This window comes from Providencia sp. wls1916 (assembly GCF_009706585.1).
GTDB lineage: Bacteria > Pseudomonadota > Gammaproteobacteria > Enterobacterales > Enterobacteriaceae > Providencia > Providencia lanzhouensis.
Genome location: NZ_WLUL01000020.1, coordinates 115,344 through 173,014, shown reverse-complemented (window position 1 = coordinate 173,014; position 57,671 = coordinate 115,344). Strand labels below are relative to the sequence as shown.

At 41.8% G+C, this 57,671-nt stretch carries 46 protein-coding genes, 1 tRNA gene, 1 other RNA gene and 1 pseudogene (2 of these 49 cut by a window edge); 21 read left to right on the top strand and 28 right to left on the bottom strand.

Going from position 1 to position 57,671, the window contains the following annotated elements:
- From GKR61_RS13980 to dnaQ, 7 genes are all read right to left on the bottom strand, one after another.
- Positions 1 to 390, bottom strand: partial view of an HlyD family efflux transporter periplasmic adaptor subunit gene (locus GKR61_RS13980; RefSeq protein ID WP_154600417.1) — the start only. It extends 846 nt beyond the left edge of the window; 390 of the gene's 1,236 nt are visible here — the first part of the coding sequence; it begins with the start codon at positions 388 to 390; its stop codon lies off the left edge, out of view.
- Position 391: 1 nt separating this feature from the next.
- Complete coding sequence (locus GKR61_RS13975) at positions 392 to 2,605, bottom strand: type I secretion system permease/ATPase (protein WP_154639848.1); 2,214 nt, start codon at positions 2,603 to 2,605, stop codon at positions 392 to 394.
- A gap of 3 nt (positions 2,606 to 2,608) precedes the next feature.
- The gene (locus GKR61_RS13970) at positions 2,609 to 3,868 is read right to left on the bottom strand and encodes a TolC family protein (RefSeq protein ID WP_051422719.1); all 1,260 of its coding nucleotides are present in this window, start codon (positions 3,866 to 3,868) and stop codon (positions 2,609 to 2,611) included.
- Between the two features lie 82 nt (positions 3,869 to 3,950).
- The gene (locus tag GKR61_RS17610) at positions 3,951 to 9,128 is read right to left on the bottom strand and encodes an Ig-like domain-containing protein (RefSeq protein ID WP_195848389.1); all 5,178 of its coding nucleotides are present in this window, start codon (positions 9,126 to 9,128) and stop codon (positions 3,951 to 3,953) included.
- Positions 9,129 to 9,193: 65 nt separating this feature from the next.
- Positions 9,194 to 9,703 carry an OmpA family protein gene (locus GKR61_RS13940; RefSeq protein ID WP_036953956.1) on the bottom strand — a complete coding sequence of 170 codons (510 nt, stop codon included), beginning with the start codon at positions 9,701 to 9,703 and terminating at the stop codon, positions 9,194 to 9,196.
- A 1,089-nt stretch (positions 9,704 to 10,792) separates the two neighbouring features.
- Positions 10,793 to 10,869, bottom strand: a tRNA-Asp gene (locus GKR61_RS13935).
- A 122-nt stretch (positions 10,870 to 10,991) separates the two neighbouring features.
- On the bottom strand, positions 10,992 to 11,753 hold the full coding sequence (gene dnaQ, locus GKR61_RS13930) for a DNA polymerase III subunit epsilon (protein WP_036953954.1): 762 nt from the start codon (positions 11,751 to 11,753) through the stop codon (positions 10,992 to 10,994).
- 54 nt (positions 11,754 to 11,807) lie between these two features.
- On the opposite strand from dnaQ, the gene rnhA reads away from it, so the two are divergent.
- A complete protein-coding gene (gene rnhA / locus GKR61_RS13925; RefSeq protein WP_036953952.1) occupies positions 11,808 to 12,278 on the top strand; it encodes a ribonuclease HI in 471 nt (156 codons plus the stop codon).
- Positions 12,279 to 12,290: 12 nt separating this feature from the next.
- On the opposite strand, the gene GKR61_RS13920 is transcribed toward rnhA, so the two are convergent.
- Positions 12,291 to 13,016, bottom strand: a complete 726-nt coding sequence (locus GKR61_RS13920; protein ID WP_036953950.1) for a class I SAM-dependent methyltransferase — start codon at positions 13,014 to 13,016, stop codon at positions 12,291 to 12,293.
- Between the two features lie 34 nt (positions 13,017 to 13,050).
- On the opposite strand from GKR61_RS13920, the pseudogene gloB reads away from it, so the two are divergent.
- The 4 genes and pseudogenes from gloB to GKR61_RS13900 all read left to right on the top strand — a co-directional run bounded on the left by gloB (position 13,051) and on the right by GKR61_RS13900 (position 16,438).
- Positions 13,051 to 13,804, top strand: a pseudogene (gloB, locus tag GKR61_RS13915) (hydroxyacylglutathione hydrolase).
- 82 nt (positions 13,805 to 13,886) lie between these two features.
- Positions 13,887 to 15,266, top strand: coding sequence for a murein transglycosylase D (mltD, locus tag GKR61_RS13910; RefSeq protein ID WP_108479260.1), 1,380 nt, complete (start codon positions 13,887 to 13,889; stop codon positions 15,264 to 15,266).
- 527 nt (positions 15,267 to 15,793) lie between these two features.
- Positions 15,794 to 16,162, top strand: a complete 369-nt coding sequence (gene tomB / locus GKR61_RS13905) for an Hha toxicity modulator TomB (RefSeq protein WP_036953942.1) — start codon at positions 15,794 to 15,796, stop codon at positions 16,160 to 16,162.
- 72 nt (positions 16,163 to 16,234) lie between these two features.
- Positions 16,235 to 16,438, top strand: coding sequence for an HHA domain-containing protein (locus GKR61_RS13900; RefSeq protein WP_004905417.1), 204 nt, complete (start codon positions 16,235 to 16,237; stop codon positions 16,436 to 16,438).
- A 369-nt stretch (positions 16,439 to 16,807) separates the two neighbouring features.
- Here GKR61_RS13900 and ffs read toward each other — a convergent pair.
- Both ffs and GKR61_RS13890 read right to left on the bottom strand, forming a co-directional pair.
- Positions 16,808 to 16,904: signal recognition particle sRNA small type (ffs, locus tag GKR61_RS13895), an RNA gene on the bottom strand.
- 180 nt (positions 16,905 to 17,084) lie between these two features.
- Positions 17,085 to 17,543, bottom strand: coding sequence for a YbaY family lipoprotein (locus GKR61_RS13890; protein ID WP_036953939.1), 459 nt, complete (start codon positions 17,541 to 17,543; stop codon positions 17,085 to 17,087).
- A gap of 238 nt (positions 17,544 to 17,781) precedes the next feature.
- Here GKR61_RS13890 and tesB point away from each other — a divergent pair, with 238 nt between their 5' ends.
- Positions 17,782 to 18,648: an acyl-CoA thioesterase II gene (gene tesB, locus GKR61_RS13885; protein WP_036953936.1), complete on the top strand. Its 867-nt coding sequence runs from the start codon at positions 17,782 to 17,784 to the stop codon at positions 18,646 to 18,648.
- Between the two features lie 157 nt (positions 18,649 to 18,805).
- Here tesB and GKR61_RS13880 read toward each other — a convergent pair whose 3' ends face one another.
- From GKR61_RS13880 to GKR61_RS13870, 3 genes are all read right to left on the bottom strand, one after another.
- Complete coding sequence (locus GKR61_RS13880) at positions 18,806 to 20,590, bottom strand: SmdB family multidrug efflux ABC transporter permease/ATP-binding protein (protein WP_154600161.1); 1,785 nt, start codon at positions 20,588 to 20,590, stop codon at positions 18,806 to 18,808.
- Positions 20,587 to 22,332 (bottom strand): SmdA family multidrug ABC transporter permease/ATP-binding protein, encoded by a 1,746-nt coding sequence (locus GKR61_RS13875; RefSeq protein ID WP_272537382.1) that lies wholly within the window; start codon positions 22,330 to 22,332, stop codon positions 20,587 to 20,589. Before GKR61_RS13875 ends, GKR61_RS13880 begins: the two co-directional genes overlap by 4 nt.
- An 85-nt stretch (positions 22,333 to 22,417) precedes the next feature.
- Entirely contained in the window at positions 22,418 to 22,879 is a 462-nt protein-coding gene (locus tag GKR61_RS13870; protein ID WP_036953928.1) for an Lrp/AsnC family transcriptional regulator, read from the bottom strand.
- 229 nt (positions 22,880 to 23,108) lie between these two features.
- On the opposite strand from GKR61_RS13870, the gene queC reads away from it, so the two are divergent.
- Complete coding sequence (queC, locus tag GKR61_RS13865; protein ID WP_036953925.1) at positions 23,109 to 23,810, top strand: 7-cyano-7-deazaguanine synthase QueC; 702 nt, start codon at positions 23,109 to 23,111, stop codon at positions 23,808 to 23,810.
- A 54-nt stretch (positions 23,811 to 23,864) separates the two neighbouring features.
- Here queC and GKR61_RS13860 read toward each other — a convergent pair whose 3' ends face one another.
- From GKR61_RS13860 to bolA, 9 genes are all read right to left on the bottom strand, one after another.
- Entirely contained in the window at positions 23,865 to 24,293 is a 429-nt protein-coding gene (locus GKR61_RS13860; protein ID WP_036953922.1) for an acyl-CoA thioesterase, read from the bottom strand.
- Between the two features lie 214 nt (positions 24,294 to 24,507).
- Entirely contained in the window at positions 24,508 to 24,879 is a 372-nt protein-coding gene (locus tag GKR61_RS13855; protein WP_036953919.1) for a ComEA family DNA-binding protein, read from the bottom strand.
- A 163-nt stretch (positions 24,880 to 25,042) separates the two neighbouring features.
- Positions 25,043 to 26,911: a peptidylprolyl isomerase gene (gene ppiD / locus GKR61_RS13850; RefSeq protein WP_036953916.1), complete on the bottom strand. Its 1,869-nt coding sequence runs from the start codon at positions 26,909 to 26,911 to the stop codon at positions 25,043 to 25,045.
- Positions 26,912 to 27,084: 173 nt separating this feature from the next.
- Complete coding sequence (gene hupB, locus GKR61_RS13845) at positions 27,085 to 27,360, bottom strand: nucleoid-associated protein HU-beta (protein WP_006662768.1); 276 nt, start codon at positions 27,358 to 27,360, stop codon at positions 27,085 to 27,087.
- 238 nt (positions 27,361 to 27,598) lie between these two features.
- Positions 27,599 to 30,028, bottom strand: coding sequence for an endopeptidase La (lon, locus tag GKR61_RS13840; RefSeq protein WP_036953910.1), 2,430 nt, complete (start codon positions 30,026 to 30,028; stop codon positions 27,599 to 27,601).
- Positions 30,029 to 30,261: 233 nt separating this feature from the next.
- Complete coding sequence (gene clpX / locus GKR61_RS13835) at positions 30,262 to 31,539, bottom strand: ATP-dependent protease ATP-binding subunit ClpX (RefSeq protein WP_006657220.1); 1,278 nt, start codon at positions 31,537 to 31,539, stop codon at positions 30,262 to 30,264.
- A 117-nt stretch (positions 31,540 to 31,656) separates the two neighbouring features.
- Positions 31,657 to 32,277 (bottom strand): ATP-dependent Clp endopeptidase proteolytic subunit ClpP, encoded by a 621-nt coding sequence (gene clpP, locus GKR61_RS13830; RefSeq protein WP_006657219.1) that lies wholly within the window; start codon positions 32,275 to 32,277, stop codon positions 31,657 to 31,659.
- Positions 32,278 to 32,795: 518 nt separating this feature from the next.
- Positions 32,796 to 34,100, bottom strand: a complete 1,305-nt coding sequence (gene tig / locus GKR61_RS13825) for a trigger factor (protein ID WP_036953907.1) — start codon at positions 34,098 to 34,100, stop codon at positions 32,796 to 32,798.
- 339 nt (positions 34,101 to 34,439) lie between these two features.
- The gene (gene bolA / locus GKR61_RS13820) at positions 34,440 to 34,778 is read right to left on the bottom strand and encodes a transcriptional regulator BolA (protein WP_036953906.1); all 339 of its coding nucleotides are present in this window, start codon (positions 34,776 to 34,778) and stop codon (positions 34,440 to 34,442) included.
- A gap of 263 nt (positions 34,779 to 35,041) precedes the next feature.
- On the opposite strand from bolA, the gene GKR61_RS13815 reads away from it, so the two are divergent.
- The 9 genes from GKR61_RS13815 (at position 35,042) to GKR61_RS13775 (ending at position 45,347) form a co-directional block, all read left to right on the top strand.
- Positions 35,042 to 35,623: a YajG family lipoprotein gene (locus tag GKR61_RS13815; protein WP_154600160.1), complete on the top strand. Its 582-nt coding sequence runs from the start codon at positions 35,042 to 35,044 to the stop codon at positions 35,621 to 35,623.
- A 182-nt stretch (positions 35,624 to 35,805) separates the two neighbouring features.
- Positions 35,806 to 37,332 (top strand): muropeptide MFS transporter AmpG, encoded by a 1,527-nt coding sequence (ampG, locus tag GKR61_RS13810; RefSeq protein WP_036953900.1) that lies wholly within the window; start codon positions 35,806 to 35,808, stop codon positions 37,330 to 37,332.
- Between the two features lie 277 nt (positions 37,333 to 37,609).
- Positions 37,610 to 38,383, top strand: coding sequence for a nucleoside-specific channel-forming Tsx family protein (locus GKR61_RS13805; RefSeq protein WP_036953898.1), 774 nt, complete (start codon positions 37,610 to 37,612; stop codon positions 38,381 to 38,383).
- Between the two features lie 426 nt (positions 38,384 to 38,809).
- A complete protein-coding gene (gene cyoA / locus GKR61_RS13800) occupies positions 38,810 to 39,802 on the top strand; it encodes a cytochrome o ubiquinol oxidase subunit II (RefSeq protein ID WP_036953895.1) in 993 nt (330 codons plus the stop codon).
- A 4-nt stretch (positions 39,803 to 39,806) separates the two neighbouring features.
- A complete protein-coding gene (cyoB, locus tag GKR61_RS13795; RefSeq protein ID WP_036953892.1) occupies positions 39,807 to 41,798 on the top strand; it encodes a cytochrome o ubiquinol oxidase subunit I in 1,992 nt (663 codons plus the stop codon).
- The gene (locus GKR61_RS13790) at positions 41,788 to 42,402 is read left to right on the top strand and encodes a cytochrome o ubiquinol oxidase subunit III (protein ID WP_036953890.1); all 615 of its coding nucleotides are present in this window, start codon (positions 41,788 to 41,790) and stop codon (positions 42,400 to 42,402) included. The genes cyoB and GKR61_RS13790 overlap by 11 nt, the downstream gene beginning before the upstream one ends.
- Positions 42,403 to 42,735 carry a cytochrome o ubiquinol oxidase subunit IV gene (locus tag GKR61_RS13785; protein ID WP_006657209.1) on the top strand — a complete coding sequence of 111 codons (333 nt, stop codon included), beginning with the start codon at positions 42,403 to 42,405 and terminating at the stop codon, positions 42,733 to 42,735. It abuts the gene before it with no gap.
- A gap of 12 nt (positions 42,736 to 42,747) precedes the next feature.
- Entirely contained in the window at positions 42,748 to 43,635 is an 888-nt protein-coding gene (gene cyoE / locus GKR61_RS13780; protein WP_036953887.1) for a heme o synthase, read from the top strand.
- A gap of 350 nt (positions 43,636 to 43,985) precedes the next feature.
- Positions 43,986 to 45,347 carry an MFS transporter gene (locus GKR61_RS13775; protein WP_036953884.1) on the top strand — a complete coding sequence of 454 codons (1,362 nt, stop codon included), beginning with the start codon at positions 43,986 to 43,988 and terminating at the stop codon, positions 45,345 to 45,347.
- Between the two features lie 76 nt (positions 45,348 to 45,423).
- Here the strand turns inward: GKR61_RS13775 and GKR61_RS13770 are convergent, their stop codons facing one another.
- On the bottom strand, positions 45,424 to 45,915 hold the full coding sequence (locus tag GKR61_RS13770; RefSeq protein ID WP_036953882.1) for a YajQ family cyclic di-GMP-binding protein: 492 nt from the start codon (positions 45,913 to 45,915) through the stop codon (positions 45,424 to 45,426).
- Between the two features lie 174 nt (positions 45,916 to 46,089).
- On the opposite strand from GKR61_RS13770, the gene panE reads away from it, so the two are divergent.
- Both panE and yajL read left to right on the top strand, forming a co-directional pair.
- Entirely contained in the window at positions 46,090 to 47,001 is a 912-nt protein-coding gene (gene panE / locus GKR61_RS13765) for a 2-dehydropantoate 2-reductase (RefSeq protein ID WP_154600159.1), read from the top strand.
- Positions 46,964 to 47,557 (top strand): protein deglycase YajL, encoded by a 594-nt coding sequence (yajL, locus tag GKR61_RS13760; protein ID WP_132496187.1) that lies wholly within the window; start codon positions 46,964 to 46,966, stop codon positions 47,555 to 47,557. The genes panE and yajL overlap by 38 nt, the downstream gene beginning before the upstream one ends.
- A gap of 54 nt (positions 47,558 to 47,611) precedes the next feature.
- Here yajL and thiI read toward each other — a convergent pair whose 3' ends face one another.
- On the bottom strand, positions 47,612 to 49,063 hold the full coding sequence (gene thiI, locus GKR61_RS13755) for a tRNA uracil 4-sulfurtransferase ThiI (RefSeq protein WP_154600158.1): 1,452 nt from the start codon (positions 49,061 to 49,063) through the stop codon (positions 47,612 to 47,614).
- A 223-nt stretch (positions 49,064 to 49,286) separates the two neighbouring features.
- Here thiI and xseB point away from each other — a divergent pair, with 223 nt between their 5' ends.
- The 3 genes from xseB (at position 49,287) to dxs (ending at position 52,499) form a co-directional block, all read left to right on the top strand.
- Positions 49,287 to 49,538: an exodeoxyribonuclease VII small subunit gene (gene xseB, locus GKR61_RS13750; RefSeq protein ID WP_036953869.1), complete on the top strand. Its 252-nt coding sequence runs from the start codon at positions 49,287 to 49,289 to the stop codon at positions 49,536 to 49,538.
- Between the two features lie 3 nt (positions 49,539 to 49,541).
- Positions 49,542 to 50,459: a (2E,6E)-farnesyl diphosphate synthase gene (gene ispA / locus GKR61_RS13745; protein ID WP_036953867.1), complete on the top strand. Its 918-nt coding sequence runs from the start codon at positions 49,542 to 49,544 to the stop codon at positions 50,457 to 50,459.
- Positions 50,460 to 50,633: 174 nt separating this feature from the next.
- Entirely contained in the window at positions 50,634 to 52,499 is a 1,866-nt protein-coding gene (gene dxs, locus GKR61_RS13740) for a 1-deoxy-D-xylulose-5-phosphate synthase (RefSeq protein WP_036953864.1), read from the top strand.
- 66 nt (positions 52,500 to 52,565) lie between these two features.
- On the opposite strand, the gene GKR61_RS13735 is transcribed toward dxs, so the two are convergent.
- The 4 genes in view from GKR61_RS13735 to GKR61_RS13720 are tightly spaced (at most 15 nt apart) and all read right to left on the bottom strand, a layout consistent with a single transcriptional unit that may run on beyond the window.
- Positions 52,566 to 53,669, bottom strand: a complete 1,104-nt coding sequence (locus GKR61_RS13735) for a hypothetical protein (protein WP_154639847.1) — start codon at positions 53,667 to 53,669, stop codon at positions 52,566 to 52,568.
- Positions 53,670 to 53,684: 15 nt separating this feature from the next.
- Positions 53,685 to 56,267: a fimbria/pilus outer membrane usher protein gene (locus GKR61_RS13730; protein WP_230083167.1), complete on the bottom strand. Its 2,583-nt coding sequence runs from the start codon at positions 56,265 to 56,267 to the stop codon at positions 53,685 to 53,687.
- Positions 56,257 to 57,006, bottom strand: a complete 750-nt coding sequence (locus tag GKR61_RS13725; RefSeq protein WP_154600157.1) for a fimbrial biogenesis chaperone — start codon at positions 57,004 to 57,006, stop codon at positions 56,257 to 56,259. Before GKR61_RS13725 ends, GKR61_RS13730 begins: the two co-directional genes overlap by 11 nt.
- Positions 56,997 to 57,671, bottom strand: partial view of a fimbrial biogenesis chaperone gene (locus GKR61_RS13720; RefSeq protein WP_108479251.1) — the 3' portion only. Its footprint extends 78 nt past the window's final position; 675 of the gene's 753 nt are visible here — the last part of the coding sequence; its start codon lies off the right edge, out of view; its stop codon occupies positions 56,997 to 56,999. Before GKR61_RS13720 ends, GKR61_RS13725 begins: the two co-directional genes overlap by 10 nt.

The following is a 57,671-nucleotide window of genomic DNA, read 5'->3' as shown; positions in this document are numbered from 1 at the left end:
CAACCGCGCTGAGATGGCTTCAAGGTTTTGTACTCGAGCTTGGCTTTCACGCAATAATGCCATACTTCGCGCATCATCCAGCTTCAGCAAAATCTGCCCTTTTTCAACAATATCCCCTTCTTTGACGTACATCTCTTGGATATTGCCAGGGTCGATACTTTGAATGACTTGCTCACGGCTACTTGGAATAATGGTTCCTTGCCCACGAATGATCTCTTCTAAGTGGCTGTTATACGCCCAGACCACAAAAATCGTCAATAACAACGCCAGAAAGATAATAGGCAAAAACAGTAAGTTACTGCGCTCTTTTCTCATCACGGATTCTAGGTCATGAGAAAAGTCACTGGAAAAAGTGCGATGCTCTTTTGGCGCTTTACCATATTGATCCATTTTAAATCGCCCCTTCTTTATTAATTACGCGTCTAACCTGTGAAACGACTCGCACTTGCGGCGCAGACTGTGGAGCAGGTTTATCTGTGGTAACTGTGCCAGTGGCTTGCTCCGTTTGTCCTAACGCTTTTAAGACTTTCTGCTTCAGCCCATCAATTAAGATTTTGCCTTCATCCATCACGATAATGCGGTCAACTAAACGTAAAATTGGTAACTTGTGGGTAACGACAATCAGCGTTTTATCTTTCGTCCACGCCTCTAGCGCATCGAGCACCAATTTTTCAGTATCCACATCAATTCCCGTGGTTGGCTCATCCAGTAACACCACATTTGGGTTATGCAGGGTTAACTGTGCCAGTGCCACCATCTGTTTTTGTCCACCTGAAAGCCCTAAACCATCTTCACCAAGGGGCATATCAAGCCCTGCTGGATGCTGACGAATAATTTTATCGAGCTGGAAGCGTTTGAGCGCACGCACTAAATCGTCATCGCTGGAGTAGCCATCAAGACGTGCTAAATCCAAGTTTTCACGTAAGGTTCCGAAGAATAAACGCGGCTTTTGCGTCAGCATACCGACTTTGCTTCTGAGGAAAATCGGGTCAATTTGGCGAATATCGAGATCATCTAAGCTAATATTCCCTTGCTGCTGTTCATATAGCCCGGTGAGTAATTTAAGTAATGTACTTTTTCCACCACCGATTTTGCCGAGGATCGCGACTTTCTCTCCCGCTTTGATCTCTAAATTAATGTTGTTTAATGCAGGCTGCCCATCTTTACTATATTGATAAGTCACATTCGCCAGTTGTAATGCCCCGTGAACTGCAGTTGGTGAAATGTATTTTTTATGATCTTCACGCTCGATAGGACGGCTAAAGATATTTCGTACGCCGGCTAATGCCATACGCGCTGATTGGAAACGTGTTGCCAGACCCGCAATTTGTCCCAGTGGCGCTAATGCTCGACCAGATAAGATCACGCTGGCGATCAGCGCCCCCATCGTAATACGTGAGTTCACATCATTCGCATGGATCAGGTAAGTTCCCAAGCACACTAAACCGACGGTATTGAGCTGCTGCATCGCCGCACTGAAATTGACCATAAAATTGGTTAGATTGCGCACGGCGATGGATGAAAATGCCGTTTTCTCTGTAAGCATTTCCCAGCGTTGTTGCGCCCAATTCACCGCATTATTCAGCTTTAAGGTTTCGATCCCTTCAATGGATTCCACCGCTAAGCCTTGGCGTTGAGATGTTTCTTTCATTGAGGCGTTGATCCCTTTCGCCAGTGGCTTTTGAATCAAAAGACCTGCGATCACTACAATCGGGATAATGGTCAGTGGCACTAATGCTAGGTAGCCACCAATCATGCTGATTACGCCGATAAACAGCAAAATAAAGGGTAGATCGACGAGGGCTAATAAACTCGCGCTGGTCATAAATTCACGAATGGATTCGAAGTCACGTAAGTTGTTCGCATACGATCCCGATGAGGCTGGGCGCTTATCAAGGCGGATCCCCATCACGCGGTGGAAGAGCATCGCGCTGATCACAATGTCCGCTTTTTTCCCTGCGATATCTAATAGATAAGATCGCAACATTTTGGCGAGAAACTCAAAACCAATTGCCAGCACAACACCGATGGTCAGTACCCATAAGGTTTCGTAAGCTTGGTTTGGGATCACGCGGTCATACACGTTCATCACATACAGGGAACTGATTAACGCTAATAAGTTGATCACAAATGATGCGACGATCACTTGGTAGTAATATTTTTTATAACGCCAAATCACTTTCCAGAAACCGCTAGTTTCGTATTTATCGATTTCTGAACGAGTTTCCGAGCGAATATTGCGTTTAATAAACCAGCTGTAACCGCTGTAGTTCGCTGCCAGATCTTTCACACTTAATGTTTGACGTAAACCTTCTTCCGTTAAGATCTCAAAATGACGCCCATGTTCGCCATCTTCAATTTTGCTGATCACTACCGATTCATTGTTTGCTAATAGCACCAGAAATGGCGCCGCAATCGTCGGGATCTTATGCAGATCGATTTCAATGATCTGGTTATCAAATTGGTGTGAGTTCAACACACTCGCCAGCGAGGCATAATCAAAAGATTTCGATTCCGTGCGTTTAGTTTGTGCTAATAAAATTTCTGGTGAAAGGGTATAACCCAAACGCTTGGTAACTAAAGATAGGTTATTAATAATATTCATAATTTATCTAGAAGCCAATTCTTGGTTCATCCATGCAGACATTTTTGCCTGCACACTGAGGTAATTGAGTGTCGCGTCACGGAAGTCGTTTTGTAAGATAACAGCGCTGGTTTGAATACTTGCTAGCTCGTTATACGCATCAAGCAAATCAATCAAAGTGCGGCGGTTGATCGTAAATTGCTTTTCATAGTTGCTGATCACCACTTTTTGCTCTGCGATATAGGCTTTGGCTATATTTCCTTGTTTTTCACTTTGCGCCATATTGATCGCCGCAGATTGGCTCATCTCTTTAATTTCACGGAATGTTTTTTTAATACGCTCATTGGCTGCGGACAGGGCATACTCTTTCTGTGCTTGGCTGTAATAGCTCGCTTGGTCAAAAATATTCCAAGAAACACGTAAGAAAACTTCGCTATTATCTGGCGTCGCATTAACTTCCAAATTCAGGGCTGGCTTTCTCATGGCGCTGGCGACTTTAACTTCGGCATCAAGGCTTTGAGCATCGGCCACTTGGGCTTTATAACTTGGGTTATTTTCTAGATTATCTTCTTGAAATTTGGCTAAAATCGCACCGCTAGTCGTGGCTCTGAATGGGTCAACAAATTGGTCAACAGTTAGCTGGCGCTGAGTCAAAATCGATAATTGGCTCAGGGCTAAATTCAGGTTTCTTTCTGTTTCAGCGCGGCTCATTTCCACTTTTAAGGTACGCGCTTTCACTTGCGTTAATTCGCTCATTCGACCAGAGTCATGCTGAACAATCGAGGTCAGTTGCTTTTCAATTTGGTGATGACGAACGAGGTTTTCATCAATCACATCAAGGGTTTCCTTGTGGCGTAAAACCTGCAAATAAAGCTGACTGATGCGCACGCTAATATCTTCTTGAGAAAGAATATATTGGTTTTCATAGTAACTTTGCTTGGACTGTTCGCGGTCTACACCCGCTTCAATTCCCCCCCAAGCATAAATGTTCATGGTCGCTTTGGTACCAAGGTGAAACCCCGATTCCATCGCGTTACTTTCGTATTTGTGTTGCTGCGCAAGAGGCTGAGTTCCCATTAAACTGACGACCGGGTAATGCCCAGCTTCCGCTGCACTAACGTTGCTTTGTGCCGCTTGATAATTGGCATAAGCCTCTTGGACTTCTGGGGCATTATCGAGTGAATCTTTTAATAAGTTTTTTAATTCAACCACATCTGCCACAGCAGAAAGAAAAAGCATCTTCACGAAGAATAACGCTAAGATGCTATTAATTAGAGATTTCATAAAGTTGGCACAAAGTAAATAAAACTGGTGTTGGCGAAATAAAATATTGAGGGCTACCCGTGGTAACCCTCAATCATTAGCCTTAAATAATGGCGCTCTGAGTTTCTTGTAACGCATCTAATGATGAGTTCATGAAACCAGTAGAGTGACTTGATGTTGCATTGACATCGGTGTCTACTCCATGTAACTCCATTGCACTTTCTGGTGAGAACAGTTTCAGGGCTGTTAAATCAGTATCATTCAAGCCTGTGTTACCTGACTCTTTTAACTTACTGATATCCACTGAAATTGATGACTTACCGTTGGTACCGTCGTTATCGGTTAACGTCAGCGTAAAGGTCTCTTTCTCCATTCCCGTCGGACGTGTTGCCCCCGGACGATAGGTTAAGTGACCAAAGTTTTTCTCACCTAAAGAGATAGAGAGTAAACCGCCCGCATCGGTTTTAACGGCTAATTCACCCTGACCAAAATCAACCCACATGCTCTTATCAAGGTTATCCGACGTAATTTCCTTGGTTGTTGGATCGTATTTGTAAGTGTGACCATCCACTTCAATGCTGATAGATTTCATGCCATCCGCGCCGAAGCTCAGGGTTTCCTTGCCATCATTCGCTTTTGAGAAGCTACTTTCGATGGTGTTTTCATTAGGAACATATTTGCTCAGGATGTTACCTAAAGAGCTCATATCTTTCAGAACGATAACGTCGTTAGCATCGTTGTTTTGGCCTTTTTGACCATCAAAAGCGATAGGCTGAATAAACTCTTCACCTGTTTTACCACCCACGCTATTGAGCATATCTTGACCAATACCAATAGCCACAGAGCGAATACCTTTTTCTGTTAAGAAAGCCTTCCAGCTATCTTCACCAATATCAGTATTTGGGCTTCCTGGGACAAAACCATTTGGTGATGTTGGTGCTATACCATTTCCAGCAACAGGATCCTGACTATTGCTTTGGTTACCATAGTTCGGAATACCATCAGTAATCACAAACAATGTGTTATCTAGTTTTCCATTAATATCTTTTGCATCAATCGGTTCCATGCCACTACTGGATGTTTTTTGGAAAATACTGATCACCTGCTGCAATGCTGCATCATAGTTAGTATCTACACCGATAACATGCCAGTCTGGGCGTAGCGTTTGAGCGCCACGTAAACCTTCAATAATTTGTTTTGCCTCAGAGATGGTACACCAGTATGGTTGATCCATTGGGTAACCCGGCGCCCCACCAATTGCCGATGCTTGCTTAGCAAAACCATTAATGCTAACGCGCACTTCTCCTGCATCAGCGCTGTTTAGACGCTCTTCATAACTACTTAACACGCTATCAATTGAATCTAATGCAGCGTCATATCGCGTTTTCATTCCTGATGCAGTGTTACCGCCTTGAATACCACTATCATCTCTACCCATGCTACTGGACAAATCTAACGAGATAATCAAGTTAGCATAAAAGGTATTTTCAACTGGTGGTTCTACTGATAACTCAACATTCGAGGCTTCAGGCTTATCATCATGAACCACGATTTCAGTTTTCATTTCATCGGTGCCATTTTTCACACCAAAATCAATATTCAGAGAGTCTTTGCCTGCTGGATGATCAACAAGGCCTTTGAGATTAACTTCATAATTAACCTTTGTGCTGCCATCTGCGGTTGGGGTATCTGTCACTTTAACGGAAATCACTTCTTTTCCATTTGGTGTTTTACCCACAAAACCATTGTCAGTAGATTCCCATGAAATAGGTTCTCCACCTGAAGTCAGCTTGGTTGTCGGCTCAATGATCTTAATATCGCTTGGAGTTGTTGGTTTATCTGTTGGATTAGATAACTCAATAACGCCATGCACAGTCACAGGCGATTTATCACCCGCAGTTCCATCCGTTCTTAAGCCTTTCTCGAAGACTTCCGTCGGTGTCGTTTGCGTTGGTGTAATATCAATAGTGACAGTCGCTGTATTTGAGATGCTGCCATCCTTATCTTTCACGGTATAAGTGATGGTATCTTGGCCTGTAGCACCTGGTTTTGGTGTATAAATCAGTTTGCCATCTGCATCAAACGTCGCGGTACCTTTGCTGCCATTCTTTTCAATATGCAGGGTTGATTTATCCAACTCTCCATCAGGATCTTTGTCATTAATCAACACATCAATAATTGTCGGAACACCTTGCTTAGTTTGACCATGGTCATCACCAGCAACGGGGGGTTCATTGATTACAATGGCCACGGTCGCTTTATTGGAAACATTACCGTTAGCATCCTTCACTATGTAAGTGATGGTGTCCGTACCCTTCGCATCCGCATTCGGTGTGTACACCAGCTTGCCGTTCACAATACTCACAGTGCCTTGTGATGGCTGCTCAACAACTGCTAACGTATTTGGATCGATATCATTATCTAAGTCAGTATCATTACCGAGTACATCAATCTCAACAGGTGTCGCTTTGTTGGCTTTTGCGGAGTCATCAACTGCCACTGGCGCCGCGTCGATATCGACTGTCACCGTCGCTTCATTGGAGACATTACCGTTCTTATCGAACACTTGGTACGTGATGGTATCCGTGCCCACTTCACCCGCATTCGGGGTATAAACCAACTTGCCGTCGACGATAGTGGCGGTGCCTTTGCTGCCATTGGTCTTGATCACCAGCGTGCTTGGGTCGATATCTTTGTCTAAATCGGTGTCATTGACCAACACGTCAATGGTCACCGGCACGGATTCTTTGGTCGCCGCTGTATCATCAACCGCCACTGGCGCCGCGTCGATATCGACTGTCACCGTCGCTTCGTTGGAGACATTACCGTTCTTATCGAACACTTGGTACGTGATGGTATCCGTGCCCACTTCACCCGCATGTGGGGTATAAACCAACTTGCCGTCGACAATAGTGGCGGTGCCTTTGCTGCCATTGGTCTTGATCACCAGCGTGCTTGGGTTGATGTCTTTGTCTAAATCGGTGTCGTTGGCTAACACGTCAATGGTCACCGGCACCGATTCTTTGGTCGCCGCTGTATCATCAACTGCTACTGGCGCCGCGTCGATATCGACTGTTACCGTCGCTTCATTCGACACGTTGCCGTTTTTATCAAACACTTGGTACGTGATGGTATCCGTGCCCACTTCACCCGCATTTGGGGTATAAACCAACTTGCCGTCAACAATAGTTGCCGTCCCTTTGCTGCCATTGGTCTTGATCACCAACGTGCTTGGGTCGATGTCTTTGTCTAAATCGGTGTCGTTGGCTAACACGTCAATGGTCACCGGCACCGATTCTTTGGTGGCCGCTGTATCATCAACTGCTACTGGCGGTGCATCGATATTGATAGTTACCGTCGCTTCATTCGACACGTTACCGTTCTTATCTTTCACGGTATAAGTGATGGTGTCGGTACCCGTTGCCCCTGGATTTGGGGTGAAGATCAGCTTGCCATCTTCACCGATGGTGACCGTGCCTTTACTGCCCGGCTGGGTGATCACTACGCTGTTTTTGTCCAGATCACCATTAAGATCGGTATCGTTCGCGGTGATATCGATTTCAACGGGCGTATTGTGGCGCGTATCGGCAACATCATTGCCTGCCACTGGTGGCGCATCAATGTTAATAGTCACCGTTGCTTCGTTGGAGACGTTACCGTTCTTATCTTTCACGGTATAAGTGATGGTGTCTGTGCCCGTTGCCCCTGGATTTGGGGTATAGATCAGCTTGCCATCTTCGCCGATGGTCACGGTGCCTTTGGTGCCCGGCTGAGTGATCACTACGCTGTTTTTATCTAAATCACCGTCGAGGTCAGTATCGTTCGCTGTGACATCAATTTCAACTGGGGTATTGTGGCGAGTATCGGCTTTATCTTCATTGGCAACTGGCGGCTCAGTGATATCAATGGTCACAGTCGCTTTATTAGACACGTTGCCATTTTTATCTTTGACCAGATACGTAATCGTATCTTGACCCATGGCATCTGGGTTCGCGGTGTACACCAGCTTACCATCAACCACTTTGACGGTGCCTTTGGTTGGTTCACCCACAACAACTAATGTTGTTGGGTCAATATCACCGTCGAGATCGGTATCATTATCCAAAACATCTAATTCAACTGGCGTTGCCTTGTTGGCTTTAGCTGAGTCGTCGTTCGCTACTGGTGGCGCATCGATGTTGATGGTGATCGTCGCATCTTCAGAGACGTTACCGTTTTTATCTGTCACGGTATAAGTGATGGTGTCAGTACCCACTTCGCCTTTATTCGGCTGGTACACTAACTTACCATTAACAAACTTCGCGAAACCTTTGCCACCATTGGTTTTAATCGCTAAAGAGCTATGGTCAACATCCCCGTCTTTATCGGAGTAGTTATTTTCCATATCGATGGTGACAGGTTTAGATTCTTTGGTTGCTGCAGAATCGTCTTTCGCTTCTGGAGCCGCGTCAATTTTTACAGTGATGGTAGCAACATTCGACTCATGACCTGCACGATCTTTCACCACATAAGTGATGGTATCAACGCCATATTCACCTTTATTTGGTGTATAGATAATCTTTCCATCTTTACCGATTGTCACGGTTCCTTTAGAACCTTCTTTAACAATACGAATAGAGTTTGGATTTAAGTCGCCATCAACATCACTGTCATTCGCAGTAACATGGATAGTAACAGGAGTATTATGTTTTGCATGTGCAGAGTCATCACCCGCGATAGGTGCATGGTCGACAACTTTAGAGTGACCGCCACCACCACCGCCGCCACTGATTGCCACAGCAGGAATACCAATAAGAGGAACCAGTGCAGCTAACCACCATGGGTTAAATGCCCACAATGGAGGTAATGCATCGCCACCAATAGCTTGTCCAGCCGCTTGACCGTCAGCTAACTGGCTGATTGCATCTGCTTTTACTGCACTTTCCGGAACGTATGGGAAGTATTGGCCATTTTCATATTGACCAATAATGAGGTTTGCATCGCCTTCTTGATAACCAATGGCGCCATTCTCAGCAAAGTAATTTTCGATAATTAAATCAGGACTTTCTACATCGCCGCCTTCAAATGCGATGACAAGATTTTTATCAACACGCTTAACCGCAATGTTTTCTGGTGCGAATTGTGTACTTTCATCAATTAATAAATAATTTACATCTTTTTGTGCATTAATATGCAGTGGTTGTTTTAATTGTCCTGCACCGTTTTCCCCACCAGTAACAGAATATTGCTCAATCGTCTCTTTGCTATTATTAACTTTAATTGATATTTTTTTAATAGACATAGTTATCCATTGCCTCGTATCGGACAATTATTTATTGAATTAAATTTAGTTTAAAATCGTGTTAATTATTGGCAGCTTTGAGCTACATCCACACGAGGTAAAGTATGAACCTGGGTGCTAACTTTCCCTTTAAATTCATTAACTTCTTTTTCTGTCATTGGTTTTAATGATACTGTTCCATTGGTTTCAGTAACCAAGAATGCATAGGATTTGCCTGGCTCTAGTGGCTTATTATCGATTTCGTTTAATTTGGTATTATAGCGCTCGCTAACATCTGTCTTATATGCAGTGAAATTGTTGTTTCCAGAGCATAATTTAATTTGTTTAGTCGCATTAGGCTCTAATGAAGTGAGGTACTGTTTATTCACAAATATATTAATTGTTTTCCCTTCAACTTGATTATCTATTCTATAGAAAGAGACTAATGCTTTATTACTTTCAACTTCCTTGCTTTCTTTAAGAATATTCTTATTCTTCCATGTTTCGTTATTATACCCGTGCAATCCTTCATTACGCACACAACCCGTCAATGCTGCAATACATAATAGTATTACAACGCTAGTGATCTTTTTCATATTAATCCTTTCAACGCTATGGTGTTTAATTTATGCAAAGCAAAATCCCTCTACGTAATATTAGAGAGAATAAATATCGTAGTGATTTGAATAAATACTAAAGCTGGAAATCATTTAGTCTCCAGCTTAAAAATAAAATGCTTATAATTATTTTTGCTTCAATTTAACCCATTAAATGGGTACCTGAAGCATTTTGTTACATGATGAAAACTTCAGCATTATATCGTTCAAAGTTGATATGCGTCAATTTTACTCCCCCGAATTTTACCAATCCAAAGAAATGCTATCAGTTTTAGTCGCTATTCTATCAATTGATTCATAATATACTGTTTTTATTGAAATAATTTACATGTTAAAAAATTATTTATTTTTCTAACTCATATAGTGTGTGAGCATAAAAACCATAAAATTGATAAAAATAAAACTTAAATTCTATATATATATAAATACAAAGAATTTATATCTAAGTTAAAACCATCCTAAAAGAGGGGTCTATAGGCGGTGTTAATGCCTATTAACATTCTGGTAAAAATACCTTAATACGAGTAAATAACTTATTATCACGAAATACTCCCGTTGCGTGTAAAATATAAGTTTATCGCATTCTAATTAAATACCTTTATCATTTAATCGCCTTCAAAATAGTCAGAGACCATAATTAGTAATATATATCATCTATTAATTTTCATAATTTCACTTAAATTCAATATTTGAATATAAACTAAGAATATTCCCTTATAATTCCCAATTCACATAGGAATTATTCTTAGTTCGTAAAATGAAATGTTAATTTAATATACATTGATGGTTCCTATTTCAATAATCGAAAATAACAATATCTCAGTAATAACGTCTATCGATAATAGGATTAATTATCGTTCCTATAAATAATTTGATGACTGTATATGCCCCCCCGTGAGTACAGAAAACAGAATTGGCTGTAATAAACCACCTAGCTTTCCCCTGTAAGGGTGAGAATGAGTGTAAGAGCGAATTGAGGCATGTACATCCAAAGGCTGGAGATGTCATGTAATGGGGAATTTTGAAGCAAAAAAAGCCCCGAGTCGTAAGACTCAGGGCTTAATAAATTGGCGGAACGGACGGGACTCGAACCCGCGACCCCCTGCGTGACAGGCAGGTATTCTAACCAACTGAACTACCGCTCCGAAGTTCCCTACTGGGAACGCCAAGCATATTACGAATACTTGATATGACAGTCAACTCTTTTTCTTGAAAAATCGTACGGTTGAGCAGTTTTTAGCCTTATTAGATCACAAAACTGTCGCCCTTAATGAAGGGTTTCGTCATCTTGCTCAGTTTGCCGCCATAAACAGGGTTTCCCCCCTTTTTTATCCACAATATCTAAGCGGGCTTCATGCTCTGCAATTTCTTCATCAGAAGCATAAATAATTTTTAATCCACTTACTGGACGCTCAATACGTTGAATTTCATTGGTCTGTTCTGTATTGCTGGATTCAGATTCCATTGAAAATGCAAGAGAGGTCTGCCCCCCTGTCATCGCTAAGTAGACGTCAGAGAGGATCTCGGCATCGAGTAAAGCTCCGTGCAATGTTCGCTTGGAGTTATCGATAAGGTATCTATCACATAAGGCGTCTAAGTTATTACGTTTACCGGGGAAAATCTTACGAGCTAATACTAAGCTGTCGGTAATAGTACAGAATTCTGAGGTTGGAGGAATGCCTCTGTTGAGCTTGCGAAACTCGTAGTCCATAAATCCGATATCGAAGGGTGCATTGTGAATGACGAGTTCTGCACCGCGAATAAATTCGATAAATTCATCGGCTATATCGGCAAATACCGGTTTGTCTTGCAAAAATTCATCACTGATTCCGTGGACTTCGAAAGCTTCTGGGTCAACGAGACGGTCTGGTTTGATGTAGACATGAAAATTGCGCCCTGTTAAGCGGCGATTAATCACCTCTACGGCACCAATTTCAATGATATTGTGCCCTTCATAATGAACACCAAGCTTGTTCATACCTGTGGTTTCAGTATCGAGGACAATTTGTCGGGTTATCGCCGTGCTCATAATGTTTTTTTGTGTCAAACTAGAAGTTGATGAATAAGGAAGAGTGTAACAGAAATGACAAAGCAGGTAGAAATTTTCACTGATGGGTCTTGTTTAGGTAACCCAGGACCCGGCGGATACGGTATCGTACTTCGTTATCAGCAACATGAGAAAACACTCAGTGATGGTTTTTTCCTCACCACCAATAATCGCATGGAATTACTCGCGGCAATCGTTGCTTTAGAGTCGCTGACCCGACCTTGCGATATTATTCTGACCACCGATAGCCAATATGTACGCCAAGGGATCACTCAGTGGATCCACAATTGGAAACGCCGTCAATGGAAAAAGGCGGATAAATCGCCAGTGGTCAATGTGGATCTTTGGAAGCGTCTCGACCAAGCAATTACACGCCATACTATCGATTGGCGCTGGGTGAAAGGTCATGCTGGTCATGCTGAGAATGAAAAATGTGATGAATTAGCTCGCGCCGCCGCCAATGCGCCAACAAAAGAAGATACAGGCTACCAACCAACTCAAGAATAGCCAGGTTCAGATTTAACGAAGTTGCTTCGATTTACTGATTTCTTTCGTTGCACCCAGCGCTGTTGAAATTTTCACTTTAGGTTGCTTAAATTTCAAGGGCGTTGGCGTTAATGGATATGTACGTTTTCTTGCAACGATCACGCTGATCACGCCAATTCCACCACAACGTTTATTTACCCGTTTTTCCGATGAGATCCAAGGTAACACTTGGCAATTTCGGTGATATAGCACCTCATAATTGAGTAACCCTAGCCAATCAAATACCCGGAGAGAAGGGAAAAAACGGCTACAGTAAGGCTGCTGCTTACGTAAAATCGGTACTAATTTAGCCATTCCAGCTAAGCTGAATGGGTTAAATCCCGATAAAATCAGCCAACCATCATCGATCAATACCCGATCCACTTCCCGTAAGATCCAATGTGGATCATGGCTATAAGCAAGTAAATGAGGCATTAAGCAGGCATCAATTGTCTTATCCGCAAAAGGCAAAGCTTCGGGATTTGCCGCGACATCAAATACGTGAGGATCTTCACCTAGCGTGAATTGATGAGGGATCATGCACTCTTTAGTGTGGATTTCTGTACTCAAATGACCTAATTTAAGCAGGTGAAAACCAAACATTTTTTGCCACCAAGGCGCTAACTGGGCTTCCAAGGCTTGGCGATAGTGTTCACCAAAAGGAATATCAGACCAACTGGCGGGCATTTGAATCTTTTCTTCAATACGCGCAGGTTTCATAACATTCCCCTTAAAAATCGGATCGAGGTTGATTATGGAGTTAATTCGAGTACCAGCGTTAAATGATAATTACATTTGGCTACTAGCAAACAACCAGCAGTGTATCATCGTTGACCCTGCTGAGTCAGAGGCGGTTCTCTCAATATTAACGGCTAACCAATTGACCCCTGTTGCAATTTTACTCACCCATCATCATAACGACCATACTCAGGGTGTAAAAGCTATTATTGCTCAATATCCAAAACTCCCCGTATTTGGCCCCCAAGAAACCTTAGTTAAAGGGGCGACAGAGCTGGTATGTGATGGCGATTCCGTCATTATTGATGACTTCAATTTTCAAGTCATTGGTCTCCCGGGTCACACACTTGGGCATATTGGTTTTTACCAAGCTCCTTACCTATTTTGTGGTGATACATTATTTTCAGCCGGTTGTGGGCGGATTTTCGAGGGTACCCCCGATCAAATGTATCAATCGATTCAAAAAATCGCAGCACTTCCTGATGATACTCTCATCTGCTGTGCACATGAATATACGCAGTCTAATTTACAATTTGCTCATCATATTTGGCCTGAAAATGAGACAATTACGAATTATTCCGAAAAAGTAAGATCTTTGCGCAATAATCAGCAAGCAACAGTACCTAGCACATTGAAAATAGAGAAAAATATCAACATTTTTTTTACAGTGCGATAACCCTGAATTACAACAAAAACTGAACATTAATATGACAAATCCATCATTACGAGCAGTTTTTACATTATTACGCCAATTAAAAGATGAATATTGATGTATAATTATTGTCAATAACAGCTAAAGCCAGTATTATCTGGTCAACTTTTAAACATTAAAAACAAAGAAAAACAGAGCTAATGAAGATAATCGCGACCCTCATCGCCATTGTTTTGCTTGCGGGCTGTCAAGGCACTTCTAAAGTCACCGTTAAGCAACCAAAATCTTCAGCCAACCACTCAATTGACACTGTTGCATCCCATAACCAAGCAGCAAGTAGACAGGTTTCCAAAGTCGATCATGACCTTTGGGGTTATATTAGTGGTGAGCTGAAGATGGATATCCCCGAAAACGCAACAATTCGGGAAATGGCCAATAGTTACTCCAATAAACAAAGTTTTATCTATGATGTGGCAGTAAGAGCTGAGCCTTACATGTACTTAATTGTAGATGAAATCAATGATCGTAACTTACCAATGGAATTAGCCTTAATTCCTGTCATTGAAAGTTCATATAATCCTAAAGCCACCTCTCCCGCCCAAGCGGCAGGTCTTTGGCAAATCGTTCCCATTACTGCACGTTCATATGGGCTAAAACAGACACAATGGGTTGATGAACGCCGTGATGTTGTGACATCCACAAAAGCGGCTTTAGATCTCCTTGAGAATCTGAATATTATGTTCGGTCACGATTGGGAGCTCACACTTGCTGCTTATAACTGCGGTGAAGGTTGCGTTCAAAACGCGATTAAAAAGAATGAAGCTGCTGGCTTACCAACAGATTTTTGGTCTCTTCAATTACCAAAAGAAACCAAACAATATGTTCCAAAGATCCTTGCGCTTAGCCAAGTGCTGAGACAACCAGAACGCTATCAAGTCAGGTTACCAAAAAGTAATAAGAATAGAGGGTTAACGCAAGTTGATGTGGGACAACAAATCACATTGACTCAAGCAGCTGAATTAACAGGTTTAACGGAAGAATCTATTAAAACCTATAATTCGGGTTATACCCGAGGCGTTACGTCGCCAAATGGTCCACATTATATTATGTTGCCAACAGCAAAAGCTGAGCAGCTAAAAGTTTCACTGACGGATCAAGACGTATTAAATGATATTCGCAACGCAGTAGCACAAAATCGTTATGCGCAAGCCGCGGCGAGTAACATCCAGACAGCAAAAGCGAACTCAAAGCAAGCTAAAACCTTTAGTTATAAAGTTCGCAAAGGTGAATCTATCGCAAGCATTGCTAAAAAATTCAATACAACAGCTAAGAATATCCAACAGCTAAATGGGTTAAAAACAGCTAAAGCGAACATCGTTCCAGGACAAACATTAAAAATTTCAGGTACGACACCGACCAGCAATAATCGTAAAGGTGGAACTTACAAAGTCAGAAAAGGCGATACTTATTACAGTATTGCTAAGCGTCATGGAATTAAACTTAACGACCTGATGAATTGGAACTCAGGTGTTAAAATGGCAGATTTAAAGCCAGGTGTTACATTGAATTTATATCTTTAAATTAAATATTTCAAAAATCCCCATAAAGGTTAAACCTTAGGGGATTTTATATTAAATAAATTTCAATGATTAGAAATAAACTATTTAATTAGCCTTAATCTCGATATCAATCTGGATCACAATTTGAGTTGTAACATATCATCAAATACGCTTAATTGCCGAAATCGCACAATATCATTTACATTCTTGATTAGGGTGTGATAGAAAAAATAATTATCCCGATTTTTCCTAGTTTCCCCTTACGATTCCCTGCTTAAAAAAGTCATTATTGGGTGGTGACTTATGAAATAAAAGTGCTATTATTATTGATGTGGCGAAAGCAATCTGAGCAATCAGTTTATATTTGAATATTACTTTTATATTAGTGACAACCTAAAACTCTCTCAATTAGTGATAATCTTATATTTATCAATATACTAACCATGTTTGTTTATATTGAAAACAGATGCTTATATTTAGTTGATGTGACATTATTTTTGATACAAAAATACGCAAAGTAAAAGTCAGATTCGCCCATGGAGGTGATTATGGATGAATACTCACCCAAGAAACATGATATAGCCGAATTAAAATATCTGTGTAACAGTTTGAATAGAGACGCAATATCAAGTTTACAAAAAACAAACACCCATTGGGTAAATGATCTTAGTTCGGCACAAAGCATCAGCCTCAATGAGCTCGTTGAGCATATTGCAGCTTTTGTCTGGCGATTCAAAATCAAGTATCCGAAAGAAAATCTCGTTATTTCTCTTGTTGAAGAGTATCTTGACGAGACATATAATTTATTTGGCAGCCCAGTAATTACTTTCAGCGAAATCATTGACTGGGAAAGTATGAATCAAAATCTTGTCGCAGTGCTCGATGATGATCTAAAATGCCTGACAAGTAAGACATAGAATCACCATTTACCTTTAATTTCACTATCCTATAGTACATTTTAGGTTATCGACACATAAAGAAAGGGCGTTATGACCAAATCCGATTATCTGATGCGTTTAAGAAAATGCACCACTATTGAAACACTTGAGCGCGTTATTGAAAAAAATAAGTATGAGTTATCTGATGATGAATTAGAGTTATTTTACTCCGCAGCTGATCATCGTCTTGCCGAACTCACTATGAATAAACTTTACGATAAAATCCCAGCATCTGTTTGGAAGTTTGTTAGATAAATACTTATTTACACGCATAGATAGTGAATGGTTATAGCCGGTAATACTTTATCGGCTCAATGAAAATTCCTTATTTATCTTAGTTAGTATTCACTGAATACTGGCAGCCTCTTTATATCCTTTTATTTTCACCTTTCCCTAATCCCAATTAATTTAACATTTCATGCGATAATAGCTATTTCAATATCAATTGAACCATTGTAAATACCAATTAAGAATAGCAATCAATTTCTTATTATTAAAATATAGTAAACTAAGCTCGATAATAACAAGAAAGCATAGCTAAAAGGCAATGATTATTGCTACTGAACATTTGATTGATGAAACAGGGATATGAAGATTAAGTGAGGGCTTAATATTGGGTGGGAGCCCTGCCAGCGACATCCCGGCACACACGACCCCTGCTATGGCTGCTTCCTTCCGGACCTGACCTAGTTAACAAGTTAGCGTTGCGGGAGAACCAACAGAGCCCCCATTGATTGCTTCTTTCAAAGCACGGGCATTATGCTTGATAGATAGCTAAATAGCAAGAAAGTGGCGATCAAGTGCTGTTTTATTACACAAAAATCTGAAGGGTTATTTAATACAGATTGGTATGAACAATAAATATTGGTAGGAATTAACACTTACTAATAAGAACCAGCCGCTAGTTAGCAGGAACCAAAAGTAAATCAATATTTTCAACCATGCCATTATTGATCACTTCAGTCGACGATTCTGTAATATAGATTAATTTTCCATCAGCGTGTAACGTCGCACTAACCGTGATTTTAGCTTGGTTTCTTATTTCATTTTTGTGGTATGTCAGCTGATACGGAAGCGTCACTTGATTGTTCAAGTTAGTATAGTGCTTTTGAGATAATATCAGCGCTGGCAACTCAACAAATGAGTTATCTACCATGGTGACTGTAATATCCACGTTTTCAGATAACCCTTTATTTTTAGCAATAAGGATATTTCCGCTAATCGTACCGATGTCTACTTGCTGATTTTCGCGATTACTTTTCCCTTTTACCCTTTTTTCAGGGGGATTGGCGTTGTTCCCTTCACACCCTACTAAGAAAATAAGTATCAACGAACTAATCATGTAGCGATAGAATGTCATTATAATTACCTATAATATTTTGATTTAATTAGACATTTTAATATGATTATTCTTGATATATTAGAGTTTATCTAAACTTAGAAAATTATATCTAATACAAATTAAATAATGAAATTATATTTCAAATTGTAACCAAAAACGATTGTCAATTAATCCGTACACAAACTACCTACCTATTTCTGTGGATTAATGGGAAAATAGCGACATCTGATATTTTTTAACCATCTTCAAGGTAACTATGAGCACAGAATTACAAAACTTAATTAGCCTAATAAAACTCGAAAAAATTGAAGAAGGTATTTTTCGGGGGCAAAGTGAAGATCTTGGTTTACCACAAGTTTTTGGTGGACAGGTTGTTGGACAAGCGATGTATGCAGCGAAACAAACCACTCCCGAAGATCGCATCATAACCTCATTTCATAGCTATTTTCTGCGTCCAGGTGATAGCCAAAAACCGATTGTCTACGATGTAGAAATTTTGCGTGATGGTGGTAGTTTTAGTACACGCCGTATTAGTGCCATTCAAAATGGTAAACCGATCTTCTTTATGACGGCCTCATTTCAAGAACATGAAGATGGATTTAACCATCAAAATCTAATGCCCGATGTCCCCGCGCCAGAGCAATTGATTTCACAAGATGAAATCATTCAACGCTTCGCAGATCAGCTTCCCGATGCTGTCAAAAAATATGCACTGCGCCCTAATCCTTTCGAGTTTCGCCCGATTCAGTTCTATAGCCCGTTTGATAGCGCACCTCAAGAACCATTTCGCTATATTTGGTTTAAAGCGAAAGGAGAACTCCCCAATACACCAGAGTTGCATGATTACTTGTTAGGCTACGCATCGGATTACAATTTCCTTCCTGCAGCATTACAGCCTCATGGACGTGGGTTTATGGAACGCGATTTACAAGTGGCAACGATTGACCATTCAATGTGGTTCCATCGCCCTTATCGCCTCGATGAATGGTTACTTTATGCCATTGAAAGCCCTTCTGCTTCTGGCGGGCGTGGTTTTGTTAAAGGGCAAATTTATAATCAGCAAGGGGATTTAGTGGCAACAACAGTACAAGAAGGGGTCATTCGTAAAAGAAAACCTCGATAATGTCCCGATTTATATCAGCCCGAAAAAAGTAAGTCGTTACTAACTTTAAGACAAGAAAAGCCTCAACTATATAGGAATTCCTAATTGTGAGGCTTTTCCTTGCTTAGTAACTTAATCAACTCGTCAATTCAACATAAAGTATGTCAGTAAGCACTAACTAAACTAATAATGCTTCTGCAGCCGCTTCATCACGAGAGTTCAGTGACTCGCCCACTTGTTGTAATTGATACATCTGGTAATAGCGACCTTCCTGCTGAAGAAGTTCAGTATGATTTCCCTGCTCAACGATCATTCCTCGATGAAGAACAACAACTTGATCAGCATCCACAATCGTTGATAAGCGGTGAGCTATCACCACCAGCGTAGTATTTCGACGAATAACACGTAGCGCCTTTTGAATAGCCTGTTCAGTGCCAGAATCTATATTCGCGGTCGCTTCATCCAATATCAGAATTTTCGGTGTTACGACGAGTACTCGCGCCATCGCCAATAGCTGTCGTTGCCCAACAGATAAAGTGTTTCCTTGCTCACCTAACAATGAATCCAATCCATCTGGCAATTCACGGACATGCTGAGCTAATTGTACAGTTTCAAGGACTTCCCACACCTTTTCTTGGGAAATATCACGTCCTAGAGCAACGTTATCAAAAAATGAAGCCGCGAGTACTACCGGATCCTGCTGCACCATAGCAATGCCATTTCGTAATACTTGATGGGACAGTGAATTTAAATCCCGTCCATCCAGTAAAATTTCCCCTTCCTGCCATGGGTAATACCCCATGATTAAGTTTGCAATGGTACTTTTTCCACTTCCCGTGTGCCCAACAAGTGCCACGAAATGGTGTTCTGGGACGGATAAATTAATATCATCAAGGACTTTTTTATCATCTCGATAAGCAAAAGAGAGGTGTTTGATCTCAATTGCTCCGCCCTGTAATGGCGCAATATTTTCGCCATAACCTTGCTGTGGGCTATCCATCAATTCAAAAACACGTTCACCGGATACAACCGCTTGTTGCAACATGGACTGCTGAGATGTTAGCTCAATTAATGGTTCGTTTAAACGACCTAAATAGTTAATGAAAACATACAGAACCCCGACACCGACAGTACTGGTACCATCAAATCCAAATAGCAATAATAACCCACATAATACACAGGCAGAGAACAAACTCAGTAGTGGCCTGAGTAGTAATCCATCTAATTTCAATGCTTTCATTCGGGAATGATAGTGCTCTTCACTTGCTTCCAGCATTTTTTGCCCAAATCTAGCTTGCTGTAAAAATTGCTGGATAACCGTCATGCCATTAATGACTTCATTGAAACCATTATTAATATCTGCAAGATACGCCCTAACACGGCGCACAATTGGCGTGCTAAGCCGCTGATAAACCAACATTACGATCAGAACCGCAGGAAAAATGAGTACCGCAATGGATGCCATTCGCCACTCTAAAGAAAACATGGCGACTAGCATGGCACAAATTAATGCCAAACTGCGAAATACTGTTGGTACTACCATGACAAACAAATCTTTAATCACTTCGGTGTCGTTGGTCACACGAGAAATAATCTGCCCCACGGGTTGCTTATCAAAGGCACTTAATGGCTGGCGCAGAGCCGCATTCATCACATCAGTGCGTAGATTTTGCACCACTCCAACAGAGGCTTGATTAAACAGAATTTTTTGATGGTAGTGAAGAAGTGCTGCAATGATTTGCAGCGCAATAAATCCAATCACCATGTACAGCGTTAGCGGCATAATGATCTGTTTTTTAGCCACCATATTGTCAATAAAGTAACTAATCAGTAAGGGCCCACTCACTTCTGCGGCGGCAGCCAACCAAAGCATAGCAATCGCTATCCCCATGGTACCGCGGTAAGGTTTACCGTAAGATAATAAACGTTTTAATGCTGGCCAAAGCGGCTTTCTTTGGTTCATAGATCACCGTCCAAAGCAGCTTCAATTTGCTGATAATGATACATATCGCTGTACCAACCAGATTGCTGGGAAAGTACTTTATGAGTGCCTTTGGCAACTATACTCCCATGACATAAAACAAGAATATTATCGGCATCCACCAAGGCTGATAGACGATGGGCGCTAATAATCAACGTTCTCCCCTGTCTCCAACGACTCAAATTCTGCAAAATGGTGTGCTCTGTCTGCCCATCAACGGCAGACAGCGCATCATCCAAAATAAGGATTTCCGCATTTTGTAAAATCGCCCGTGCAATGGAAATTCGCTGTTTTTGCCCCCCAGACAGCATGACACCACGCTCTCCCACTTGGGTTTGATACCCTTCCGGTAGACGTAAAATGTCTTCATGCACACAAGCAACTCGAGCCGCGTCTTCTATTTGCTCCATTGTTGCATTTGGCTGCCCAAGAGCGATATTGTTTGCGACCGAATCAGAAAATAGGAATGGAGATTGATTCACTATTGATAACCTTGCCCGCCACTCATCGAGTCGAATATCTGTCAGTGATTTATTTTGATAAATAATTTCACCTTCATTCACATCAAAATGGCGTTGTAACACAGTAATTAATGTCGACTTCCCTGATCCCGTTGGTCCACATACCCCAAGGAAGCGTCCAGGTTTTACATCAAACTGGATATCATGCAAAGCATGGCGCTGGGTTTCGGGATACGAAAATGTTCTGATATTGACGTTTAACTCGCCTTTTTCCGCAAGCAAACTTTGGTTACCATCTTTAATCACTAATGGCTCGTCAAGTAAGCTTAAAATCCGGCTATATGCTGCACTTCCTCGTTCAACAATGTTAAACATCCATGCAAGGGCAAGCATCGGCCAGATCATCAACCCTAAATACATGACAAAGCTGGTGAGCTCTCCGAGGGTTAATGTGTCATTCAACACCATCCAGCTTCCGCCCGCGATGGCTAACAAATTTGCCATTCCTATCGCCATAAAAATGGTCGGATCAAAACGAGCATCAATCTTCGCTACATGCATATTCCTGCGCCCAGCTTCAGTGGCAACTTGCTCAAACTGATTGGATTGATGCGTTTCAAGGCCAAATGCTTTGATCATTCTAATACTGGTTAAGCTCTCTTGTGCGTGGTTATTTAATGATGAAAAAGCACCTTGAGCATGTTTAAAACGATGATGAAGCAGGTCGCCATAACGCTTAATGACCAGTGCCATAATAGGCATAGGAATCAAGGCCAGGAGTGTTAGCTGCCAACTTATTTCGATGCTCATCATAATAAGGACGGCACATCCCATCACCAGAGAGTCAACGAGAGTTAAAACGCCTTCACCTGCGGCAAATACCACACGATCCACATCATTCGTGGTACGCGCGATAAGATCTCCTGTGCGATATTTCATATAAAATGGCTGATTTTGTAAGCTAAGCTGCTGATAAATTTGTTGTCTTAGTCGAACAGCCAATTTGTAGGAAGCACCAAATAGCCATAAACGCCAAACATAGCGCAACCCATAAACTGTTAAAGCAATTCCGAGCATGGATAATACATACGTCACAAGTTGCTGATTAGTCATCGACCCTTTGCTAATACCATCCACTATCACACCAACAAAGCGTGGTGGGATCATTTGTAAAATAGCAATGACCACAAGAAAACAAATAGCGCCAACATAGCGACGCCATTCGCTTATAAAATACCAACGTAATTGTGAAAATAATCGCACGTATTACTTGCCTTGAATGATGTTAGTGACTGCTTGCTCTATTATTAGGAGCTCTGCGCTCTTGGGCTAATATATGACTTTTGGATTAGTCAGGGATTGGCAAAACGGTTGTATATTTGATTTTTTCCATTGCAAAACTGGAGGTTACATCAATTAAGCCATGAACGCCATTAACCAATTTCTTATAAAATAGATCATAGGATTTCATATCATGAACTTCGACTTGCATCAGATAGTCATATTCACCAGCCATGCGATAAAACACTAAAACTTCAGGTAATTTTTCCACAAATGAAACAAATTGCGCGTACCATTCGCTATTATGTTGTTGGGTTTTAATCATGACAATCACCGTCAGCCCCAATCCCAGCTTTTCGCCATCTAATAGCGTGACTCGTCCTCGAATATATCCTTCGTCCTCTAGCCTTTTAAGTCGTTTCCAGCATGGTGTCGAGGTTAAATTGACGGCTTCTGCTAATGAGTTTAATGATAGGCTGCTGTCATTTTGTAATAAGCAAAGTAGTTTTTTATCTATTTTATCCAGCATGTTTAGCCCCTAAGCGAATCCTGTTATCCGCAAAATTCTATCATGATGAAATAATAAAGCTGTTACGAATTGCTAGTATTGTAGAATAACTTTGCATGAATAACCGAAATATAGCATAAATTGCTTATTTTAGAGGTTGAAGGTACAAAAACAGACTGTTCATTCCCCTCTTGGCTCGTTAACATAGATCTAAATTAATATTCTCATTATTTAATCTTAGGAGAGACTCATGAAACGTGCTGTTGTTGTCTTCAGCGGAGGACAAGATTCAACAACCTGCCTAATTCAAGCACTCAAACATTATGATGAGGTTCATTGTGTCACCTTTGATTATGGTCAGCGCCACCGCTTAGAAATCGACATTGCGCAAAAGCTTAGCCTACAATTAGGCGCAAAAGCGCATAAAGTTCTCGATGTTACCTTGCTCAATGAGCTAGCGGTTAGTAGTTTAACCCGTGATAACATTCCAGTTCCTGACTATGAAGAAAGCGAAGCCAGCGGGTTACCAAGTACTTTTGTACCCGGGCGTAATATTCTATTCCTAACACTCGCTGCTATCTATGCTTACCAAGTACAAGCTGAAGCGGTGATCACCGGTGTCTGTGAAACTGACTTTTCAGGTTACCCTGATTGTCGTGATGAGTTTGTCAAAGCGCTCAATCATGCGGTTAGCCTAGGACTAGCAAAAGATATTCGTTTCGAAACACCTCTTATGTGGTTAGACAAAGCACAAACATGGGCTCTTGCTGACTACTATGGGCACCTTGAGACTATCCGCACTCAAACTCTCACTTGCTACAATGGTATTCCAGGTGATGGCTGTTCCGAGTGTGCCGCATGCCATTTACGTAGCAAAGGCTTGAATTATTATCTCAATAATCAACAAGCCGTTATGGATTCATTACTCAAACAACTCAACGCAACGAAGTAATTCTAAAAGCCAACCTTAGTGAATATTTACTGGTTGGCTATACTCCTAATTTGCCTATACTTCGATAAAAGCATCTGTTTTATTTTTCAGTGACTCAATTTTTTCTCGGAGTTCATCCTCGATCACCATGGCTTTATTGACTTTACCATCAATGAAGACAAACGTGACGTACGCATCAGATACCACTTCATCAACACCATTACGATGGCGAATAATTTGTTGGTAACAGACTGCACTCTTCACTCCGATTTTATCCATTCGTGAAATGACGGTTAGCTCATCGCCCAACCCAACGGCTTGGAAATAGTTAACATTAATATTCACTGCCGCCATCACGATTCTATGCTGAATAGCCCATTCAATAAGATTAGCTTTTCCCATCCAATCCCATCTATCCGCTTCATAGAACTCTAAGTACCGAGCATTATTGACATGCTGAAAGACATCAATGTGATAACCGAGCACTTTTATGTGTATCGCCATAACTACTCCGACCAGCTAAATTATTTGATAACATAAAAATAACAAATATTTGAAAGGGCTGCTTAAAAAATATCACTAATCAGACTTAGCTCTCATATTCATGCTTAAATCAAATTTAATAGCACAAATATTACCCATAATTTATTTTTAATCTCATAACGCTACTTTCCATTTTCTAAAAAAATAGCCCACGCTGAAAGTGGGCTGTTTTTGCTTATAGGACAAGTTTATTACGATTTTTCTCTAAAAATGCAGGTCCAATTCCCTGTACTTCAAGGATATTTTCAACTGTATTAAAAGCGCCATATTTTTCTCGGTATTCCACAATAGCTTGAGCTTTCTGTTTACCAATTCCATTGAGTTTCCTCGCTAATTCCTCAGCAGTGGCTTGATTAATATTCACTTGGTCTGGAGATGTTAAACTCGCCACGTTTTTTACTTCATCACTATTTTGAGGTTGCACTATCGCCGTGGCTGGTTTTTCAGTTTCTGCTTTTTTAACCACTGCAAATGCAGATAAAGGGCATAACATTGCTACCATTAACACTGTCCCTAATCCTTGTTTAATGCTTTTATTCCATTTCATCATTGTTCTCCTATGTGTGTTGAAACATCACAATGCCAGAGAATTTTTTCAAAAACTTTTCTTCTGTTTATACAATGCGAAAGGCCACCCAATGGGTGGCCTTCTATTACAGATATTGCAATTTTAGTTGCGAAGCGCTTCGCAATTATTCCATGCAAATAACTTATTCTAAGCTTTGCACTTCAATTTTTGCGTTCGCGCGTAAATTCAGCATTAACGCTTCATTCACCGCTGAGCTCATTGCACCACGATATTCGTTAGATAGCTGGCTCAATTCTTCAGCTGTTGGCTGACCTAAAGTCACTTTATCTAATTGAACAATTAGTAGATTATCTTTTTGGTCATAAGCGATTGCGTAAGTTGGTTTACCGTCAGTTGGCGGTGTCATTTTCATCGCAACGCCCGTCACATCCGTTGCAGGTGCAAGGAATGAAACTGTTTGAACAGCGCCAAATTGGGTGTCTGCAGCTTTCAATGCTTCATCACCTTTACCAGCTTGTAGCTCTGCCAGTAATTTCTCACCATTCGCTTTTAATTGTGCAGACGCTTTCTGACGCTTAACTAATGCTTCAATATCCGCTTTTACTGTTTCGAATGGCTCTGTTGATTCCGCTTTATAATCAGTCACACGCAGAACAAATGCACGATCCCCTTCAACGTTGATCACGTCAGAGTTGATACCTGTTGTACCTTTTTTATCGACTAAACGGTCGCTGAATACTTCGTTAACGACTTTCGGGAAATTCAGTTGTGTCGGTGGGTTTTGGCGATCAAACCAGCCAGTAGTCGCAACTTTCAAGCCAGAAATGCTTTCAACTGATGCTAATGATTCATTGTCATTCGTCGCAGCTTCACTCACTTTCTGTTGTAAATCGTAAAACTGTTTGACGCTTTTATCTTGAACTAAACTAGTTTCAATACTTGATTTAACGTCATCAAAAGGCTTAATTGCTTCTGGCTTAACATCATCCAAACGGAATAAGACATAATTATCTTGGACTTTGATCGGTGCAGAAATTTGACCTTTCTCGGTTAAATTCGCACTGATGATTTCGCTTGGTGTAGAAGTTGCTTCCATCCAACCAATCACGCCTTTGTTGCCAGCACTGAATTTATCTGTGGATTTTTCAGTAGCTAACGTTGCGAAATCAGCGCCGCCTTTCAGCTCGGCTTCTAAAGCTTGTGCATCTTTTTCTGATGCGACTTGAATCATGCTATACAGCTTTTGTTCCGCTTTAGTAAAATTCTTCAGATTTTCATCGTAGTAAGCTTTCACTTCTTCAGCCGTCACAGATGCTTTTGGCATAGATGCCGCATCCATTTCGACATAGCTTACTTGAACTTGTTCAGGTGAAATGAAACTGTTTTGATTTGCCGCGTAATACGCTTTTAATTCATCTTCAGAAACGGTTTGTTTAGCTTCTAGCGCAGCTAACGACAAGCTTGCCGTACGGACTTCACGCTCTTGCATAAACAGTTCCGCATACGCTTTGACTTCTGAAGGCAGTGCAAATTCTGTTCCGGTGAACGATTTACCTAATTGCGCACGAACTAAATCTTGGCGAATTTGTGCCGCAAAATCATCTGCATTAATATTGTAACGTTTTAAAATCTCGCGATATTTTTCACTATCAAAATTTCCATTTGTTTGGAAAACTTGCATAGCAAAAATAGCTTGCTCAATTTGTTGGTCGCTAGCAGAGAGTTGTAATTCATTAGCGTATTGGTTAATCAATTGATTATTGATTAAGTTATTCAAAGCTTGGGTACGCAGCTCTTTCATGTAGTTGTCATTACTTGCAACTTCAGAGAATTTATCTCCTAAGTATTCTTGTAATGACTGGCGCTCTTGCTGGAAAGCTTGCTGTAATTGTTCCTTGCTTATTGGCTGTCCATTGACTTCAGCAGCATTATTACTTGAGCCACCAATCACATAGCCAGCAACACCTGTCAGCACGAATGACAAGATAATAATAGCTAACAACACTTTAATAAAAGGACTGTTCGCCTTCGTGCGTAGATCTTCCATCATAAAAAGGCTTAACTCCGCTTTGCTTTGTTGAATTTCTTAATATTACGCTAATTTTAACTCAGATAGAAAAAAAAGCGCACCATTTCCATGGCGCGCTTATATATTAGCTGATTAAAGACATTACGTCAGTTTGAGTTTTCGCAAAAATGCGTGAAAGACGAAACTAAACTCAATTAACCGTTAACAGCGTCTTTAAGACCTTTGCCTGCACGGAATGCAGGAACTTTTGCCGCAGCGATTTTAATTTCTTTACCTGTCTGCGGGTTACGACCTGTACGTGCTGCGCGTTGACGTACATTAAAAGTACCAAAACCAACTAAAGTAACATCATCACCCTTGCTCAGAGAAGTCGTTACAGAAGCAACGAAAGCATCGACTACGCGACCTGCTGCGGCTTTAGAAATGTTCGCTTCTGCAGCGATTTTTTCAATCAGTTGAGACTTATTCACTATTATCATCCCCATATTAGTTTTGACTTTATCGGTTAATTAACCAACTACAGTATAGTTAACATTACTAAGTATAGTTAATTAATGATGCAGCCGTTATATCAATCCTGAATATTAATGGCAAGAAAACAGATAGCACGCTAACCATTATCAGAATCTTCGCTAAAGTAACCACGAAAAAAAAGGCTGACAAGCCCTAAATTAGCTGTCAGCCTTAATTTTATACAAGCTTCTTGATTCAGCTCACTCTTTTAGCTTTCTTTTGGACCACTTCAGCCCCAAAAGGAGGATTGACTAATGCTAATGAGAGGACTTCTTCAATTGTCTTAACAGGATGGATTTGCAAATCAGCAATCACATTCTGAGGAATTTCTTCTAAATCACGTTTGTTATCATCAGGGATAAGAACCGTTTTAATACCACCACGATGAGCTGCCAGTAATTTTTCTTTCAGCCCACCAATTGGTAATACTAAACCGCGTAACGTGATTTCACCGGTCATCGCCACATCCGCTTTTACAGGGTTACCCGTTAAGCAAGAAACCAGTGCCGTTGACATTGCGATACCCGCACTTGGACCATCTTTCGGTGTTGCGCCTTCTGGTACGTGAACGTGAATATCACGTTTTTCATAGAAGTCACCGTTAATACCCAGTTTTTCTGCACGAGCACGTACCACTGTCAGCGCTGTTTGAATTGATTCTTGCATCACTTCACCCAGAGAACCGGTGTAAGTTAACTTACCTTTGCCCGGTACACAGGCTGTCTCAATGGTAAGTAAGTCACCACCAACTTCTGTCCATGCTAAACCAGTCACTTGCCCTACTCGGTTTTCGGTATCAGCATGACCGTAATCAAAGCGACGAACACCTAAGTAATCCTTCAGATTATCAGCAGTGATCTCAATATGCTTCAGTTTTTTATCCATCAGCAATGCTTTAACAGCTTTACGGCACAGTTTAGAAATTTCACGTTCTAATCCACGCACGCCAGCTTCACGAGTATAGTAACGAATGATGCTCATAATTGCGCCATCATCGATAGATAACTCGCCTTTTTTCAAGGCATTACGCTCAATTTGCTTAGATAGTAAATGTCTCTTAGCAATATTCAGTTTTTCGTCTTCGGTATAACCAGACAGACGGATCACTTCCATACGGTCTAATAATGGTGCAGGGATATTCATCGAGTTCGATGTTGCCACAAACATCACGTCAGACAGGTCATAATCAACTTCCAAATAATGGTCGTTGAATGCAACGTTTTGTTCTGGATCTAACACTTCTAACAGTGCTGATGCAGGATCTCCACGCATGTCTGAAGACATTTTATCGATTTCATCCAGTAAAAATAGTGGGTTTTTAACCCCTACTTTCGCCATTTTCTGGATAAGTTTACCCGGCATTGAACCAATATAAGTACGACGGTGACCACGGATTTCCGCTTCGTCACGAACCCCACCCAGAGCCATACGGGTATATTCACGCCCTGTTGCTTTAGCGATAGATTGCCCCAGAGACGTTTTACCAACCCCTGGAGGTCCGACTAAGCATAAGATTGGCCCTTTGATTTTACTAACACGGCTTTGAACCGCGAGGTATTCAAGGATACGGTCTTTAACGCGCTCTAAGCCATAGTGATCTGTATCGAGCACTTCTTGCGCTTTCACTAAGTCTTTTTTGACTTTGCTACGCTTATGCCATGGAACCTGAACCATCCAATCAATGTAGCTACGAACCACCGTCGCTTCAGCAGACATTGGAGACATCATTTTCAGCTTCTGCAATTCAGCTTCGGCTTTTTCTTGTGCCTCTTTTGGCATTTTCGCTTCTTCGATTTTGCGTTTCAGCGATTCGTTTTCATCTGGAGCATCATCCATTTCGCCAAGTTCTTTTTGAATCGCTTTCATTTGCTCATTCAAATAGTACTCGCGCTGGCTTTTTTCCATCTGTTTTTTCACGCGGTTACGAATGCGTTTTTCAACTTGCAGTAGTTCAGTTTCTGATTCCATCATTGCCATGAGGAACTCAACACGCTCAGCAATGTTTGCCATTTCTAAAACGCGCTGTTTGTCTGCCAGTTTTAACGGCATGTGTGAAGCAATCGTATCAGCCAGTTTATCTAGCTGGTCTTGCTCAATCGCATGCAGTGAAGTCAGAACTTCAGGTGGAATTTTTTTGTTCAGTTTAATGTAACTTTCGAACTGACTAACAATCGTACGATATAATACTTCTTGCTCTTTTTCGTCAACCAATTCGGTAGTGCTAGGCGCTTTTGATGCGTCATCATAGATAGCCGCTTTCACACTATCGTTCGCGAGATATTCAGCTTGCGCTAAGAAATACTCCCCGTTATCAGTCAGGCTAGTAATACGAGCACGACGTAGGCCTTCAACTAGCACTTTAACGGTACCGTCAGGTAGTTTCAGCATCTGGATCACAGATGCAATTGTCCCAACAGTAAATAAATCATTCACCCCAGGTTCATCGGTTGAGGCTTCTTTTTGCGCAACCAGCATCACTTGCTTATCATGATCCATTGCTGCTTCCAGACTGTGAATGGATTTTTCACGTCCAACAAACAGTGGGATCACCATATGTGGGTACACCACTACATCACGCAGAGGCAATACTGGTATTTCAATGCGTTCGGAACGCTCTGGATTCATAAAGCTCTCTCTTCGTTTAGCACACGCCAGTTAAGGGTTTCTGCTTATAACAGAAAAAATTCTTGTAAAACACTGCGATATAAACAGTGCTCTTTCAAAATAAGGAAACCACAACTAAGAATATAAACTATATGGGGACAAGATTTTAGCATTCAATGGTTAGTTAAGCATAAAAAACAAAATGAGGGTTACCCCTCATTTTGATTGATTATTTATTGAACACAGACGAGAAGTTAATTATCGCCAGAAGCTTGGGCATCCGGTTTGCTGTAGATTAACAGAGGTTCTGACTGTTCATTAATCACATTTTCATCTACAACGACTTTCTCAACATCACTCATTGAAGGTAGATCATACATGGTATTAAGTAGAGCAGCTTCGACGATTGAACGTAAGCCACGAGCACCTGTTTTACGCGCCATTGCTTTTTTCGCTATCGCCGTTAATGCTTCTTCTCGAAACTCTAATTCAGTGCCTTCGAGGTTAAACAGAGCTTGATACTGTTTAGTCAATGCGTTTTTCGGCTCTTTTAAGATCTGAATCAGAGCTTCTTCACTCAGCTCAGTCAAAGTGGCAACCACAGGTAGACGACCGATAAACTCAGGAATCAAACCAAATTTAATGAGATCTTCAGGCTCCGCTTGAGTGAGTAACTCACCTTCTGTTGCCTTCTCAGATTCACCTTTAACTTGCGCCGCAAAACCAATACCTGAACGAGTATTCAGACGTTGACCAATAACTTTATCCAACCCGGCAAATGCACCGCCACAGATAAACAGAATTTTCGAAGTATCTACCTGTAAAAACTCTTGTTGCGGATGCTTACGACCGCCTTGTGGCGGAACCGCGGCTACAGTGCCTTCAATCAGTTTCAGTAATGCTTGCTGCACCCCTTCACCTGATACGTCACGCGTGATGGATGGGTTATCGGATTTACGAGAAATTTTATCAATTTCATCGATATAGACGATACCACGTTGAGCTTTTTCAACATCATAGTCGCATTTTTGTAGCAGCTTCTGGATGATATTCTCAACATCTTCACCCACGTAACCCGCTTCAGTTAATGTGGTCGCATCCGCCATAGTGAATGGCACATCTAAATAGCGAGCTAACGTTTCTGCTAATAACGTTTTACCACTACCCGTCGGACCAATGAGCAGAATGTTACTTTTGCCTAATTCAACACCATCGCTGGTTTTATCGCCATTACGTAGACGTTTGTAGTGGTTATAAACAGCGACCGCTAACACTTTTTTCGCTTTTTCTTGACCAATAACGTAGTCGTCAAGATGCTGTCTGATTTCGTGGGGAGTTGGTAATTCACTACGCTCGCGATGCGGAGCCAGTTCTTTGATCTCTTCACGGATGATGTCGAGGCATAAATCCACGCATTCATCACAAATATAGACTGACGGACCGGCAATCAGCTTACGCACTTCATGCTGACTTTTTCCGCAGAAAGAACAGTACAGTAATTTACCTGCTCCCTCTTTGCGTTTATCTGTCATCAGTAGACCTCACTTATATTTATAATGCCTTGTTTTATCTAATTTTCGTAGTAAAACAAGGCAACAAATTTTCAAAAACTTTAGGATATAAATTAATTATATCAAAATATTCGCAAATTAACGGCTGGTATAAATATGATCAACCAGACCATATTCTTTAGCTTCATTTGCTGATAAGAAACGGTCACGCTCTGTGTCACGACTAATTTCTTCGATGGATTTCCCTGTATGTTGGGCCATCAATTCATTCATGCGCGATTTCACTTTCAAGATTTCTTGAGCGTGAATTTCAATGTCTGTCGCTTGTCCTTGATAGCCACCTAACGGTTGGTGGATCATGACGCGAGAGTTTGGTAAGCAGAAACGTTTACCTTTTGTACCTGCGGTTAATAAAAACGCACCCATTGAGCACGCTTGTCCCATACAGATAGTGCTCACATCAGGTTTGATAAATTGCATGGTGTCGTAAATTGACATCCCTGCAGTAATCACGCCGCCTGGTGAGTTAATATAAAGTTGAATATCTTTTTCTGGGTTTTCTGCTTCAAGAAATAGCATTTGAGCGACAATTAAGTTCGCCATATGATCTTCCACCTGACCAGTCAGGAAGATAATACGTTCTTTTAAGAGACGTGAATAAATATCATATGAGCGCTCACCTCGAGAGGTTTGCTCGATAACCATTGGCACAAGTGCCATTTGGGATGCTAACTGCTCCTGACCGCCAAAATGTGACATCGAAATCTCCTATTAAAAACTTTTTCTGGTGCTTGCGCCTAATTTGCTGTCTGTCCGCCATTTTGGGCAGGGATCGTGCTACAAACAATATTTCTAAAAAACAATATTTCTAAAAAACACTCTTTCTAAGTTAGTTGTGTCTGCCTGTTTATACTCTTCGCTTACTTCATTATTTTAGTCACTTTTTTAAATCTTGGTTAAAAAGTCGCTAAAGAATTAAGCCAGAATACTGTTGAAAACACTGCGATAGGCAAGACGCTCTGCTAAAGAGTTTAACACAAGTCTATCTAGTTACACGGTTTTATACTGTCGAAAAATGTGTTCCACACAAAAATCCCATCATCATCTAGCGAACGATATCTTGATGACTCTTATTATAATTAGGGTTTAAATGTAATTTTCAAGATGATTTGCACAAAGTCTAAATATTACGACGCTAATTGACAAAAAACCCGCAGTGAAACACCACGGGTTTTGCTTTGTACTTCTAAAAAGAAGAGTACTGCTAAAAAGAAAAATTAACCAGCTTGAACTTGGTTCATCAGCTCAGTGAAGTTAGTTTCTTTTTCAGTTACTTTAGCCGCTGCCAGAATAGTTTCTACAGCTTGCTCTTCTAACGCTAAGTTACGAACACTGTTCATCAGCTCTTCATTTTTGCTGTAGTATTCGATAACTTCTGATGGATCTTCGTAAGCAGAAGCCATGTCTTCGATCAGCGCTTTAACGCGATCTTCGTCAGCTTTCAGCTCGTTAGTACGGATAACTTCGCCTAACAGCAGACCAACAATTACACGACGTTTAGCTTGTTCTTCGAACAGTTCACGTGGTAATTCCATCGCTTGTTTTTCGTTGCCACCAAAACGCTGTGCAGCTTGACGACGCAGAACATCGATTTCACCATCAACAACTGCTGCTGGGACTTCGATTTCGTTTGCGTTAACCAGACCTTCCAGAACTTGCGCTTTAACACGGTTACGAACTGCATTTTTCAGCTCACGTTCCATGTTTTTACGAACTTCTGCACGCAGACCTTCTACTGAACCGTCAGCAATACCGAAACGCTTAACGAACTCTTCAGTAAATTCTGGCAATTCACGCTGTTCAACTTTCTTCAGAACGATAGCAAACTTAGCTGCTTTACCTTTCAGGTTTTCTGCATGGTAATCTTCTGGGAAGTTAACTTCGATATCAAATTCTTCACCAGCTTTATGACCAACAACGCCTTCTTCGAAACCTGGGATCATACGGCCTTCGCCCATAACCAGTGCGAAGTCTTCAGCTTTACCACCTTCGAATTCTTCACCGTCGATAGAACCTGTGAAGTTAATAGTGATACGTGAATCAGCTGCTGCTGCATCTTCAACTTCTTTCCACTGTGCTTGTTGCTTACGCAGAGTTTCCAGCATGTCGTTGAGATCTTCGTCTTTCACGGTTACAGCTGGTTTTTCAACTTCGATAGTTTCAAAACCTTTTAATTCGATTTCTGGGTACACTTCGAACTCAACCGCGTAAACGAAGTCTTTACCGTCTTCGAACATTTCTGGCTTGTAGCTTGGCGCGCCAGCTGGGTTGATTTTTTGTTCAATGATTGCATTGATAAAGTTACGTTGCATAACATCGCCCAGAACGTCTTGCATTACAGACGCACCGTAACGTTGTTTAACGATGTGCATTGGTACTTTCCCTTTACGGAAACCATCAACACGGACTTTCTTAGCAACGTTAACCAGCTCGCTATTCAGCGCTTTTTCAATATCAGTGGCAGGAACGGTGATTGTTACACGACGCCCAAGGCCTTGAGTCGTTTCAACAGAAACTTGCATCTTCTTACCTCAAAATAAATCTTAGTGATCGGTCTACTCCAGAGTTATGCCATTAAATCATAATGGCAATCTCCCTTCCAGAACCGGGGGCGTTACTTTCATAACGGTCATCCCTGATATCAGAAGCGTCCCGAAACCTTACTGAAAATTAGACGCAGCATTATACCGATGCATGCGCCCTGAGTCGAGAAAAGCCGATAAAAGAAGCGATTATTCCTCTTTATTTGTGACTTTTCTGACTAAAAATTCATTTTCCTCTCTCGAATTGAGGAAAAAACGCTCACTTACAGCCACTCGATAAACACACTATTGGTATTCGTATGTCATCAAGACGTTTGATTAGCGATTCACACCACCAACACCACGACAAGCAGGTGATTTTAGCGCAGTACTCGCTAATTCATTCCACTCTTTTGGAGTATAAGTGTGTAAGGCTAAAGCATGAATCTCACCTGCAAGCTCGTCAGCCAAAATAGCATAAATTTCACGGTGACGACCAATCATACGTTTGTTTTCAAATTTATCACTGACTAAAACCACTTTGAAATGGCTCTCTGAACCGGGTAACACATTATGCTGATGACTTTCATTAATCACCTCCATATGTTCAGGTTCAAATGCAGACTGTAGCTTTTCACTCACGCGAGACTGCATAGTTTGTGGCATATTGGCGTCCATAGAGACTCCTAAATTAATTAAAAAACGCTAAAGCACATCTGAAAAAAAATCCCCTAATCACGCTGTTGGTAACTATCTTCTTATTATAGAAATAGCGGATAATAGCATCTACATTGTTGAAACTATGGTCCGGGTATGCAAAATGTTCATCGACTGCACATTTACGCGAATTTTTTCTCAAACTGTTGTCTAATAGTGTGAGTTGTTGCACCCCGAACCATAACGGAACATTTTCAATTAGGAAAGATGAACTGGGAAGAATTATGTTAAGAAAACTGTGTTTTCCACTTTTTGCGTTATTTTTATTAGCGGGCTGTACTGCACCGTCTAATACGCTGCCCCTCGAACCTAAAATTGCATTACCAGCCAAAAACCCGACGCTCAATGCGACTTCAATTAGCGTGAGTAGCGTTGATAACCGTACAAATCGCGCATTAGCTGAAATTAACCGAAACGGTACTTTAGAGGTGCTAAATCCCTCTCGCGATCCGCGTTATCTAATGCAAGAAGCCGTAGAAAAGCAAATGGCTGCTCGTGGTTTCATGGTGACATCTCCCGCCAATATCAACTTAGTGGTTCAATTAAACAAGTTGAACACCCAAGTGAGTGAAGGAAGTTTACGCCATAATATTACGGTTAATTCCAGCGTTGTCGTTAATGCTACCGCACCAAATGGCTCAACTAAGAGCCGGACTTATAGCCGTAATTACAATACCCAAGGGGCATTAGGCGCAACCAATGAAAAAATTGCTGCGGCAATTAACCTTGCTTTAAGTGATTTAATTTCAGATATGGCGAAAGACCAAGAAGTGGCCGATTTTATCAGACAAAATTCACGATATTAATCGCGTATCAAGAATGAATTCATACTAGTATCATTCTGGTTCATCGGAGACTGTAAAAACAGTCTGCTTTATCCTACTAACCCGAGTTATTTCTTTAATACAAATAGCTTGGGTTGTTTTATCTTTCTACTGCGCCATTCTTCGCGCAACGTAATACACCAGCATCAGGCGATGAGGGAATAATGCCACGTTTTACACTACCCAGATTTACACTGCCCAATAATGTGACCTTAATTTTACTGGGATTTGTCTCAGGGTTGCCCTTGGCATTAACCGCTGGAACATTACAAGCTTGGTTAACCGTTGAAAAAATTGACATTAAAACCATCGGTTTCTTTTCTCTCGTCGGTCAGGCCTACGTTTTAAAATTTCTATGGTCTCCCATGATGGATCGCTATACCCCCCCATTTTTAGGGCGACGTAGAGGGTGGCTATTAACAACGCAAATTTTGCTTGTTATTAGCATTGCAGGCATGAGTTTTATGAATCCGTCGGAGCACCTTTGGTGGTTAGCTGCGCTAGCGGTCACTGTAGCCTTCTGTTCCGCATCCCAAGATATTGTCTTTGATGCCTATAAAACAGATTTATTAAGTGCAGAAGAGCGAGGTATTGGTGCAGCAACATCGGTCATGGGCTATCGCATCAGTATGTTGGTTTCTGGGGGATTAGCACTTTGGCTTGCTGATAAATTCCTCACTTGGCAGCAACTTTATTTATTCATGGCAGGGCTAATGTTTATTGGGATCTTCGCAACACTTTTTGCGAAAGAACCTCAAGAAAATACCGCTCCACCAACTTCGTTAAAAGATGCTATTTATGAGCCACTTGCCGAATTTTTTAGCCGCAATAATGCATGGCTGATTTTACTGCTTCTTATCTTTTATAAGATGGGAGACGCTTTCGTTATGGCGCTAAATACTAACTTTTTACTCAATGCCCTTGGCTTTAGTTTAAGCGAAGTAGGTACAGTAAATAAAACCGTTGGTATGGCGGCGACAATCATCGGAGCCCTATTTGGGGGTTATCTGATGAAGAATATGAGCCTATTTAGAGCATTATTCGTCTTCGGTGTACTTCAAGGTGGTTCGAATATCGGCTACTGGTTCCTCGCAGTAACACCGCCAAATATTATCAGCATGGGATCTATTATATTCCTCGAAAATATCTTTTCAGGAATGGGAACTGCGGCATTTGTCGCCTTATTAATGACATTATGTAATAAGTCTTTATCAGCCACTCAATTCGCCTTGCTTTCAGCATTATCCGCTGTAGGCCGTGTCTATATCGGCCCCGTCGCAAGTATTTTTGTCAGCACCTATGGCTGGCCCATGTTCTACTTAATTTCCATCGGCGTTGCAGTACCGGGGGTTTTATTGCTACTCGCTTGCCGAACTTCGTTGTTATACACCCAAGATACGGGAGAATTTCAACGTAGAGAGTTTTTTCCTCGAGAATATAAAATCGCGGTTTATGCGCTAATGGCAGCAGCATGTATACTGACGGTTTGGTTAATTAGTTTACTAATCACATCATTTGCAGGGGTGAAAGTTTACTTGTTTACTACCCATATATCCCTGTGGTTAGCGCTCCCAACTTATCAGAATCTCATATTTAACATTGGTATAGCCATTGGTGCTATCAGCCTTATTGTTGGTGGAACCCTCGACTTCCTCGCTGTCCGCAAAGCCATAAAACATAAATCATTCTGATGTTTTTGATTGATTCCCATTCTATTCAGCTCACGACTTCCCCAAGTTAAACTAATTAATTTGGGGAATCTCTCCTTTTTTCGCAAATTAGATCTCTCTTGCAAATATCGCTTAAAGATCGATAAAAACGTGATTTGAATCACTCATTTTCTGAAAGGGATTTTTTAATTACAAATTGAAAGCTTAATATCTCACATGTTTGAGGATGGTTAGTTGACAAGCTAAAAATTTGCGTAACAACTAATTTTTATTAATACATAAACGAAAATAATGTCTTATGAAAAAAACACTACTCTGTGCTGCTGCTCTAGCATCATTGGCAGGGACCGCAAATGCTGAAAATTTTCTTGGGTATCAGAATGGTTTCGCAGATATCAACGTGAACTATCTCGACTGGTCCCGTCATACAGAAAATAAATCTAAAAATACAACCCATAAGGAAGATTTCGCTTACTTCGAATTAGAAGGTGGCGCTAATTTCAATTGGGGTGAATTATATGGTTTCTTTGACGTTGAAAACCCATTTAATAAACAGCATGAAGATCCAGGCAAAAACCAGCGTTATACGCTGAAAACAACAGCTCGCGTCTATATCGCAGATACTGGGTTCAACTTATACGGCCACGTTTATGGTACTTGGTCTTTACCGGGTGACAAACACGGCGGCAACTTCCACGAAGTCAACACACTTTATGGTATCGGTTATAACACCTCGATTGGTGATCTGTGGTTCAAACCTTTCGTGGCTTTGCACTATGTTGACCAAACCTATTATTCCGGTAATAACGGCTATGTAGTTGGTTGGGTTGCTGGTTATAACTTCAAAATGTTCCAAGAAGATTTCATGATCACTAACTGGCATGAAATGGAATTTGCACGTCATGAGCGTTATGGCAACGGTGGGCGTGATGGCGTGAACGGCGCATTAGCTTTCTGGTGGAACGCCACACCAAATTTAGCTGCTGGTATTCAATATCGTTATGCTGACAATAAGTTAGGTGATGATTTCTACCAAGATGCAATCATTTATACATTAAAGTATAACTTCTAGTGACTAAGGAAATATTGTTTATATTTTTAACATATTTCCTTTAGTTTCAAAAATGTAACAATTTTTCTTTATTATTTTGCCGGTAAAGTAGCCAATTTCACTTTATCGGCAATATAATCAGTGATTTCCCCTACGGAATATCTTAACAACCCAAGCAGTTTTCACATTTTTTTGTCAATTTTGTATATATTTTTCTTTGAAAAATTACCAAGATAATTTAGTATTCATACTGTTTTATCAAAACATACCTATAATTAGCAGCAATTTTAACTTTTTAGAAGCAAAAGCTTTACATGTGATCATATTAACATAAAGAGCTAACAATTCCGTTTCTTTACCTTACAATCATTTACACTCGCACAACCTTACCGTAAAATGCCCGCACTGATGAAACGACAATTAGATTCTTGTCATTTGGGGTCGTGGATGAGACTTATGAACTACAAAAAAAGCATTGGAGCAATCTCACTTGTTGCAGCAGCCTTATTATTAGGCGGTTGTGATATGGTGTTGATGGATCCGAAAGGCGCCGTTGGCGTAAAACAAAAAGAACTGATTCTTATTGCAATTGGTTTGATGCTCCTTGTTGTGATTCCTGTTATTTTTATGGCGATTATCTTCGCTGTAAAATATCGTGAATCCAATAAGTCAGCTACCTACCGTCCTAACTGGGCTCACTCTAACAAAATTGAGTTAGTCTGCTGGACAGTTCCTATCATTATTATCATTATTCTAGGTGCTATCACTTGGAAAACGACTCATGAGCTGGACCCGTATCAGCCATTAGTTAGTGATCAGGAACCTGTTACCATTCAAGTTATTTCAGCTGACTGGAAATGGATCTTTATCTATCCAGATCAAGGCATTGCTACAGTCAATGAAATCGCATTCCCTACTGGTGTTCCTGTAAACTTCAAAATCACGTCTGATTCTGTGATGAACTCATTCTTCATCCCATCTTTAGGTGGACAGATCTACGCGATGGCGGGTATGCAGACAAAACTTCACTTAATCGCTAACGAACCAGGTACCTATAAAGGCTTCTCAGCAAGCTATAGCGGTCACGGATTCTCAGATATGAAGTTTAATGCTATTGCTACAGCAGATCGCCAAGGCTTCGATGAGTGGGTACAGAAAGTAAAAGCATCACCAAAAACTATGGATACGATGCAGGCATTCGACGAAGTTGCTAAACCTAGCATGAACGTTCCTGTTACCTACTTCTCTAGCGTGAAACCTAAACTTTATGAAGACATCATTATGAAGTTTGGTCATGAGCACCATAAAGGTCACGCTCCTGTAGATGCGAATAATGAAGCAAATCATTCTATGCACATGGGCAACACTGCTCAAGCGCAAGAATCTACAGGTCATTCAATGCATATGAGCCATAACGCTCATGCAGGCGCTGAGGAATAAGGGCATGTTTGGAAAATTAACACTGGACGCAGTTCCACTTCATGAACCGATTATCGTTATTACACTGATTGCCATTGTCCTCGGTGGACTTGGCTTAGTTGGTGCAATCACCTATTTCGGAAAATGGAAATGGCTGTGGAAAGAGTGGTTAACGTCTGTTGACCATAAAAAAATTGGTATTATGTACATCATCGTTGCGATGGTGATGTTATTCCGTGGATTCGCGGATGCTATCATGATGCGTGGTCAGCAAGTGCTGGCTTCAGCGGGTCAAGAAGGTTTCTTAAACCCTCACCACTATGATCAGATCTTTACAGCGCACGGCGTTATCATGATTTTCTTCATGGCAACTCCATTTGTTGTTGGTCTGATGAACTTAGTTGTTCCTCTGCAAATTGGTGCCCGTGACGTTGCATTCCCATTCCTTAACTCACTGAGCTTCTGGTTCTTCGTAGTAGGTGTTGTATTAATCAACATCTCATTAGGGGTAGGTGAATTCGCACAAACTGGTTGGTTAGCATACCCTCCTCTGTCCGGCTTGGAGTACAACCCTGGGGTCGGGGTCGATTATTGGATATGGAGTCTCCAGATATCCGGTATTGGTACGCTATTAACAGGTGTTAACTTCTTCGCGACCATTATCCGCATGCGTGCACCGGGTATGTCGATGATGAAAATGCCAGTATTTAGCTGGGCAGCATTCTGTACTAACATCCTGATTATTGCAGCATTCCCAATTCTGACAGTGACCATCACGTTACTGACATTAGACCGTTATCTGGGCACCCATTTCTTCACTAACGATATGGGCGGCAACATGATGATGTACATCAACCTGATTTGGGCATGGGGTCACCCTGAGGTGTATATCCTTGTTCTGCCAGTGTTCGGTGTGTTCTCAGAAATTGCAGCAACCTTCTCGAAAAAGCGTTTGTTTGGTTATACCTCATTAGTGTGGGCAACCATCGTTATCACCGTTATGTCCTTCATCGTTTGGTTACACCACTTCTTTACGATGGGATCAGGTGCGAACGTTAACGCCTTCTTTGGTATCGCTACAATGATTATCGCAATCCCTACAGGGGTTAAGATTTTCAACTGGCTGTTCACCATGTACCAAGGTCGTATCGAGTTCAAATCACCAATGTTATGGACTATCGGTTTTATCATCACCTTCTCTGTGGGTGGTATGACTGGTGTTCTCTTAGCGGTTCCAGGTGCGAACTTCGTTCTGCACAACAGCCTGTTCCTGATTGCTCACTTCCATAACGTTATTATCGGTGGTGTAGTATTCGGATGCTTCGCTGGTATGACTTACTGGTTCCCGAAAGCTTACGGCTTCACGCTGAATGAGAAATGGGGTGTTCGTGCCTTCTGGTTCTGGATCACTGGTTTCTTCTTAGCATTCATGCCGTTATATATCCTTGGCTTTATGGGCATGACCCGTCGTCTGAGCCAAAATATTGATCCAACCTATCACGGTATGCTGGTTGCAGCTGCGTGTGGTGCTGGTCTGATTGCTCTGGGTATTGCTTGCCAAGTTATCCAAATTATCGTGAGTATCCGTGACCGTCATGAAAACCGTGATTTAACCGGTGACCCATGGGGTGGACGTACTCTGGAGTGGGCAACTTCTTCTCCGGCACCATTCTACAACTTCGCTGTTGAACCACAGATTCAAACTCGCGATGCTTGGTGGGATATGAAAGAGAAAGGTATCGCTCATAAGAAACCTACTTCATATGAAGAAATTCATATGCCGAAAAATACAGGCGCTGGCGTTATCATCGCTGCATTTAGCTTAATTTTTGGTTTCGCAATGATCTGGCACATCTGGTGGCTGGCAATCGTTGGTTTCGGTGGCATGATTGTTACTTGGATTGCAAAAAGCTTCGACGAAGATGTTGATTACTACGTACCTGTGGCTGAAATCGAACAAATCGAGAATAAGCACTTTGAAGAATTACGTAAGGCAGGTGTGAACGATGTCAACTAATACAATGACTAATCATAATGTAGCCCATGCAGAGCATGGGCACCACGATGCGGGTGCAACAAAAGTATTCGGATTCTGGATCTACTTAATGAGTGACCTGATCCTGTTTGCTAGCTTGTTTGCAACTTACGTGGTTTTATCTGATGGCACTGCTGGCGGTCCTGCTGGTAAAGACATCTTTAGTTTGCAGTTCGTATTAGGTGAAACATTCTTACTGTTATTCAGTAGTATCACCTACGGTTTTGCAATGATTGCAATGCATAAAGAGAAAGTGGCTGCCGTTAACTTATGGCTGTTCATTACTTTCTTATTTGGTCTTGGCTTCGTTGTTATGGAAGTTTATGAGTTCCACGAACTGATCGCTGAAGGCTACGGCCCAGATCGCAGTGGCTTCTTATCTGCTTTCTTCGCATTAGTTGCGACTCACGGTATCCACGTAACTTGTGGTCTGGTTTGGATCATTCTGATGATTATCCAAAACTGTCGTCGTGGTCTGACTGCGGTTAACAAAACCCGTCTGAACTGCCTGAGCCTGTTCTGGCACTTCTTAGATGTTGTTTGGATCTGTGTATTTACCGTTGTTTATCTTCTGGGGGCTATTTAAATGAGTCATGCAAAAGATGCTCATACTGGAGCAAGCCACGGTAGCGTTAAGACATACCTGATTGGCTTTATTCTGTCAGTTATCCTGACTGTAATTCCTTTCTGGATGGTGATGAATGGAACAGCTTCACAAGGCGTTATTCTAGCAACTGTTGTTGGAATGGCTGTTGTGCAAATCCTTGTACACCTTGTTTGTTTCTTACACATGAATACATCATCAGATGAGCGCTGGAACCTGATTGCATTCCTGTTCACTATGCTAATCATCGGTATCGTTGTTATTGGCTCTCTGTGGATTATGTACAACCTGAACATCAATATGATGCTCGACTAAAGAGTTGCCGATATGTTTAAGCAATACCTGCAAGTGACCAAACCAGGAATTATATTCGGAAATTTGATTTCTGTGATCGGCGGTTTTCTGCTGGCCTCTAAAGGGTCAATTGACTACCCGCTGTTTATTGCGACTTTGCTGGGTGTATCATTGGTCGTGGCTTCTGGTTGTGTATTTAACAACTACATCGACCGTGATATTGACCGTATCATGGAAAGAACTAAGAATCGCCCTTTAGTTAAAGGGCTGATTGACCCGAAAGTTAGCCTGATTTACGCTGCTGCATTAGGTATTGCTGGTATGGTGCTGCTACTCGTAGCAGCCAATGCACTGGCAATGCTACTTGCACTCATTGGTTTCATTGTGTACGTGGGCGTGTATAGCCTGTACATGAAGCGTAAGTCAGTTTATGGCACGTTGATTGGCAGCCTATCTGGCGCAGCACCACCGGTTATCGGCTACTGCGCTGTCACAAATGAATTTGACGCTGGAGCCTTAATCCTGCTGTTAATATTCAGCTTGTGGCAGATGCCGCACTCATATGCCATCGCAATTTTCCGCTTTAAGGATTACAAAGCCGCAAACATTCCGGTGTTACCGGTGATCAAGGGCATATCTGTCGCTAAGACTCATATATTCTTGTATATCCTTGCGTTTATGGTCGCAACATTAATGTTAGCGATTAGCGGATACGCGGGCTATAAATATCTGGTTGTCGGCGCTGCGGTTAGCTTATGGTGGCTTGGTATGGCAATTTCTGGTTTCAAAACCGAAAATGACGACCGAGTTTGGGCGCGTAAACTGTTCATCTTCTCCATCGTTGCGATTACTTCGCTAAGTGTGATGATGTCAGTTGACCCAACCGTTACAAGCGATACTGTTATAGCGTTAGTCCGATAATTTATTGCATCATTGACAATAAATGTGTTCAAACGGCGGGGAGTGCAAACTTCCCGCCGTTTTTCTTTGTCTGCGAATATTTTTGTGATGATTTTTATGGTTAAATAGCCGCCTGCTATTAATAAACCAATATTGTCATATAGCAAACTAACTTAACTCATTGATTTAAATTAAATTAACACCAGCACCGCTACAGCCCGAAATAAAAAGAATAGAAATTGAATACTCAAAATAGTTCGTGTTGTAGCAAGGTGGCAAGTGAAACTAATCTCAGGGAGCATACACCAGTATGTGACCTGAGTTAGTGAGCGCTGCCAACACAGCTACAACCCGAAATATGACGAGTATTTATGAACGATAATAAAATGACAGCTTTAGAACTCCGAGCAACTTGGGGACTAGGATCCGTATTCTCCCTTCGCATGCTTGGCATGTTTATGGTGCTCCCGATCCTCACCAGCTATGGGATGCATTTACAGGGCGCTAACGAGTTTTTGATTGGTTTGGCGATTGGTATTTATGGGCTTAGCCAAGCTGTTTTTCAAATTCCTTTTGGTTTAATGTCTGACCGTATTGGTCGCAAACCACTGATTATTTTTGGGTTGCTGATATTTATTATGGGCAGCGTCATTGCCGCATTAAGCGATTCTATTTGGGGCATTATTATTGGTCGAGCTTTACAGGGAGCTGGCGCTATCTCTGCTGCCGTTATGGCCTTGTTATCGGATTTGACCCGTGAGCAAAATCGTACAAAAGCGATGGCATTTTTAGGTATAAGCTTTGGCGTAACGTTTGCTATTGCCTTAGTTTTAGGACCGATTGTAACCCATGCCGTTGGTTTAAGCGGTTTATTTTGGGGAATCACTTTATTAGCCGTCGGCGCTATTTTCGTTACTATCTTTGTGGTACCTAACAATACTCACCATGTTGTAAACCGTGAATCTGCTTTTGTTAAAAGCAATTTAAAAGCCGTTTTACTTAACTCTCAACTTCTCAAGCTGAATGTTGGGATTTTAAGCCTACATACACTGTTAATGTCCAGCTTTGTCGCCCTCCCCTTGATCATGGCCGATGCCGGTTACTTGGCAAAAGATCACTGGAAAGCGTATTTAGTCACCATGTTAGTCGCCTTTGTTTGCGTACTTCCTTTTATTATTTACGCGGAAAAACAGCGCAAGATGAAGCAGGTTTTCCTGTTCTGCATTTTGCTCTTAGCGGCTGCGGAAATTGTTTTATGGCAATCAGGTCGCCAACTTTGGATTATCTTCTTAGGGATCCAACTGTTCTTTATTGCATTTAACGTGATGGAAGCCATTTTGCCGTCCCTGATCAGTAAAGAAGCGCCTGCCGGATACAAAGGCACAGCCATGGGCGTCTACTCCACCAGCCAATTTCTAGGAGTAGCCTTAGGCGGAATTCTGGGCGGCTGGTTGTATAAATTTGAAGGGGCCAGCACCGTATTTATCGGCGGATTACTACTTTGCGTTATCTGGTTCGTTATCAGCTTAACCATGAAACAACCGCCTTACGTCAGCAGTATTCGCATGGTTCTCCCGCATCGTTTTAAAAATATCAGTAAGCTTCAGGAACAGCTAAAAGCCATGAACGGTGTGCTTGATGTGGTTGTGATTGCTGAAGAGATGAGTATTTATATCAAGATTGATAAAAAAGTGGTTAACCGAGCAGAGCTTGAAGCCATTGTTCATGCTTAATCATATGTAATCTTATAAATAACAAATAGCCCGCAATATCGCGGGCTATTTTCAATAACTAAAACACGCTTATCAATTAGTCGCGGAAGTTATTGAACTGGAATGGTTGACCTAAATTGCCGCCACGGACTAACGCCATAACAGCTTGCAAATCATCTCGCGCTTTGCCCGTTACACGCACTTGTTCACCTTGAATTTGCGCCTGCACTTTCAACTTGCTGTCTTTAATCAGCTTAACAACTTTCTTCGCCATACTCGCTTCAATGCCTTGTTTTAAAGTCACTTCCACGCTGTAAGTTTTACCACTATGTACAATATCTTCAGGGACATTCAGCACTGCGCCATCAATTCCCCGTTTTGCCATTTTCTCTCTTAAAATATCAAGCAGTTGTAAAACTTGGAAATCGGATTCACTGGTCACTTTGATAGACTCATTTTTATCGTTCAGCTCAAAGCTTGCAGTGATGTTTTTAAAATCCCAACGGCTAGTAAGTTCACGCTGAGCATTTTCTACCGCATTGCGGACTTCACTCATTTCAACTTCAGATACAATATCAAATGATGGCATTTTAACGCTCTCCTATAATCAATTGGCTTATAATAGCTTATTTGCCCATGACACTCCATGTTGTCAGATTGGCTCACTTGTATAACACAACTAATTATTTGGATATCCTATTAAAATCGCTATGATGGCGGTTATTAATCCAAATCAACCGCTCTCAGATAGTAGGGAAAATCGATGAAAATAACCCTGATTGGCTGTGGTGCTATTGGTAAACTTTGGCTAGCCGCCCTCTCCTCACAAGGACACGATGTCCAAGGATGGCTGCGAGTTGCTCAATCCGACTTATTTGTTGATGTTAATGGACCTGACGATAAAATTTTCCGCGAATTAATTCCTTGCAATAATCATCAGCACCTACACACAAGCGAATTAGTGATCGTCTGTTTGAAAGCATGGCAAGTTTCGGATGCCTTATTGCCCCTGCAGCCCATTATTCCTGAAACTAGCCCTATTCTCCTACTGCATAACGGATTAGGCACATTGGAAGAGTTAGGCACATTACGCCATCCATTTTTGAGTGGGGTCACAACTCATGCGGCATGGCAAGATAACAACCAAGTTTTTCATATTGCTAGCGGCATCACTCATATCGGCGCCGTCAACTCTCAAGCAGAAGCTTATTACCCTATCGCCAATATTTTGCATGAAGCCCTACCGGATGTGGCATGGCATAATCAAATCCTCAATACTATTTGGCGAAAACTGGTGGTTAATTGCGTGATAAACCCGCTTTCCACGGAACACAATTGTACCAATGGGCAAATCATTCACTATCCAGAACAGATTGTTCGGGTCATAGATGAATGCTGCCAAGTGATGGTTGCCGAGGGATTGCATACAGATAAAGAAGAGATGACTGAGCGCGTCTATGACATTATCCATCAAACCTCAGAAAACTATTCATCCATGCTGCAAGATGTGCGTCATCATCGCAGAACTGAAATTGATTACATCACGGGCTTCTTAATCAAAAAAGCCCGAGCTCATGGCTTAGCTACCCCTGAGAATGACCGTTTGTACCACTTAATTAAAAATAGAGAACAAAGTTATGACAACCTCCGTGCTGATATGCATCGCCAATGGTAGTGAAGAAATTGAAACAGTCACTACTGCCGATTTACTGGTTCGTGCCGGAATACAGGTGACATTAGCCAGTGTGACGGAAGACGGAGCGTTAGAGATAACCGCATCTCGAGGTATTAAACTCGTTGCTGACCTGCCCATCATCCGCGTTGCGGACGAACCTTTTGACGCCATCGTGTTACCCGGTGGTCTAGCCGGTGCAGAAGCTTTTCGTGATAGCCCACTGGTGGTTGAGAAAGTCAGGCGCATGCATTTAGATGGAAAAATTGTGGCAGCCATTTGTGCCGCCCCTGCATTAGTTTTGGAATACCACCAGCTATTTCCTCTCGGAAACATGACTGGTTTTCCAAGCATGCGGGATAAAATTCCAGCCCATAAATGGGTCGATAAACGCGTCTATTTTGATGAGCGAGTAAATTTACTGACTAGCCAAGGCCCTGCGACAGCCTTTGACTTTGCACTGAAATTGATTGAATTATTGCAAGGGCGAGAAACCGCTGCCAATGTCGCCTCACAACTCGTTTTGCCACCGGGCATTAATGATTATCTGGAAGATTAGAAACAAAAAAGCGAGCTAATCAGCTCGCTTTTTTGTTCAATATCACCTGACAACTTACGGGCGATAAACCTTAATATTCTCAAAGCCTTGCTCTTTCAAGTACAACGCTTGCAGACGGCTCATCACGCCACGGTCGCAATACAGCAGGTACGTTTTCTCTTTAGGTAAATCACCGAACTGCGTACCAAGCTTATAGAATGGAATATGTTTAATTTCAATTCCTTCGACCTTCAATGGTTTATCTTCAAACTCATCGATTGAGCGAATATCTAAGATAACTTCATTATCTGCCGAAAGTTGGCTAACCATCTCAACTTCAGGTACTTTCTCAAGACTTTCTTGCGCAATCTCGCGAATATCAATGTTTTGTGCCTGCTCAACGACAGACTCTAAGATACCAAAATCAAAGTTCTCTTCTTCCGCTTCAATACGTGCTTTCACCGCTTTCACGGTTGGGCTTTTCGAAATCACACCGCAATATTCCGGCATGGTTTTCGCGAAATCTTCCGTACCAATTTGACGAGCTAACTTGATAATGTGTTCTTTATCGTGAGAGATCAGCGGACGTAACACTAAGGTATCTGACGCATTATCAATTAAACGTAAGTTAGTTAGCGTTTGGCTAGAAACCTGTCCCAGTGCTTCACCCGTTACGATAGCTTGAACGCCATAGCGCTCAGCCACTTTAGAAGCCGCACGTACCATCATACGTTTTAATACGACACCCATTTGACCGTCATCGACTTTCTCTAAAATCTCAGCCACAACAGGTTCAAAGTTAACGGCAATAAAACGCACTTTATGGGAGCTGCCAAAGCGGTTCCATAAATAGTGAGCAATTTGCTTTACGCCAATTTCATGGGCAGCACCGCCGAGATTAAAGAAGCAGTAATGCACTCGGCAACCACGGCGCATTAACATATAGCTGGAAACCCCGGAGTCAAAACCACCTGAAATCAGTGACAGTACATCTTCTTGTGTACCAATTGGGAAACCGCCGATCCCTTCGATACGCGCTTTCACGAGAATCAAATTATCATCTTCAATTTCCAGATGTACGGTGGTATCAGGATCTTTCAGTTTCACTTTTGCAGAGGCAATATGCTGATTTAAGCCGCCGCCGATATAACGCTCTGCATCAATGGATGAAAATTCGTGTTTACCACGGCGCTTCACACGCACACAGAACGTTTTGTTCTCCACCGATGCCCCGTAGGCTTCCAGTGTCATTTCAAAAATATGGTGTAAACTGGTAAAAGGCTTCTCTTCAACTTCTAAGATGTGGTGGATACCAGGAATACGGCTCAGCATGTCACAAATTTCGTCGTGCTTTGATTCCCCTTTAACACGCACTTCAATGTTATCCCAATTACGGACAACCGAGATCTCTTCGCCAAGACTCTTCAATACATTGCGGATATTACTGGTTAGAATTTTAATAAAACGGAGTCTAACTGTTTGGCTTTTGATAGTGATTTCTGGGAATAACTTAATAATAAACTTCATAGTCGTGGCATGTTCTTGGTTAGTGGGGCAAACGGACGTTGCGAAAAAGTGACTGTCGTGCACTTTACCAGTTGTCAATAAAGAGGCGTATTATAGCACTATCTTGCGTACTGAATCTAAAAACACCAATAATAAATTGTAACCATTGCGAGACTAAGTTAGTCTGCACAATAATTAAAGTTCCCCCCACTTTTAAGTGATTTAACATTAGTGATTAACGATTATGGCTAAAGAAAAATCTCAGCAAGTTCCCACTGTTAGTTTTGAAAACTCCCTTCAAGAGCTTGAGCAAATTGTCGCTCGCCTAGAATCCGGAGAGCTGCCTTTGGAAGATGCCTTAAACGAATTTGAGCGAGGCGTCCAAATTGCTAAGCAAGGTCAAAAAGTCCTCCAGCAAGCAGAACAGCGTGTACAAATTTTGCTGAGCGATGACGAAAATAAAGCCCTCGACGATTTCTCACCTGATACAGAATAAATTATGTCCGAACAACACCCAGACACCTTTGTGCGCCAGCAACGCCAAGCTCATGACAGAGTTAATCAATACTTATTAACCTCATTAGATGCGCTCCCTTTTGCTGATTTGCCATTAGCGCAAGCCATGAAATATGGCACTTTACTTGGTGGTAAACGCTTACGCCCTTTCTTAACGTATGCCGTCGGTGAAATGCTGGGCGTTAGCCTTGATAACTTAGATGCGCCCGCTGCCGCTGTAGAATGCATTCATGCTTATTCGCTGATCCATGATGATTTACCTGCCATGGATGACGACGACCTGCGCCGCGGGCAACCAACTTGTCACATAAAGTTTGGTGAAGGTAATGCCGTACTCGCCGGAGATGCCTTACAAACATTCGCATTCCAATTACTCTCCAGCGCCCCTATGCCTGATGTGTCCGATAAAGACCGTATTGCGATGATTGCAGAACTGGCTTATGCCAGCGGTTTAGCGGGGATGTGCGGTGGACAAGCATTGGATCTTGATGCTGAAGGCAAGCGCGTTGATCTAATTTCGCTCGAGCGTATCCACCAGCATAAAACTGGAGCGTTAATTCGAGCCGCTATTCGTCTCGGCGCCTATGCCGCAGGTCATAAAGGTCATCAAGCATTAGCTAGTTTAGATAAATACGCCGAATCTATTGGGCTTGCCTTTCAAGTTCAAGACGATATTCTAGATGTTATCGGAGACAGCGCAGTGACAGGCAAACGCCAAGGTGCTGATGAACAACATGAAAAAAGCACTTATCCATCACTGTTAGGTCTTGAAGCTGCCCAACAAAAAGCCAAAGAGCTCTATCAAGATGCGATCGCGGCTTTAGAATCATTGCAATCTCAAGGTTACAATACAGAGTTATTGAGAGCTTTAGCCAATTTTGTCATTGAGCGCAAAAGCTAACAATATGCTTTGCCTTTTGGTATAGATAAGACTGATAATTATAACATTGATTACCTGAGTAACTTAGAGCCGTTGTGACGACTTATAAAATACGTTCAACACAAAAAAAGCACGGTCAGCAACCGCTCGACGTTAACAGGCATCGCCCTAATTAATTTAAGTAGTGAGCACCTAATGAGTATAGATACCGCGAAATATCCAACGCTGGCACTGGCAGAGACGCCTGATGAACTGCGCCTTCTGCCAAAAGAAAGCTTGCCAAAGCTTTGTGATGAACTGAGACAATTTCTATTAAATAGCGTCAGTCGCTCGAGCGGTCACTTTGCCTCTGGATTGGGCGCCATTGAATTAACTGTTGCTCTACATTATGTCTATAAAACCCCGTTTGATAATCTTGTTTGGGACGTCGGTCATCAAGCGTACCCGCACAAAATTTTGACTGGGCGCCGTGACAGAATCGACACCATTCGTCAAAAAAATGGGTTACATCCATTCCCATGGCGTGCTGAAAGCGAGTACGACATTCTTAGTGTTGGTCATTCCTCAACCTCCATTAGTGCCGGTTTAGGTATGGCTATCGCCGCGGAAAAAGAAGATAAAAACCGCAAAACAGTTTGTGTTATCGGTGATGGCGCCATTACTGCGGGTATGGCTTTCGAAGCAATGAACCATGCTGGGGATGCTGCGCCCGATATGCTGGTGATCCTCAACGACAATGAAATGTCGATTTCAGAAAACGTTGGCGCGCTGAATAACCATTTAGCCCATTTACTTTCCGGCAAGCTATATACCACGCTGCGTGAAGGTGGAAAGAAAGTTTTCTCGAATATTCCGCCAATCAAAGAGTTACTCAAGAAAACGGAAGAACATATCAAAGGCATGGTTGTGCCTGGCACCATGTTTGAAGAATTAGGCTTTAACTACATTGGTCCTGTTGACGGACACGATGTGATTGCGCTGATCCAAACGTTAAAAAATATGCGCGAGTTAAAAGGACCTCAATTCCTGCACATTATGACCAAAAAAGGTCGTGGCTATGAGCCGGCAGAGAAAGACCCAATTAGCTGGCACGCCGTACCTAAGTTTGACCCTGCCACTTTTACGTTACCAAAAAGCAAAGATACCAGACCGACATTCTCCAAAATTTTTGGGGATTGGTTATGTGAAGAAGCTAAAGACGACGATAAACTGATGGCCGTCACCCCAGCGATGCGTGAAGGTTCTGGTATGGTGCGTTTCTCGAAAGAGTACCCAGACCAATATTTTGATGTCGCGATTGCCGAGCAGCATGCTGTCACCTTCGCCGCAGGTCTTGCCATTGGGGGTTATAACCCGATCGTAGCAATTTACTCGACGTTCTTACAACGTGGTTACGACCAAGTGATCCACGATGTGGCCATCCAGAAACTCCCAGTGATGTTTGCCATTGACCGTGCCGGTATCGTCGGTGCTGATGGTCAAACTCACCAAGGATCATTCGATATTTCATTCTTACGTTGCATCCCAACAATGGTGATCATGACGCCAAGTGATGAAAATGAATGCCGTCAAATGCTGCACACTGGCTACCATTATCAAGAAGGTCCTACCGCGGTTCGCTACCCTCGTGGCGCAGGTACAGGGGCTGAGCTAATGCCATTAGCACCGCTTGAAATTGGTAAAGGGATTGTCCGCCGCCAAGGCGAAAAAGTGGCGATCCTCAGCTTTGGGACATTACTGAGTAACGCCTTAGAAGCCGCAGAACAAATCAATGCCACCGTCGTGGATATGCGTTTTGTGAAACCATTAGATGAAGCGCTGATCTTAGAAATGGCCAATACCCATGACCTAATCGTAACGCTGGAAGAAAATGCGATTATGGGCGGTGCAGGCAGCGGTGTGAATGAATTCCTGATGAGCGAGAAGAAAATTCTACCAGTTCTGAACTTGGGCCTACCGGATTTCTTTATCCCCCAAGGTACCCAAGATGAGTTACTAGCAGATCTCGGTTTAGATGCTGCAGGGATCGTGAGTTCCATCAATACTTACCAAAATAAGTAACTTATAAAAAATTAAGGCGTTACCACAAAAGTAACGCCTTAAATCACGGACTAATTCATCTTACTTTTAGCGCATAATTATTGATAATTCTGCACTGCCACTCACCTTACCCGCCACATTATTACCACGAGAATAAAACTCATACACTAGCTCATTATTAAAGCTAACATTGGTTTGTAGTGCGGTAATTTTAGCTAAATCAATCGGCTTCTGATCTAAGGTAATCGGTGTTTTATTACCATTAACCATGACGTACATTTTGACATACGCACCGGCTTGCTGTTGAGCATTCAATAAGTTCACTTCCAGATTATTGCCAGCGTAGTACTGCGGCTTCACATTGCCTGATAACGAAATCGTCGCGGCGATCTTATTCGCAATTTGATCGCACTGCACCGACATGTTATTTCGCATAGTAGAAAGCAACTCATTACTTTTGCTACTTGCACTATGAGAACCAAAATTAACATAAGATGGTGTATTTAATGTGCAAGTTAGCCCTGATACCGTCACGATAATATTTTCTGTTTTGGGAACAATTTGCCTGGCAGTCGTTCTATTTTGAGGATTTTGAATAACAATGCCAATATCATCATCTAATCGGTAGGTGCCACTACGTTGGTTACCCGTTCCATAAATCAACATACGCCCTGTTGCGGTAACGGTATGGCGTATTGCCGGTGTTGGCGTACTTTGATTGGGGGACCAGAGGCAGTCTCCTATACCTAACTGCTCATTGGTACCAGATCCCCATCCATTAAAATGCCCAGTGATGGTATCGAGGTAGCTATTGTTTGAGTAGTTTCTTCTTTCATCAACAAACACAAATTCAGGTACCATGATCATCTCACCGCCAGCAATAGGCATCCCTCTGACACCATCAATATTGATGACTAACCCCCCACGATCAACACAGTAGTTTATGATTCCATTAAAATTATTATAAAACTGTACATAGTAAAAATTAGCCTTTTCATTCCAAGCGGGTGGGTTCGTCATCCCCGTTAGCGAAGTATTATATTCACCATAAACACCAATCAATCCACGTCCATTCATAACCGTCACTGTTTTGGCAAAACTGGGTATACTCGCCATAAAAGTTAACACACAGCTCAGTAGTAAGCTTTTCCATCCCACTAATATCTTGTTCTTTATTACATTGATTTTCATAAAATATTCATCCAATTAGTGGCATGACAGGGTTAAATTGCGTAATGATGAATAGGCATTTTCTGTGGATTTATCCATATTAAAAGGCGCTTCGCAGCGCTCGGAACCACTTTTACCCCATTTGATAACTATCTGCCCTGACTCTGGCAATCCACTTAAATAAACGCGTCCGTTATCACTTACAATGCCTGAAATGATGGCATCATCTGTATTATCATCTTGGTGCAACGAGGCGATTGCGCCCATTGGAACGTTGTTTGGTTGCTGCAAAGTGATCATCGCTTGATACCCTTTTAAGGTTTTAAAGTTCGCTCTCACGATTGCCCCTTTAGTTGGGTAAAGGTTCAGCGCATTCTCTTTGCTTTCAACGTTCTCAGGTAATGTATTCACATCCAAATTTGTAATATTTTGCGTATAGTCTGATAAATGCGGAATAATACCGTAGCCATTGGCATCGATAACCGTTGAGCCATTATTCACCTTAGTTCCCGCTGCATCTGGGGCATAAACTATGGCTGCCGAATTACCTAAATACTGACTTAGCAAAACACCACCTGAATGGATAACTATTCCACCTGATGCATTGGCATACATCATTTGGCTATCACGACCATAGCTATATCCGCCACCGTAATACCCTTTACTGCCTTGATAGCCCACATTCACCGAGCTTGTCATTTTTTGATCGCGATTATCGCCACTTTCAGTCAGCTGATAACTCAGCTTGTTATCTAATAACTGGCCATTAATACCAACCTGCTGGTAAGTGCGCCCTGAATTATCATGGCTCACTTGGAACGTACTATTAATGTTCTCAATATTCTTGTGTTCACTGAAAATGCTGAATGGAATACTCATATTCACACTAACTTGCTTATTTTCAGGCCAATTTCCATTACCTTCGGTACGGCTAATGCTGTAATCAATGCCATAGTTGATACCACGATAAAAACCGTTATAACCAATGCCTAGCGTCGTTACTGTGTCAGATTTACCCCAATAATCACTGCGCATTCCGCGTAAATAGATAGAACCCCATTTACCCAGAGATTGGTTAATATAGGTTTGGAAACTGCTACGCTGGCGACCATTAAGCCACGGTGCAACGTTCTCTTTTAACTGATAACCTACTTGGTTGAAATCCGCAAAACTGTAGTATTCTTTCGTTGAGTAGCGCAGTGCGGTTAAATCAACGGATGTGCCACTTTCTGATAAGTTTTTAGAATAGCGAACACGAAGAGATTGCCCTTGCTTACTTTCATGATTAATTGAGGCTTGTGCGTGGGTAATATCCATGGAAAGCGCACCAAAACTACCGAGTGAAATCCCAGTTCCAACCATTCCGCTCCAATAATGATTTGCCCCGAGTAAACCTGTATACAGAGTGATTGACTTCGGTAAACCATAGATCAGCGTTCCCATAATAAACTCCTGCTCTTTGGAACCGTCCGTGATCCCTCCATCATATTTACCCGTAGCAACTTCATATTTAACTCCGCCAGCACGTTGCATGACGGGCAATGAAGAGAATGCTTGAGTGAATACTCGCGTTGTTCCATCTTCCTCTTGAACAGAAACCTCTAAGTCCCCTGCCGTTCCCGTTGGATAAATATCATTGATGACAAAAGGTCCTGGTGCCACATAGGTTTGATAAATAATATTGCCATTTTGTCTGATGATGATCCGCGAGTTAGACATTGCAACACCACGAATTTCCGGAGCAAATCCACGATCTCCTTTGGACAGCATGAGTTCATTCGATAACAAGCGAACACCTTTAAATGGAACGCTATCAAAGACATCGCTGAGTGTACTGGTTTCCCCAATCACTAACTCAGAATCTAAACGCTGAATGTCCCGTGAAACCGTTGTGCGCGAAAACTCGCTTTCCCGATGACTAGTGCTGTAGCCATTGCTCTTGGATTTGTTTTCCATATACTGAAAGTTTGAACGCAAGCGCCACGCCGCCAAGTTAAAACCACCGCTAATATTGGCATACAACGAATCATTGGTATTTTTACCACTTGCACTGGAGCCACTGTGCTTTTGTTTACTTCCATTGACTTGATAATTAAACAAAAACGCAGTGACCCCTTGGTCCAATAAACTCGGGTCTATCGCACCACGCGATTTATGACGCATGGCAACTTGAGGAATATTGATATTGAGATCCAACTTAGATATATCAAACTGAACTTGAGAATCTGGTAGAGCAGCCTCTAAAGACGCAATCGGTTCATCTTTTGGTAAGGATCTTAATGTTGAAATACTCTCAACATTAACGCCATATTCATCTAATAACGCAGGTGTAATTTCCGGCACAATATTTCCCGCCGTATCTGCGGAAAAATAGATCTCTTTTTGCCCTTGATCTTCTTTGTTGATCCTCAGTGTAACCATATAACGCCCCGCCGTTACCGATTCAGAACGCGTAAATGCAGATAAATCAATGCTATCTATGCTAGTTCCTTCAGGTAGATTTAATAGTGTCGGATCAAAATAAGGTTCTGCCACGGCATTCCCCATGGATAAACAACATGCCAGAGCCAAAGCAATCGGAGAGACGGTAAAAGCGCCATCACGCATTTTAGCTTTCATTCTCGCCTCTCACTTCAACCTTTGTCGGTATGCTGTATTCATTCAACACACGCCATGTAATCGTACCTGATACATTTTTTTCGAGAAAAATAACCTGTTGCCCAAAAGGGGCAATTCCATGGGTGAACTTTTCTACTGGCACCTCATAATCCCCCACTGACAGGCTGGCTAATGTCATAGAGAGTGGCGTTGGATTAGTAATCGTGATTTTGCTGCCTTGCACAGTGACGTCTAACTTTGCGGTTTGAGCATCTAAACGCAATTCTTCAATTTGTTTCGGGCGATACAACATTTTTAAATAAATAGTTGGCGCCAAAATAAATTGTGATGAGGCCTTATCATTCGCGCTAGATTCTGGGATCACTTTCAGTGCAACGTAGAAAACAGTTTCTCTATCGGTAGCGAGCTTTCCATCATTAACACGCTGAATACGCCAGTTAAAACGCTCATTGATATCTAATTTATGTAATGGCGGCGTAATCAAAAAAGCCTCATGACTTTCCCCTTGATGTTCAGTCAAAGGTAAACCGGTTTGAAGATCTGTCGGTACAACCTGCGCCTGGATCAATGCCGCTTTTGAGGTACCATTTTGTAGACCCGCAGAGATCCCTTTGGTATTACTTTCCAAATAGACCAAACGTTCAGGTGAAAAATGAAAACCTTCATTTGTCTCTGAGGCAAATGCAGGGCTTAGCGTCATCATTAAAATCCACCCACACAGCGATTTCATTACTGACATAACAGCCCCTTATTCTCCTTCACAGAACCGGAGTAAGGCGCAGTGTCACCACCGTAATCATTGATGGCTTGCCAACGCATCGGAGTTTGTACGGAAATGGATTCTGAAATCGCCAATGTCTGCTGACTAAAAGGCGCCACCATCGTGCCAGCGAATTGAGCAAACACTTGATTACCCACTTTGACTTCGCTGAGCGTAATAAAATAAGGGGAGTGATTCGCTACACATAAACCTTTCGGCGATGTATGAAATTGCAAATTAGCAACGGCAGCATCTGGCGACTGAGTAAATTTAACGGGACGATAAAATAGCTTAATGACTAAGCGAGTACCGATAGATAATTGCGCCGCTGCATTTTCTGTTAATTCAGGAGAAACACCAGGAATAGCAATCGCGCTAAAATAGAAAACTGACTCTCTATCTTGAGGCAATGATTCTGGAGAGCTTTGTAATAAGACTTTCATCGTTTGCTGTTTATTCGCATCTAAACGATATAAAGGTGGAATAACAGAAAACAGTGGCGATTCTTGAGTGCCCGTTGGTGTATTAAATACACCGGACTGAATTAAATAAATGTCATCACTGTCATTGGTTAATGCCACTGATTGCTGAGTGTCGGAATCACTCCAAATAATACGACTTTTTTCTAGACGTAATCCCGCTTG

Excerpts from the sequence above, each read along its gene's own strand:
- GKR61_RS13735 (WP_154639847.1), bottom strand. The coding sequence starts at position 53,669 with ATGAAAATCAATGTAATAAAGAACAAGATATTAGTGGGATGGAAAAGC.
- GKR61_RS13975 (WP_154639848.1), bottom strand. The coding sequence starts at position 2,605 with ATGAATATTATTAATAACCTATCTTTAGTTACCAAGCGTTTGGGTTAT.
- clpX (WP_006657220.1), bottom strand. The coding sequence starts at position 31,539 with ATGACAGATAAACGCAAAGAGGGAGCAGGTAAATTACTGTACTGTTCT.
- dxs (WP_036953864.1), top strand. The coding sequence starts at position 50,634 with ATGAGTATAGATACCGCGAAATATCCAACGCTGGCACTGGCAGAGACG.
- GKR61_RS13725 (WP_154600157.1), bottom strand. The coding sequence starts at position 57,006 with ATGTCAGTAATGAAATCGCTGTGTGGGTGGATTTTAATGATGACGCTA.
- ppiD (WP_036953916.1), bottom strand. The coding sequence starts at position 26,911 with ATGATGGAAGATCTACGCACGAAGGCGAACAGTCCTTTTATTAAAGTG.
- GKR61_RS13785 (WP_006657209.1), top strand. The coding sequence starts at position 42,403 with ATGAGTCATGCAAAAGATGCTCATACTGGAGCAAGCCACGGTAGCGTT.
- GKR61_RS13770 (WP_036953882.1), bottom strand. The coding sequence starts at position 45,915 with ATGCCATCATTTGATATTGTATCTGAAGTTGAAATGAGTGAAGTCCGC.
- GKR61_RS13730 (WP_230083167.1), bottom strand. The coding sequence starts at position 56,267 with ATGAAAGCTAAAATGCGTGATGGCGCTTTTACCGTCTCTCCGATTGCT.
- tig (WP_036953907.1), bottom strand. The coding sequence starts at position 34,100 with ATGCAAGTTTCTGTTGAAACGACTCAAGGCCTTGGGCGTCGTGTAACA.
- cyoE (WP_036953887.1), top strand. The coding sequence starts at position 42,748 with ATGTTTAAGCAATACCTGCAAGTGACCAAACCAGGAATTATATTCGGA.
- lon (WP_036953910.1), bottom strand. The coding sequence starts at position 30,028 with ATGAATCCAGAGCGTTCCGAACGCATTGAAATACCAGTATTGCCTCTG.
- GKR61_RS13870 (WP_036953928.1), bottom strand. The coding sequence starts at position 22,879 with ATGCTGGATAAAATAGATAAAAAACTACTTTGCTTATTACAAAATGAC.
- GKR61_RS13920 (WP_036953950.1), bottom strand. The coding sequence starts at position 13,016 with ATGAAACCTGCGCGTATTGAAGAAAAGATTCAAATGCCCGCCAGTTGG.
- GKR61_RS13815 (WP_154600160.1), top strand. The coding sequence starts at position 35,042 with ATGTTAAGAAAACTGTGTTTTCCACTTTTTGCGTTATTTTTATTAGCG.
- ispA (WP_036953867.1), top strand. The coding sequence starts at position 49,542 with ATGTCCGAACAACACCCAGACACCTTTGTGCGCCAGCAACGCCAAGCT.
- rnhA (WP_036953952.1), top strand. The coding sequence starts at position 11,808 with ATGACAAAGCAGGTAGAAATTTTCACTGATGGGTCTTGTTTAGGTAAC.
- GKR61_RS13855 (WP_036953919.1), bottom strand. The coding sequence starts at position 24,879 with ATGAAATGGAATAAAAGCATTAAACAAGGATTAGGGACAGTGTTAATG.
- tomB (WP_036953942.1), top strand. The coding sequence starts at position 15,794 with ATGGATGAATACTCACCCAAGAAACATGATATAGCCGAATTAAAATAT.
- cyoA (WP_036953895.1), top strand. The coding sequence starts at position 38,810 with ATGAGACTTATGAACTACAAAAAAAGCATTGGAGCAATCTCACTTGTT.
- GKR61_RS13940 (WP_036953956.1), bottom strand. The coding sequence starts at position 9,703 with ATGAAAAAGATCACTAGCGTTGTAATACTATTATGTATTGCAGCATTG.
- GKR61_RS13880 (WP_154600161.1), bottom strand. The coding sequence starts at position 20,590 with ATGAACCAAAGAAAGCCGCTTTGGCCAGCATTAAAACGTTTATTATCT.
- GKR61_RS13970 (WP_051422719.1), bottom strand. The coding sequence starts at position 3,868 with ATGAAATCTCTAATTAATAGCATCTTAGCGTTATTCTTCGTGAAGATG.
- clpP (WP_006657219.1), bottom strand. The coding sequence starts at position 32,277 with ATGTCACATTTTGGCGGTCAGGAGCAGTTAGCATCCCAAATGGCACTT.
- queC (WP_036953925.1), top strand. The coding sequence starts at position 23,109 with ATGAAACGTGCTGTTGTTGTCTTCAGCGGAGGACAAGATTCAACAACC.
- GKR61_RS13805 (WP_036953898.1), top strand. The coding sequence starts at position 37,610 with ATGAAAAAAACACTACTCTGTGCTGCTGCTCTAGCATCATTGGCAGGG.
- GKR61_RS13790 (WP_036953890.1), top strand. The coding sequence starts at position 41,788 with ATGTCAACTAATACAATGACTAATCATAATGTAGCCCATGCAGAGCAT.
- dnaQ (WP_036953954.1), bottom strand. The coding sequence starts at position 11,753 with ATGAGCACGGCGATAACCCGACAAATTGTCCTCGATACTGAAACCACA.
- bolA (WP_036953906.1), bottom strand. The coding sequence starts at position 34,778 with ATGGACGCCAATATGCCACAAACTATGCAGTCTCGCGTGAGTGAAAAG.
- GKR61_RS13860 (WP_036953922.1), bottom strand. The coding sequence starts at position 24,293 with ATGGCGATACACATAAAAGTGCTCGGTTATCACATTGATGTCTTTCAG.
- panE (WP_154600159.1), top strand. The coding sequence starts at position 46,090 with ATGAAAATAACCCTGATTGGCTGTGGTGCTATTGGTAAACTTTGGCTA.
- xseB (WP_036953869.1), top strand. The coding sequence starts at position 49,287 with ATGGCTAAAGAAAAATCTCAGCAAGTTCCCACTGTTAGTTTTGAAAAC.
- yajL (WP_132496187.1), top strand. The coding sequence starts at position 46,964 with ATGACAACCTCCGTGCTGATATGCATCGCCAATGGTAGTGAAGAAATT.
- mltD (WP_108479260.1), top strand. The coding sequence starts at position 13,887 with ATGAAGATAATCGCGACCCTCATCGCCATTGTTTTGCTTGCGGGCTGT.
- tesB (WP_036953936.1), top strand. The coding sequence starts at position 17,782 with ATGAGCACAGAATTACAAAACTTAATTAGCCTAATAAAACTCGAAAAA.
- GKR61_RS13900 (WP_004905417.1), top strand. The coding sequence starts at position 16,235 with ATGACCAAATCCGATTATCTGATGCGTTTAAGAAAATGCACCACTATT.
- GKR61_RS13775 (WP_036953884.1), top strand. The coding sequence starts at position 43,986 with ATGAACGATAATAAAATGACAGCTTTAGAACTCCGAGCAACTTGGGGA.
- GKR61_RS17610 (WP_195848389.1), bottom strand. The coding sequence starts at position 9,128 with ATGTCTATTAAAAAAATATCAATTAAAGTTAATAATAGCAAAGAGACG.
- ampG (WP_036953900.1), top strand. The coding sequence starts at position 35,806 with ATGCCACGTTTTACACTACCCAGATTTACACTGCCCAATAATGTGACC.
- cyoB (WP_036953892.1), top strand. The coding sequence starts at position 39,807 with ATGTTTGGAAAATTAACACTGGACGCAGTTCCACTTCATGAACCGATT.
- GKR61_RS13890 (WP_036953939.1), bottom strand. The coding sequence starts at position 17,543 with ATGACATTCTATCGCTACATGATTAGTTCGTTGATACTTATTTTCTTA.
- thiI (WP_154600158.1), bottom strand. The coding sequence starts at position 49,063 with ATGAAGTTTATTATTAAGTTATTCCCAGAAATCACTATCAAAAGCCAA.